Raw genomic sequence first — 57,671 nt, 5'->3', positions numbered from 1 at the left:
GAGCTAGCGAGTAAAGTTGCTTGTGATGGTAAATCGAAAGTATCACCATGCCAGTGTAAGACATGAATATTTTCTAATCCTGATAATGGGTTTTGATCAAGATTTTTTATTTCTAATGGGCTCCAACCAATTTCTTTTTGATGACCTGCGTAGACTTTTGCACCTAATGCATGTGCGATCAATTGTGCGCCTAAACAAATACCAATAGTTGGTTTATTCGTATTCAATCGTTGCTTAAGGCCTTCAATTTCTTCTATAAGAAAAGGGTAGTCTTCAGTTTCATAAACACCAATTGGTCCACCAAGGATAATGGTAAGACCTTCATAATTTAAAGCGGGTTTAAGATCATCCACACCCGCTTCAAAATAACGAACACGGAAACCGAGTTGATAAAAAATATCTTCTAATGAACCTAAATCTTCAAATGCAAGATGTTGAATTGCATAAACTGTTTTAGGCAAAGAAATTGAAGTATCCATAATCTGTGTAATCACTATAAATAGAGCTTAGTTAAGGCATTTTTTGTTCAAGCCAAGAAAATAAATCCTCATAGACTTTCTTTCGCACAGGCGGTGCAGATAAGACTAAATCATGTAAGCCATTTTTGATTGCTAAGGTTTGTACATCACCTTTCATTTTCTTTGCATTGTGTGTCATATCTTTGACATCTAAAATCACATCACTTTGCTGTGCATCAACACCCCATTTTTTTGGATATTTGGATTGGTGTGAATGCATAATCAAGGTTGGAATATTTAAACTAATACCGCGATGGATTTCTTTTTGTGCTTTGTGGATCGCATTTACAAAACATAAATGAACAAAAGGGAGTGATTTGGGCTTCCAATTTAAGTTGAAATCCCATTCACCATAGAAATCTTTATGTAGACTTGGTGTATACCATTGATTTAAGCCACTTGGGAATTTAGCATTTGGTAAACGTTCGCCAACTTCGCTTAATAAGGGAATACCAACTTTTTTCTCTATTACACTTTTATAAAAATCATAAAAAGGACTGTTGCTCCATAGTGCTTTAATCAGGCGATGATCTGGGTAATGTGCGGCGTAGAGCGTTGTAATTAAGCCGCCCGTTGAATGCCCAGCAAGTAAAACTTGGTTATGATTTTCTTGACCAATAATTTCGAGTGCTTTAGTGATTTCAGCATCATATTCACGTAAGTCGAGTAGATAATAAAACTTCTGATGCGGTAATTTTGAGCGACCATATTTTCTGAGATCGAGAGCATAAAAATCATAACCATGCTGGTTAAATTGTTCTGCCATTTCTGTTTGGAAAAAATAGTCAGAAAAACCATGAATATATAGAACTGCTTTCTTGGTGGCTTGAGCTGATTTCTTGCGAACTAATGTTGCAACGACTTTCCCATCATAATCATCAGCAAAATTTAAAGTGAGTTGCTGATAATCTTCTCCCAATATATCTGTTTGATATTTATATGAATTTGAAATGTTCATTTTTATATCTAATCTGAATTAATTAAGAAACACATTAAATGAAAATGTTTGGATGTCAATGTAAAAGTGAGATACAAACAGTTCTCAAAATCAGTTTGAGTTTTTACTTTTACAAAAAAATCGTTAAGCTATGTGCTGTTGTTTTTGACTGAAGAAATTATGAAACAAGAGACTGCACTGAAGTTACTTAAAGCTGGGGAAAATGTTTTTTTAACAGGTTCCGCGGGTGCAGGAAAAACCTATACGCTAAATCAATATATTCACTATCTTAAAGCGCGAAAAGTCCCCGTTGCGATTACGGCTTCTACAGGGATCGCGGCTACGCATATGAATGGAATGACCATTCATACGTGGGCAGGGATTGGAATTAAAGATCGTTTGAGTGATGATGATCTGAAGCGTATGAAAGAGCGTAAATATTTAAAAGAGCATTTAGAAAATGCCCAAGTCTTGATTATTGATGAAATTTCAATGCTGCATGCCAAACAGCTTAATTTAGTCAATCAGGTGCTTAAATACTTCAAAGAAAGTGATGAAGCTTTTGGTGGAATTCAAGTCATTGTTGCAGGTGACTTTTTCCAGTTACCACCAGTAGGTAAGAAAGATGAAAGTAATCGAGATAAATTTTGCTTCATGTCTGAAGCGTGGGTTGAAGCAAAATTCCGAGTTTGCTATTTGACTGAGCAACACCGTCAGGATGATGAAATTTTAAATCAAATATTAAATGCGATTCGAGCACAGACCATTCAGCAGAATCATATTTTTGCATTACACCAATCGCGTCAGCACGATATTGGTGAAACCTTTACCCGTTTATACACACATAATATGGATGTGGATAACATCAATTATCAGCATCTGAACGAAATTGAGAATGAAAGTCATCAATTTAATGCTGTTTTAGATGGTAATGAAAAATTAATCGAAACACTGAAGTCATCGGTACGTGCACCTGAAGAATTGACTCTTAAAAAACATGCCAAAGTGATGTTTGTCAAAAATAACTTTGATATGGGTTATATCAATGGCAGTTTAGGTGAAGTGATTGGTTTTGAGGAAGATGATAAACAAGGGATTTTACCAAAGGTCAAATTGACAGATGGAACGACATTACTTGTTGAGCCAGAAACATGGTCAATTGAAAATGAAGCAGGCAAGGTGATTGCAAGTTATCAGCAAATTCCTTTACGTTTGGCGTGGGCAATTACCATTCATAAAAGTCAAGGTATGACTTTAGAAGCAGCAGAAATTAATTTAACGCATACTTTTGAAAAAGGTCAGGGTTATGTGGCTTTGTCTCGATTAAAGTCACTGACTGGACTGAAATTGCTTGGGTTTAATGAACAAGCATTAGAGTTGGATAGTTTAGCAATTAAAGCAGACCGCCGTTTTCAGGAATTATCGACCGAAGCAGAAGTGAATTTTGAAAATATTGATCTAACCCCACAGCATAATGCCTTTATTCGTCATTGTGGCGGCACGCTGAATGCAACTGAAATTGCACGCAACGAGAAAAAACTTTCGAAAGGCGAAAAACAGAATTATGCAGCAGCGACTTTAGAGGAAACACGTGCTTTATTTGAAGATGGTTATGAAATTGAAGATATCGCGCATGAGCGAGGGCTAACGCCTGCAACGATTATTAACCATCTCGCGCGATTGCATAAAGAGCAAGGATTAGATATTTCCATTGCTAACCCTGGTGATGAAGTCGTTGAAGAAGTTCGTAAGATCTATAAACGGTTACACAAACGTAAAAATCCTGAGCATTTTACCGATGATGGTTCAATTAAGTTACGTCCAATTGTGGAAGCTACAAGTCCGCGCATGGCTTATGATCAAGTCCGTTTAGCATTACTGTTTATCGAATAAGGGATTTAAATGCCTCTTACATTTTCTACTGACACCAAAATTATTGATATTGCTTTACAGTCTGGTTTTGATAGCCCTGAAGCATTTAGCCGCGCATTTAAACGTTCATTTGATTAACCCCCAAGTGCTTTTAGAGAACAGCCGCGTTGGTCGTCTTGGCATGAAAGGTGTGTTTGTTCATTACCGCCGAGAGAAATCATGATGAATGTTAATATTGTAGAAAGAGCAGAAGAGAAAATTGCATTTATTTCTCATCACAGTGCACCAGAACGTGTATTTGAAACGGCAGCACAATTTATTCAGTGGCGCAAAGAAACGGGATTATCTTCTATAGCAAAAAGCCGCACCTACGGTATTCCCTTTTCTGACCCTGAACAGACTTTAAGTGATGAATTCCGTTTTGATATTGCTGGAACAATCACGGCGGATATCCCTGAAAATACATAAGGTGTAAGCACTGGTACTCTTCCCAAAGGCAATTATGCCGTGATTCGGTATTTGGGCAGTTACGATCATATTAAAGACAGTGTTTACTATCTATATCGAGACTGGTTACCACAATCAGCACGTGAAGTAGGGGATTTTCCCGTCTTTTTTCACTACCACAACTTTGTTCATGATGTAGATGAATGTGATTTGATCACAGACATTTATTTATTACTGAAATAGCGTTTAAGCTCTGCGAATAAGCAGAGCTGAATTATAAAATTTCAATGTCTACATATTGCTGAATTAAATTATCATCGAGCATATGAATATAATCTAAAAAAGCGACATTAAAGCTTCCAACTGTTTGAGCATGGTCATATGCCAGTTTGCCTGCAATAGCAAAATGAATATGTGCAGCAAGCGCCGCAATGGTTGAATTCGTTACTGCATGATAAGCGGCGGTTAATGCACCTAGAGCGCATCCTGTTGCAGTAATTTTAGGCTGTAAATGGCAACCACCATTTACTTTGATTACCATATCCAATTGTTTGGAAATGATATAGTCAGATTCACCAGAAATCGCAACACATTCGGTATGCTGTAACAAGCTTTTTGCTTGAGCATAGACATCATGGCTATTTAATGTGCTATCAACGCCTTTAGATTGAACTTGACTGCCCGCTAAAGTGCTGATTTCAGATGCATTGCCACGGATAATCGTAGGTTGAAACTTGAGTAATTGATCGACAGTTTCACTACGCCATTTCAGGATTGATCCATAGCCAACAGGATCGAGTACCCATGGTCTTTGTTGCTGTTGCGCTGTTTCAGCAGAAATGAGCATCGCTTGAGTTTGTTCAGTCGTCGGTGTACCAATGTTGATGCTTAAAGCTGCACAAATGTTTGTAAAATCTGCTGCTTCAAATGGATTGTCGATCATTGCGGGCGATGCACCAGCTGCAAGTAAGATATTTGCGACGTAATTATTGGCGACACTATTGGTAATACATTGTACCAATGGGGCTTGTTGCTGAAGAGCTTGCCAAGCTTCAATCACTTGTTCAATGAGTTGTTGTTTTTGTGACATTCATCACCCCTTAAGAATTTTAAAAAATAATAGTTTAACGCGTAAAGTAGTGGTCTTGATGCTTACATCGACGACAAATCAATGATACATAGTCTGTAGCATCATAATCGACTACAAGATCATTTGAACCGCAATACATGCAACGCTTTACTGCATAAAAATTTAAACGAGGTTCAATCTTGCGCCAAGATTTCCAGACAGGTTGAATAAAAACACTTTCGTCATAACCCAAGAATTTAAATAATAATACTTCGCTCATTTTACTAAATGGAATGGTGTATGGGCGAGGTAATGTTGTGGTTTCCCAACGTTCAGCCACAGCGCGTTCACGATATTGTGCTAATGTCTTTTTGAGTAAGTTGGTATTAATAAATTTATCGTTTCTTGGCTGCAATGCGTTTTGCTTATAGAGATACTCTAACGCAGTTTGAATTAAGTAAAAAATTTGACCCACTGCGAGTCCTTCCATCAAGCGATAGCAAAAGGCCTGAAAGGAGCGATTGCCTGCAATTTGAATTCCCCAAGTTCTACAATAAAACTGCATGAACTGGACGATTTCTTGATAAAGAATCAAATACAAAGCATCTTTAACTTCATCTGTTGTTTTGAAGGGAATACCTAAACTTAGATTCTCATAAAACCAATGGCGCAATTGTTGGGTTACACTAAATAGACTCGGATCAGAATAACCATCAAGCCGAAGATTAAGATAAAAATGTTCTGGTTCTAGGCTCGAATCTTGTGATTTAAAGATGCCTAATTTGAGTAACTCTTGAACGAGTTGATTTTGAAATAAATAATTGGGGGTGAAATCATGATATTTAATGTTCTTCCAGTGGATGAATTCATCATGCTGTACATCTTCACGAGCATAACTGTCCAACAAACTTAGTAAGAATAATTTATGCATAAAGCTGAGTTGATTCAGGCTATAAATCACTTCATCTTTGACTTTGTATTTACGTTGTTCTTGTAAAATGGTTTGTTGAGTTTGTTTTTTGCGCTGAGCGGTGCATTGAGCACAATGGCAATTCAGCTTGCTGTCACTTTTAAATACACGATGTTGGCAATGACTACATTCATGAAATTGGAATTCTTGTGAGTATTGCTCAGCTTCAATCCAGAACATGGATGCTTGGCACAATGGGCAATGGCTACTTTCATCTAACTGCTTTTGCAGAATCTGTAAATCCATTGACAATAAACCTATATAACCATGAAATGAAAGGATTATACATTGCTCGTGCTCGGAGTGAGAAAAAGATTATTTGCACTGAAAAAGTGGTTTTGTATTGAGATTGAATCCACTGAATTTTATATAAAAGCTAAGCAGGTGGCTTATCCATTTTTTAAAATATGGTAAATTTCTGTCCCAATTAAAAGATGTTATTAAGTTTGTTTTAGAAGTAGAAAGAGATAAGGATGAATAATCAATATTGTTGAAATGCTCTATTGCATTAATTGCTTGTTTTACAAGTATTCTCTCAGAGGTAAGTACAATTGAAGGCTATTGGCGCAGTATTGATGATCGGACAGGCGAACAACTGACTATTATTGAAATCAAGAAAGCAGCGGATAACACTTATCGCGGAAAAATCGTTTATATTAATCCGAATGCGCAAGGGGCGATCGTAACACATTGTGTTAACTGTCCACCGCCGTATACAGGAAAGCCACGTTTAGGTTTAGAAGTTTTAACTGGTTTGGTTGAAGACCCCAATAAAGCAAATAGTTTTATTAATGGACGCATCTTAGAGAGCAAAACTGGAAAAGTGTACAAAGGCAAAGCTGAGTTAAGTGCTGATGGTAAGCATTTAAATATGCGCGGTTGTGTTGGAATTTGAGTTTTGGGTAGAAATACGGTTTGGATATGCACAGATAGTGCGAATCCGTAATCATTTCTTTTTTAATATATGAATTGTTTAAAATTTATTGTGCTTTTAAACAATTAAATATCCACTCGTCTTGTTGACTGTCTAAGAACATTGGAATAAAAATGTATATCAGATGGATCTATTTTGCACTTAGGGAGAGCATATTATGCAAAAACATTCACTCATGAAAGGAATCGTGGGAATTTCATTTGCCCTATTCGCAACTGCTAATTTCGCGATGACACCTGAAGGCTTTTGGAAAAGTATTGATGACCGTACGGGCGAACAGCTTTCAATCGTAGAAATTAAAAAGAAACCTGATAATACTTATACAGGAACAATTGTATATCGTTACCCTGTTCCAGGTGGTGGTAGTGTATTAACCAATTGTGTGAAATGCCCTGAGCCTTTCAAAAACAAACCTATTTTAGGACTTCAGATCGCATCAGGTTTGCGAGAAGACCCTAAAAATCCAAACCATTTTATAGACGGAAAAATACTTGAACCTAAAACGGGCAATTTTTATAAAGGCAAAGCTCAGTTAAGTGCTGATGGTAAACGTTTACGCATGCGCGGATATATGGGGATCTCTGCTTTAGGTCGTACCCAAGTTTGGATTAGGACTGACAGTGCCAATCCATAACCCTGTTGAACAAATAAATTTGGTTCAATATCTGGGTTTATATCTAAATGAATTCATGTCTAATCGTCTTTTAGTCATTTTATGAATTCATCTATGTAGATCAGTTTCAATGCTTTGATATTGAATCAGAGAGGTTTTTTATGCTATATCCTAAGAGATCGAGCATAAAAAAGATTTTTCTTATTCAAAACGTTGAGGCTTCTATGTATAAAAATTCATTAAAGAAATGCCTAAAAAATCTTGTAAGTTGATAGAAATGTGAAGAATCTATTTTGTATTTAAAAAATAAAGTTATTGATTACATGAATTATATCAGTTAGATAATTTTTTTAAAGCAAAAGAACGCACCAGTAGAGTGAAAGTTCTAGTGAAGTGTGATAAGTTTCAATAATTAAACCTATAAAGATGAATGGGTTAGTTTTTAAAAGACGGGGTTAGTATGCTAAATCAAATGTTTATGAAAGGAATCATGGGAGTTTCTATTGCTTTTTTAAGCATGACTGCTTTTTCAGCCTCGATCGAAGGTTATTGGAAAAGTATTGAAGAACGTACAGGTGAGCAACTTTCGATTGTTGAAATCCGTAAAGGATCAGATGGTCGCTTTCATGGGAAAATTGTTTATCGTTATCCTAATGCTCGTGGTTTTTCCCTTGCGAACTGTACCAAGTGCCCAGCTCCAAATACCAATAAGCCAATTCTTGGCTTAGAAATTTTATCAGGTTTTAGAGAAGATCCAGATAAGCCAGATTCATATATTGAAGGTCGAGTATTAGAAGCAACAAGTGGTAGAGTTTATAAAGGTAAAGCGGTCGTAACGGGTGACGGTAAACGTTTACGTATGCGCGGTTATATGGGCGTTTCTGCCTTAGGTCGTACAGTCGTCTGGTTACGAACAGATAGTGCAAATCCTTAATTAGTGTAATAAAAAACCTCGAAAATATTTCGAGGTTTTTATTAAATGTAAAAGTTAAACAGGGCATGGTAAGTTTTCGTCCTCCTGACCGATTTTTTTGGCGTTGATAAGTGCTTGGACTTTTTTACTTGGTAATTTTTCTTTTCCAAGTTCATCATAGGTATTCACGATATTGGTAACTTCTAAGCTGCTGAGTTCGATTCCTTCTGCTGTTAAAAAAACGGAAATGACATGATGATCCACACCTGCTTTTGCAAGATCATGGATCGCTTTAATATTTTCTAAACGATATAAGTGTGCTTTTAATTCCATCGTCTTAACCCTCGCTTGTTTGATTGTATTACCTACATTGGCATATAAACTTAAGCAATAACCGTGCACAAAATGTAAAGCGCATAAAAAAAATGTAATTCAAACCTTGGAATTTGGTTATTTTTGTAGCTTTTATTTAAAATTAGAAATAACTGTTGTTATTCTTTCTAAACAGAATTCCATTTTAATCAATTAATTTGAAAATTACTGAACTAAACCCCAATAAAAATACTTGAAACTAAGATATGGGCTTAAAGACAGCTTTTGTAAGTTGGCGTATGATCGACTAATCAAGAAGTCTTGATAACAAGACCATCCGACATGATGAACGATAAGGAATACTGATGAATATTGCGGCACAGCCTCCTGTACAAGCAGATCAAACGATTTATTTAAAAGATTATCAAAAGCCATCATTCTTGGTTGAATCAATTAATTTAAATATTCAAGTTTATGATGATCATACGATTGTCGATTCTACACTGGTGATGAAGCGTCAGACTGCAGGTGAATTGGTTCTGTTAGGTCGTGATCTTGAATTAAAATCGGTTCAATTGAATGGGCAAACCCTTAGCGCTGAACAATATCATTTGGATACTGAACAATTGGTGATCACTGATGCACCAGATGAGGTCATTGTTCAAACTCAGGTGATTATCCATCCTGAATCAAATACCCAACTTGAAGGTTTATATAAAGCTGGTGATTTATTCGTTACCCAAAATGAACCTGAAGGCTTCCGTAAAATCACTTTTTATCCAGACCGTCCAGATGTTTTATCTGTATTTACAACACGGGTTGAAGCAGATAAGAAATATCCAGTTTTACTTGCCAACGGCAATTTATTGGAAACGGGTGAAGTCGGTGCAGATCGTCATTTTGCAATTTGGCAAGATCCGACTAAAAAGCCAAGTTATTTATTTGCCTGTGTCATTGGTGATTTAGCTGTTTTGACAGACCGTTATACCACCTCTGAGGGGCGTGACGTTGCTTTAGAAATTTATGCAATTGAGAAAGATATTCCAAAATGTCACATTGCAATGGAAGCTTTAAAGCATTCGATGCGTTGGGATGAGGAGCATTATGGTCGTCCTTATGATCTCGACAATTATATGATTGTTGCAGTCAGCCAATTCAATATGGGCGCGATGGAGAATAAAGGCTTAAATATCTTCAATACCTCTTGTGTACTGGCTGATGAAGAATTTACCACCGATGCTGCGATCATGCGGGTACAGTCGGTGATTGCACACGAATATTTCCATAACTGGACAGGCAACCGTATTACCTGTCGTGACTGGTTCCAACTCTGTTTAAAAGAAGGTCTGACCGTGTTCCGTGATCAGTCTTTCTCAGAAGATTTACAGTCTGCTGCTGTACAACGGATTGATGATGTAGCGGTATTGAAGTCACATCAATTCCCTGAAGATGCAGGTCCATTGTCACATCCGCCACGTCCAGACCATTTTGTTGAAATTAATAATTTTTATACGGCAACTGTTTATGAGAAAGGTGCGGAAATTAACCGCATGATGGCGACTTTATTGGGTAAAGAAAAATATCGTAAAGGCACAGATGAATACTTCCTACGTCATGATGGGCAAGCAGTCACAGTTGAGGACTGGGTTGCTGCATTGAGTGCAGGTTCAGGTGTTGATCTCTCTAACTTCCTTACATGGTATAACCAACCAGGTACGCCAAAGTTAGAAGCGAAAGGTGAATATGATGCTGCTGCACAGACTTATCGTTTAAGCTTCAAACAAAGCTTGAAAGCGCATGCAAAATATCCAGACCTCAAAGCAGTGCCAATTCCTGTGGCTTTAGCCTTATTTAATGCCAAAACGGGTGAGCAATATACCTTGCACAGCGCTGATCTGTTTGTGAATGAGGTTAAAGATGGTGTGTACTTATTTGATCAAGACCAAGCGAGTATTGAATTTACAGGCGTGACGGAGCAACCTGTTGCATCGTTATTGCGTAATTTTTCTGCACCTGTCAATTTGGTGTTTGATTATTCCAATGATGATCTTGCCTTCTTGATTCAGCATGAAACCAATGGTTTTAACCAGTGGCAAGCGACGCAGACTTTGTTGGAACGTATTCTTTTAGATGATCACAAAGCAGATACTTATATTCAGGCGATCAAAAATACATTGCCTGAACTCGTCAATAAAGATCCATTATTGGCATCACGTTTGTTTGATGTACCAAGTGAAAATTATTTGGGTAGTCGTATTGATCAAGATTATGAACCTGAATTGATTCGTGAAAAACGTGAAGCGGTACTTGCTCGTTTAGCACGTGAATTAGGCTCATTTTGGAAAGAAACTTATTTGGCACTAGACCCAGACCTACAAAAAGAGTTTTCTCTGGCAATGGGGGTGCGTTCATTGAAGAATATCACTCTGAATATGTTGGCACGCCAAGGTGATGAGTCCGTGTTTGATTTGGCTTATACGCAATACCAACAAACGGGCAATATGTCTGAGCGTTTGGGTGCATTACGTGTATTGGTTTGGAATGATGCACCGCAAGCACAAGCAGCTTTGGAAGATTTCTATAACCGTTTTAAAGATGAAGCCTTGTCATTAGATCAGTGGTTTAGTATTCAAGCATCAAATCCAAATGCGACAGCAGAAACGATAGAGTATTTGACTAAGCACGTCGATTATGATCTGGGAACACCGAACCGTATCCGTGCCGTGAGTGGTGGTTTGGCAGCAAATCCTGTGAATACATGGAGTTTTGGTGTCAATCATTTCATTGAGCTTGCAGCTTATCTAGATGAGAAAAACCCAATTTTAGGGTCTCGTTTATTACAAGTACTTTCTCGCTGGTATACTTTAGCCGAACCACAGCGTAGTCAGGTGCAACAGGCGCTTAAGGCGTTGCAGCCTAAAGTGAAATCGAAAAATGTATCTGAAACCTTGAGCAGTATGCTAAACATTGAATAACACATTGTTTTTGTCAGAAAGGATGCTGTCTCAGCATCCTTTTTTACATGTTCTGGATTATCATTAGTTCACAGAAAGGATACTCATATTGTGGTGATATATGGCTTTGCGTCGCAAAACACCAGCGGATCGGTTGTTTTATGCCATTTTAGGGTTGTCGTTGGCCCTTGTTGCGGTCATCTATTGTGCGGTAAATCAGCCCAGTAGCCATTTACGCTTTGAAGTCAAAGAACGCCAAAAAATTTCGGTATTTGACGGGGAGCGATTAATATTACAGGATGTGGATTCAGTTGCAATTTCAGCAGCAGGTGGGCAGAACCGAATACAGCTAAACGCAAATGACTTTACTGAAGATCCCCATTTTGTTGCAACCTATCCTGAGATGCAGCAATTTTTTATCAAGCAGAGCCAAGTTCATCAACTGATGAGCCAGCATCAGCAAATATTTTTGCATTCAGGCGATCATTCAAGCTCAACGCCATATCCTGTCAATATTCAGCCTAAACGAACGCTTCGAGATTTACCTTTTGAGTTCTGGTTTCAGCTTGCTGTCAGTTCGATTGGATTTTTGCTGGGCTGCTGGATTTGGGCATTGCGTCCCAATGAAATCGCCCCCCGTGTTTTTGCCTTACTCAATGCAGCCTATCCAATTTTCGCCTTTTCCGCAGCCATCTATAGCACCCGTGATCTGGCTTTAAATGCCGAATTATTTCGGGTACTGGTCGCAATCAATACGGGTGGTGCATTGCTATATGGCTGTGCATTAATCAGTCTATTCTTGGTGTACCCAAAGCAGTTGATCAGAACCCAATGGTTGTGGGCAATACCGATATTTTTCTCTGGTTGGTGGTTGCTTGATACCTTATTTCTTTTGCCTGAACCAAGCATGGGGGGCGATTTACCCGTTACTCTACAAATGCTGAGCGCAATTTTATGTATGGTTTGGCAATGGCGGGCAAACCGACATGATCCACGGGCAAAAGTGGCATTGCGCTGGTTTGCCTTATGGATTCTGGTGAGTAGCGGCGCATTTGTATTTTTGGTTCAGAGTACCCAGCTACTTGATATTCAGCTTAATATGTCACAAGGCTATTCGTTCGGTTTCTTCCTGTTTGTGACCATTGGTATTGCGATTGGCTTAAAACGCTATCAGTTATTTAGTCTGGACCGTTGGGCATTCGGAATTCTGTACTGGCTGGCAGGAGCGATTTTACTGGTGTTGCTGGATGCCTTTCTGGTGATGATGTTAAGCCCACTTATGTCACTCAGTCTGGCCATCCTGATTTGTGGTCTGGTTTGGTTGCCTGTCCGTGGCTGGCTACAGGCACGCCTGTTACAACGCAAAAAGTTATCCGACAGCGAACTGTTTGAACGAATCTTGCAGGTCAGCTTTGCGGTGAATGAACAGGAAAGACAGCTACAGTGGAAAGCCTTGTTGAATGACCTGTTTCAGCCATTAAACCTTGAAATAAGTGAACAGACAAATCATAGCCAAATCGAAGACAACGGACTGGTGCTCTATATCCCACAGGTGGCAGGGCTGACGGCGATGCGTCTCAGCTATCCGCAGCAAGGCCGCCGTTTGTTTAGTGAATATGACCAGCAACTGATCCAGAATTTATTGCCGTTTTTAGCTCAGGCTGTGGAAAGCCGTGTTGCCTATGACAATGGTGTGCGTGAGGAAAGACATCGTATCGCCCGAGATTTGCACGATGATCTGGGGGCGAAACTATTATCGGGTCTCTACCAGAAAGATGTGGATCAAGCCAAGCAGGCCATTCGTCAGGCGATTGCTGAAATGCGTACCATCGTCAATGGGCTACTGGGTACAGGGGTTGAGCTAAATGTGATTTTGCAGGAATTTGAATATGAGGTTGCGACTCGCCTGCAAAGTTGTGGGATAGAACTAAATTGGCAACAAAACCTTGCAGACACACCCATTACCTTGAGTTATGCACAATACAGGCATTATATTTCTATGCTTCGGGAAATCATCAGTAATATAATGAAGCATGCCAATGCGAAAAAAGTGACGATTGACATTAGTTTGCTTGACTCACAACTGGTTTCAGTCATTTGTGATGATGGTGCTGGATTTGATGGTCAAACTAATCAGTCTGAGGGGAATGGGCTTAAAAACCTGAGGGAACGTGCAACTGAACTTTCGGCAACCCTGCATTTTCAGAGGCTGCCAGAAACACAAGGTTCAAGGGTAGAGTTGATTTTTCCATTATCGTGACTGTGGCAAAAAGTAATGGATGTAAATATATAAGATGGGTGTAAATATGATTCAAACGGCATTGATTTTAGAAGATATAGTGGAAGTCAATGCATGGATGAAACAGATGTTACTTGAAACCTTTGCAGGCATTCGTATCCAGCAGGTTTATAGTGTAAAGGAAGCAAAGCAGGCATTATTGTCACAACATTATGATCTGGCCTTGATTGATCTTTCCTTGCCTGATGGAAAGGGAACAGAGGTGATTGACTGGCTGGCACAACATTCTGCCAATACCTTGAGTGTGGTGGTAACAATTTTTGAAGATGACCAATATCTGTTTGAGGCCATTTGTCATGGTGCAAAAGGGTACTTGCTGAAAGACCTTGAACCCACTATATTTCAGCAGCATTTGAAAAACCTGATTGCTGGAATCCATGCCTTTTCCCCAAGCATGACGCAGAAACTACTCAATTATGTCAAAACACATGAACAGCTTAACCAGCAAAAGCAACAGGCCATACAGTCACTGACTTTAACCAATCGGGAAAAACAGGTGCTTGTTTATATTGCCAAGGGGCATCAGGTGGCTGAAATCGCCTACGAATTAAAATTATCTGGCCATACCATAAATGGCTATATCAAGACAATTTATCAAAAACTGCATATCTCCTCCCGTGCTGAAGCGGCACTGCTGGCACAGCAATATGGTTTAATTTGAGAGGTTTTGTTCTGCTAAGGCTTTCTTCTCTAACCATGTCACGACATCTTCATTTTTGACACGGTCATAAATATCTTCAACCGAAATGCTTAAACCAATTGAGTTCAGTGTAATGTGATCTCCCAAATAGTAGAAATGAGATTGCCAGTTTTGACTACGACATACTACTTCAATCTCGGCAATACCCTGTTCAATCAGGATATATTCCTGTAGGGTCGGAATCTGTAGATACTTTTCACGTTTGATCACACGGTCAATCTGGCGCGTGGATTTAGACAATACTTCAACAATAATGGTCGGTGTTTCTGTAAAAACACTGTCATCTGCTAAATCTGAACAATCAACCAGTACATCAGGATAGAAATAACAGCTATCTACTTTAACTTTCATATCTCCGCTATAAGGCTGGCAGGTTTTTCCCTTTAAGTGTTGGTGTAATGCAGAGGAAATGTTGAGGGTAATTCTGTTATGCGCCGCTTTTGCCCCAGCCATTGCATAGACTTCGCCATGAATATATTCATGTTTAATATCAGTTAGCAATTCGCCATCAAGATAATCCTGTTCACTGACTGAAAGTGGGTAGGCATGATGAGGTGACATGGCAATAACTCATAATGATATAAATACAGCCTATACCTTAGCGTGTATGAAGAAGTATCACAACTCATTGAATATTCACATTGTAAGCAAGTTTTTGAAGTCAAAATAGATTTTAGGCTATCCCCCCTGAACTGGGGATACGCAGAAAACCCTAAAAGCGTTACTGTCATCACGAAAGGGATGAAATAACGAATGGGGTTCGTATGTTAAAAAAAAGTTTATTGAGTGCTTGTATTGCTGCCAGTGTTTTACTTACAGCATGTCATGATGACGATGATCAGCACAGTAATACATCACCAACACCGACCACAACCTACAGTAATTTAGCTGGAACAGCAGCTGTTGGGGCAGCGATTAAAAATGCCAGTGTTACAGCGAGTTGTAAAGATGGCACTGGGTTTAAAAATGAGGTTAAAACCAATGAACAGGGGGAATGGTCAGGGCAGGTGGATAGCACTAAACTACCTTGTGCATTGGAAGTGAAAGCATCAGATACCCAAACCTTGCATGGTTATGCTGCAAAAGCGGGTAATGTCAATATTACACCATTTACTGATCTTGCTCTGGCTTTGGCAAGCTCACAAACGCCAAGTGACTGGTACAAAACCTATCAACCGATTTTAGAAACCACACTGAAAACTGCGGTAGATAATTTAACCAAGCAACTCAAAGCAGATGGTTATGTATTACCAGAAAACTTTGACCTATTAACAACTAAATTTGCAATTGATGACGCATTTGATAAGGCTCTGGATGCCTTTGCAGCGTCATTGGCTGCCAATCAAGCAACAATTAAAGACTACGCTGCCCTGATTCAGAAAGTAAAAGCAGGAGATGTGGCAGCAGTTCCTGATTTCGTTCCTGTAACTCCTGCTCCAGTAACAGAAACCTGTGCCAGCAAGAAACTACCTGTAGGCAAACTCAGTGATTTGACGAGCTATAGCGGTGATTACAGTGATAAAGGTACAGTGGTCTTGAATCTGAATGCAGCGACAGGAAAAGTTATTGCAAAAGGCACAACTGCAACCATTGCAGAAGTTTGCGGTGCAAACGTTCAGCAAAATGGTACAAATTATTATGTAATTACTGACAAGGGATATGTGACACTATTTAAAGACAATGCAGGTAAATATTCTGCGGAAAGTGCAGATTTTACAGGTTTTTATGGTGAAAAAACCACAGCCTCTCCACAACTTTGCGAGTCAAATGGTGCGGATGATAAGCTTGGCTTTAAGAATGCCCCGAATGATTTCTGTAGCTTTAGTAAGGCAAGTTCAGTTGCAATTACATCACCTGATATTTATACATTTTTTAATGCTGATAAAAAAGAAAATGTAAAAATCACGGTTGAAAATTCAGTTGTGAAAAGTGTTGCTGTTGAAAATAATAGTTATGCTTGGGCATGTGGTGTGGGAACAAATCCTGCCTGTAATGGTGTAACCGTAAAAGATGGACAGATCAATTCAAAACCTGCAAAAAGCTTCTATTTTAATAATACTGTATTAAAAGCAGTCAGTGGGACAACGCAAGATCTAACAGTTAAAAATAATAGTTTGTTGATGTATTTAGATAACAGTCAGCAGACTACACCGACACCTGCTACAAGCTGTGCAAATAGTACCAATCAATGGGGTTGTATCACCATTACTGGATTAGCTTCGCCATTGATATTCGAACATAACTCAACTGTATGGGCGACACCAAGAGTTGGGCAGTTTAACGCATCTAATCAAACTGTAAATGTACAGTTCGCCCATAAAGCAAATCCACCACTAGAGGATGGTATAACGATTACCAAAGCTAATGCGACTGCTACTTATATCTCATTTGCACTAGGTTCAATAACTTGGTATCAATGTGGAACATATGCTTCGGAAACTTCGGTATGCCCTGGATTAAGTTTGGACACAGCAAACCGTACATTAACATTTAAAGATGTAAAACTTTCTCAACAAGCTGATCCAACGAAAATATTAACTGCCAATGGTATACTGAAATTTTAAAAATTCACTCTAATCTTAGCTGGGGCATCTATTGATGCCCTTTTTTATTTGACAATATTAATTGTCAAAAATAATATAAAAGCGATTTAAAAAAATGGATAGCTGAAATGGAAATAAAAACAATTACATTACCGACACGTAAAATCGAAGTTGAAGTGTATGCACCTGCACAGACGTCAGAAAAAGTCCCTGCAATCCTATTGCTGCATGAGTTGTTTGGCATACTGGATGTGTATCGGGAAGATGCGCAGGACTTGGCAAATCGTGGCTATCTGGTTTATGTACCCAATTTATTTAGTGGTGGTGCAGTCAAGTATTGTATTCGGGCAATGGTCAGTAAGGCTGGGCGAATCAATGCTGCCGATAGCGATATGAATAAAGAAATTCATGTGTTACTTGATGCGTTAAAAGCTGATCCACGCTCAAATGGTCGCTTGGGCATGTTGGGACAATGTTTAACGGGTGGTTATGTGATTCAAATGGCCAAGCGTGAGGACATGCTGGCACCTGTGGTTTATCATCATTCTCTGGGGATTCAAGGGGCGGGTGTTCCAAACAACGAGTCTCTGGATGAAGTTCGCATTCTACAGGGGCATTGGTCAAATGTTGATCCATTCTGTCCAGCAACCAAGCGCAACAAACTGATTCAGCAACTGGGTGATCGGGTTGAAGCCTATACCTATAACATGCCACATGGATTCCGCAGCGTCAGTCGTGGTCTACCTGAAGCAAAGGTAGTTTGGCAACGTACAGTTGAATTTTTTGATCGTGAATTAAAACAAAATACGGTATAAATAATATGCTTAGGTAAATATCACGTATAAATATTGATTCTTATAGAAAAAATGAGAGGGGAAAATGTCACATACATACGAGTATGCAGGTTTTTGGATACGCTTTCTTGCGTCTATTATTGATTCGATTATTCTGATTGTCGCTTTGATTCCGATCATGATGATTATCGCACCAAATGCTGCAAGTGGTTTTACAGGCTGGACATGGTCAGATTGGCTTGGCCAGATTATTGGTGCAGTTTTTTATATTGTATGCTGGGTAAAATTTGCAGGAACACCTGGAAAACGTTTATTACGTTTAAAGGTACTGGATGAAAAAACAGGCGAAAACCTCACGGTTGGGCAAGCTATTCTTCGTTATATTGGTTATTTTCCATCTACGCTGGTTTTCTTTCTCGGTTTTATCTGGATTGCATTCGATAGTAAAAAACAAGGCTGGCATGACAAAATCGCAAAAAGTGTAGTTGTACGTGAGTTGTAACTTTAGATTTTCAAGATGAACACAAAAAAGTCGTCATGGTTGACGGCTTTTTTATTTCTATCCACATGAAAATAAATGAATTGAGAGGCGATGTCTCATAAATGATATATCAGTCTTTTAAGCTTTCACATAGAATAAAATCGCATTGATAAAAATGAGAACAACATGAGTTCAGAGGCACATTCAATCAGCTTAATTGCACCCGTGGTTTTATTGGCTGCAGCTGTGATTGCAGTCCCTATTTTTAAACGAATAGGTTTGGGTTCGGTACTGGGTTACTTAATTGCAGGCTTGATCATTGGACCATTTGGCTTTGCTTTCTTCCAAGACTCCGCATCAATTTTACACATCGCAGAATTAGGAATCGTCATGTACCTGTTTGTGATTGGACTGGAAATGCAACCTTCACACTTATGGAGTCTAAGGCGTGAGATTTTTGGCTTAGGAACTTTGCAAATTATTGCTTGTGCTTTGGCATTAACAGGTGTTGGGCTTTTATTTGGATTTAAATGGCAAGTTGCATTTATTGGTGCAGCAGGTTTTGTACTGACGTCTACTGCAATTGTGATGCAACTCTTGGGTGATCGTGGGGATATTGCCCAGCCACAAGGTCAAAAGATTGTCGCGATTTTATTATTTGAAGACTTATTAATTGTCCCATTACTGGCAATTGTTGCTTTTATGGCACCGAATCATGTGGTGGAAAGCACTTCAGCACGTTTAGAAAATATTGGCATTGGTTTAATTGCAATTGCAGGATTGATTGCAGCAGGCTACTGGTTGCTGAATCCTCTGTTTAGGTTGTTGGCGGCTGCAAAAGCACGAGAAGTAATGACGGCTGCAGCACTTTTAGTGGTGTTGGGTGCTGCTTTATTGATGCAAGTCAGTGGCTTATCTATGGCAATGGGGGCATTTCTTGCAGGCGTGTTGCTATCAGAATCAACTTTTAGACACCAAATTGAAGCCGATATTGAACCATTTCGAGGAATTTTATTGGGGCTCTTTTTCCTTGGTGTTGGAATGTCACTGGATTTATCGGTCGTGAAGCAAAACTTGCAACTGATCGTCAGTGGTGTTATTGCAATGATGTTTGCGAAATCACTCATGATTTATATGGTTGCGCGAATAACCCAAAGTCGGCATACGGAAGCTTTGGATCGTGCTTTATTGATGGCGCAAGGCGGTGAGTTTGCTTTTGTTCTGTTTTCTGCGGCGGTCACTGCTCAGGTGATTGATAATACAGTTAAGTCGAATCTAACAGCAATTATTGTACTGTCTATGGTATTAACCCCAATCTTAGGCATTCTTTTTAAACGATTTACCGAAACCAAAGATTCAGTCTCTCTTGATAATGTTGATATAGCTGAAGGTCTAAGTGGCAGTATTCTAATGATTGGTTTTGGTCGTTTTGGTCAGGTGACAAGTCAATTACTCTTGGCAAGAGGGGTTGATGTGACAATTATTGATAATGACATCGACATGATTCAAAACGCGGAAAAATTTGGTTTTAAAATCTATTATGGTGATGGCAGTCGTCTTGATATTCTGCATGCTTCAGGGGCAGCCACTGCTCAGGCAATTGTGGTGTGTGTCGATAGTAAAGGAACCACCAATCGAATTGTTGAGCTGGTGACACATGAATTTCCATTAGCCAAAGTCTTGGTTCGTTCTTATGATCGAGAGCATTCACTACATTTGGTCAAACAAAAAGTCGATTATATGATTCGTGAAACCTTTGAATCTGCGGTTAAATTCGGTGAAGTCATTTTAGAGCAATTAGGTGTCGATGAACATGAGGTTCGTATGATCTCAAATGAAATTCGAGAACGTGATAATGAGCGTTTTGAAACTGAAATTGCTGCGGATGATGTCTATGCTGGGGTGGGTTTACAATACTCACATTCTCATCCTCGACCTACAGCGCCATTGATTCGACCTAAAAAAGCAGGACGAATTTTAAATGGTGAAGAAACTGAAAAGGAGGTAGAAGATAGGTAAATCGATTTTGAAATAAAATGGATTTAAATAAGTCTTGGCTAGACTAAACTAAGACTTATTTTTTAATTTAAATTTGAATAAAACTAAAACAAAAATACCCAATAAAAGCCCCCAAAATGCAGAACCAATTCCCCAAAATTGAACTCCTGATGCGCTACATAAAAAGGTGAGTAATGCTGCTTCTCGTTCTTCTACGTTTGCAAAAGCCACTGCAATGTTATGGCTAATCGTGGCAAATAAGGCAATACCTGCAAGTGCAACAATAAAAATAGGCGGAAATGACATGAGTAAGCTGACTAAGGTTGCAGCGAAAAGCCCCATTAAAATATAAAACAAACCACAGCTTATACCTGCAATATAGCGTTTGCTCGGATCAGGATGCACTTGATCATCTAAGCTGACTGCTGCACTAATCGCGGCTAAATTGATCGAGAAACAACCAAAAGGGGCGAAAATCGTATGTGTAATGCCTGTCCAGCCTACAATTTGATTGACGTGTGGGTGATAACCATAGCTTTTAATCATGGCAATACCGGGCAAATTTTGTGAAGTCATATTGATGACAAACAACGGTAAGGCTAGGCCCAGTAATGCAGACCATGAAAATGAAGGTTGCATCCATACAGGTTGAGTAAAAGACCAAGTGATTGAATATAATTGAAAATCAATAAAGAGCGGGCAAATCATCGCTCCTAAAATCACTGTCAGCACAATGCTATAACGAGGCAATAAGCGTTTTGACACAAGATAAATTGCTAACATGCTTAAGATAAAGCCGAGTTGACTTTCTAAGCTGCTAAAAATCTGAATTCCAAATTTTAATAAAATCCCAGCAAGCATCGCACATGTGAGGCTTTGAGGAATATGCGCCAGTAACTTTTGGAAAATGCCTGAAAATCCAACGATTGCGATTGCGACGCCACAAATTAAGAAAGCACCAATTGCTTCATACAAATCATAATGGCCAGTCGATGCAATGATCAGTGCAATCCCTGGGGTTGACCATGCTGTAGCAACTGGATATTTATATTTCCAAGATAAGATGAGTCCTGATAATCCAATCGCCAAACCTAATGCCCAAAACCAAGAGCTGATTTGTGCTGTATTTGCACCTAAAGATTGTGCGCCTTGGATCACTAATACAGCAGAAACGCTAATTCCAATGAGGAAGGTAATAAAGCCAGCAAAAATGGCAGGAATCGAAAAATCTTGAATTAGACGTTGCATCAAGGCATCTATACTTGATTAAAATTTGTTGAAAAGTATATCGTTAATTCAGCGGAAATCGTAGTTTAAAAATGATTGAATTAATTGATCATATGATCAAAACATTATTATGTAAGGGTAGAGGTTGCCAATCGTAATCCAAAAATAAAGAATAAAATACCCACGCTACAAACACCTCCAGCGGCAAGTTTGTAATTATGTTTGAAAAAGTTTGCTAATTTAACACCTGAAAAAATCAGAGCAGTCAGATAGGTGAAACTGACCAGTTGCACAATAATGGCTAAGCTCAGAAAGCTGAGTGCTGGATAAGCATAATTGGGTTGTACAAATTGCACGAAAAAAGACAGGAAAAACAGAATCGCTTTAGGATTGAGTAAACTAATACTGAGCGCAGTACGATAGGGATGAATTTGATCTAAACGAGGTAAATCAGCCATTTCTGTAGGGTGTACAGGCTTATTCCATGTCTGATAGGCACTCTGTAATAGCTTGAAGCCTAGATAGGCGAGATAACAAGCGCCTGTTAATTTTAAAACGATAAATAAAATCGGGAAGGCTTTTAATAATGATGCCGCACCTAAGACCGTACACAGGATTAAAATAGAATCACCTGTGAATACGCCACATGCCGCAGCATAACCTGTACGAATACCATAGCGTGAAGCGACCGACATCACATATAAAGAGTTTGGGCCAGGCAATAACACAATTAAGATTGTACCAATAATGAAAGTGGTTAAATCTGTTATGCCGAACACAATCTACTCATTAAAAACCGATTTTCATTAATATAACAAAAATCGGTTTTTATAGGTGAAAAATAAACTAATTAAGGTCGAATCTCTGCATCAATACCAAAAGATTGACGCAGTAATAAACTCAAATGATCACGTGCTTTGATAAAGCCATCAATACCACCTTGTAGTAATTGGAAAGCCATTAAATCTTGCTCAAGTTCAGCTTTAAAACTTTCTTTGCTTTGAGCCGTACGTTCAATTTTCTCAGCTTGTTGCGCCGAAGTTGAGCTGAGTTGAGCTTCAACAACCTGTTGATCTTGTTCAAGTTGAGCCAATAGATTTGGTGCAATTGTGAGTAAGTCACAACCTGCTAAACCAAGGACTTGTGCTGTGCTACGGAAACTTGCTCCCATGACCTGTGTCGCAATACCGTGTTGCTTGTAATAGTTATAAATTTTCTTGACTGAAAGTATACCTGGATCGTTTTCGATCGGGTATTGCTCAACGCCTTCCGCTTTTTTATACCAGTCTAAAATACGACCAACAAAAGGAGAAATTAGGGTTACTTTTGCATCTGCGCAAGCTTGGGCCTGATGCAAACCAAACAATAATGTTAAGTTACATGGAATCCCTTCAGCCTCTAAAACTTTAGCTGCTTGAATGCCTTCCCACGTTGACGCGATCTTGATCAAGATACGAGATTGCTCAATACCATATCCTTGGTAAAGTTTAGAAAGTTCACGCGCTTTGGCAATCGTCGCATCAGTATCATAAGAAAGAGAAGCATCGACTTCAGTTGAAACACGGCCATCAATCAATTTTAAAATTTCAACGCCAAACTTCACTGTCAAAATATCAATGGTGCGTTCAATCAGTTCATCACTTTGATAACCTTCTTGTTTTGCTTGTGTATAAGCTTCTTCAATCAGTTGCTTACTTTCAGGTTGTTCAGCCGCTGCTGTAATAAGTGATGGATTGGTTGTTGCATCTAAGGGACGAAATTTTTCAATCGCTTCTAGATCACTACTATCGGCAACAACGGTTGTTAAATTTTTTAATTGGTGTAATGCAGTCTGAGTCATTGATATAGCGTTCTTACTTAAAAAAAATTATGGATAACTTCTTTATAGCACAATCTACAGGAAAGCAAAGCATCGCTTTCAATACATTTAAATCTGAGTAATTTAGTCGCTTTTCCTAGGTTGTTGCCGTTGTTGTCGAATGTGCTCAATCAAAAATCTAGCAGCAACACCTAACTTGCTTTCTCGACTCCAGACTAAATCAACATAGTATTCAAACTTTGGGGTGAAATCATACAGTTGCAAAACTTTTAGTTTTTTCTTTAATTTAGGGTTTTCATTAAACATTTCTAAGGGCAAAACTCCCCAACCTAAATTCCGAAGAATCATCATACACGCAGAGTGATGGTTGTCTGTACGCCAATAATCTTTAGAAAATAGTAGTTCTGGCTTGATGCTATGGTCACGGCTAGCGACCACGATTTGGCGTGTCTGCACCATTTGCTCAAATGAGATTTGCTCAAATTGGGCTAAAGCATGACCTTGAGCAATCACTGGAACAAGAGCTTCTCTTTTTAATTCAACAAATTGTTCACGACTATCTAATTGTTCTCGTTCAAACATCAGTGCAAGTTGTGCAGACTGATCCAGTAACATCTGTAAAGCATCTTCCTGAGGAGCAGAAAAAATATTAATAGTCAGATTTGGAAAATGTTGTTCAAGCAAGGTAATGTAATCGGTCCAATTGGTATGTAGCAATTCAGAAACCACGACAATGTTTAAAGTTAACTCTAGTCCAGCGCTGAGTGCATGAGCATGTTGTTTCCATTGATTGATTTCAATCAAAAGTTTTTGAGTTTTCTCATATAAAACCATTGCCGCAGGTGTTGGTGTAGGTTCACGTCCAATTCGCTCGAATAAATTGAGATTCAAATCAATTTCTAAATTGGCAATTGACATACTCACTGCCGAAGGAACTTTGCCGAGTTTCCGCGCAGCAGCCGAAAATGAACCTGTTTCGATTACGGTCTGAAACATTAGAAGTTGTTCTTGATTAATATTCATCTGTCAAAACTAATCTATCAAAAAAATTGAAAGAAACTGATTGGATTAATCAAAATTATAAAAATAAAATGGCGCGTATCCAAATAAAAGAGTGTTAGAAAATGTTGATTTCCAGAAGAAGACTTATTCATGCAATTAGCTATGAAGTGATCTTATTGGTCATCATCGCAATTGCGTTAAGTTTTATTTTTAGTATGCCTTTAGAGGTGACTGGTATTCTAGGTGTAATCATGGCCATCATTTCAGTGATTTGGAACATGATTTTTAACCATTATTTTGAGAAAGTTGAACATAAATATCAGTGGAAACGAACGATTCCTGTGCGTATCTTGCATGCGGTTGGTTTTGAGGGTGGTTTGATGCTTGCGACCATTCCAATTATTGCTTATATGATGAAGATGAGCTTTATTGATGCATTAATTTTAGATTTTGGTCTAACGATGTGTATTTTGGTTTATACCTTTATCTTCCAATGGTGTTATGACATGGTAGAAGAGCGTTTCTTTCCTGATGTGAAATTTGCATCTTGATATATAAATAAAGGCATTGTTTAGTAGACTCTTTTAAACAATGCCTTAAAATCACATAATTGATTAAAATAAAAAGGATTTTTGATACTTATTATGGATACGGATTATTTCTGGAAAACTTTTGTGATAATTCATGGTTTCGTTATTTCTTTTATATATTGATCTATATGGTAGCTGATCAATTGTCTTAGAAGCTAAATAGCCTAAGTGGATCTCAAACAGAATAGAAAATTCACATCCCTAAAAAAACTCCATGCTAAACTAAGCGCATTGTCTTTTCGATTACATGATTTTCTCTATGTTTCAACAAGAAATCTTTCAACTCAACCTACAACAATTCAAAGCAGGCGAAAAGCGCTGGATTGGTTCCTTACGTGGATCATCAGCAGCATTATTATTTAAAGAAATTGCCACGCAAAGTTCAAATCTATATGTGATTGTTGCGAGAAATAATCAGCATCTTGCTCAGCTCGAAAGTGAACTTGAATTTTACGGAATAAAACCAACGATTTTTCCTGATTGGGAAATTTTGCCCTATGACCGTTTGTCTCCGCATCAAGATATTGTTTCTGAACGTTTGGCGATTTTAGCGAATATGCCACAAAAGGGTATTCTACTGGTTTCTGCCAGTACCTTAGCGCAACGTGTTGCACCGTACTCATGGATGGTTGGTGAACACTTTGATATTAAAGTTGGTCAACGACTTAATTTGGAAGCACAGAAAAAGCAACTGGTGCAGGCGGGTTATCGTTTGGTTGATACTGTTTATGATCATGGAGAATTTGCAGTTCGTGGCAGTATCATGGACATTTATGCATCTGGACAAGATCAACCGATTCGAATTGATTTATTTGATGATGAAATTGAAAGCTTAAAATTTTTTGATCCAGAAACGCAGAGAACCACTGAATCTTTAAAAAACTTCACTGTTTTACCAGCAAAAGAATTTCCTTTAAAAGAGGAACGTTCTACCTTTAGAGATCGTTACGCAGAAAGTTTTCCAACTGCGAATCCTAAGAAAAACCCAATTTATCAAGATGTACTTGAAGGAATTGCAACACCGGGATTAGAGTTTTATTTACCTTTATTCTTTGAGAAAAAGGTGATGGAAGCGCAAAGTATGCTTATGACATACTTACCAAAGAATTGCGTTGTCATTACAAATAACGAAGTTGAAGATGAATTAATCAATTTTTGGAAAGAAGTGGTTCGTCGTTATGAAGATCGCCGTCATAACATCGACCAACCAATTCTTCCGCCTGAAGAACTTTTTTTAATGCCAAATCATGTGTTACAGGCATTAAACCAATTTCCAAGAATTTTAGCTTCAGCAGAAGCATTTGACGAAAAAGTAGGTGTTTTAAATCTTGCAGCAGAACAACCACCAAAGCTTGCAGTTGATCCTAAAAAAGAACAGCCCTTTGAAGCAGTTAAACATTATATCGACCAAGTTAAACATCCTGTTTTATTGGTAGCAGAAAGTGCAGGTCGGCGTGAAACCTTAAAAGATGCATTACGTTCAGTTCTAGGTGAAATTCAAAATGTAGAGAGTTTTGTCCAATTTCAGAAAGACAAGCTACAAGTTGCAATCACAAGCGCACCATTAGATCGTGGACTCGTGCTCAGCAATCAACTCTCAGTCATTTCTGAAAATCAACTCTATGAACATCGGGTAGTACAACGACGTCGTAAGCGTCAGCAAGAAGTTTCTGAAGAATTTCTTGTTAGAAGCTTAACCGAACTGAGTATTGGTGCGCCTGTAGTACATATCGATCATGGTGTTGGGCGTTATGCAGGCTTAATTACCTTAGAAATTGATCAACAGGATCATGAGTTTTTACAGCTCGATTATGCAGATGGTGCAAAAGTTTATGTGCCTGTCACCAATTTACACCTGATCAGCCGTTATAGTGGTGGCGATCCTGACTTAGCACCTTTACATAAATTAGGTACAGATACATGGAGTAAAGCCAAGCGGAAAGCTTTAGAGCAAATCCATGATGTTGCGGCTGAGTTGTTACATATTCAGGCCCGTCGTCAATCGAAACCGGGTTTTGCTTTTGAGCTCGATCATACTGGGTATATGCAATTCTCTAGTGGTTTTGCCTATGAAGAGACTTTAGACCAAGCCAACGCGATTGAAGCAACCCTCCATGATATGCAGCTTGCCAAACCAATGGATCGTTTGGTCTGCGGTGATGTCGGTTTTGGTAAAACTGAAGTGGCGATGCGGGCAGCTTTTGTTGCAGTCCAAAACAACAAGCAAGTTGCGGTATTAGTTCCTACTACGCTATTGGCACAGCAACACTATGAATCATTTAAAGATCGTTTTGCTGATACTGCGGTGCGTATTGAAGTGCTGTCTCGTTTTGGTAGTAATAAAACGCATCTGAAAACGATTGAAGACTTAGCTGAAGGCAAAGTTGATATTGTGGTGGGAACACATAAAATCCTGCAAGAAAACATTCAATTCAAGAATCTTGGATTAATGATTGTTGATGAGGAACATCGTTTTGGTGTTCGTGATAAAGAACGGATTAAAGCCTTACGTGCCGATGTGGATATGCTGACGCTAACGGCGACGCCGATTCCACGAACTCTGAATATGGCATTTTCTGGAATGCGAGATCTTTCGATTATTGCAACGCCGCCCGCCCGCCGTTTAGCCGTCAAAACTTTTGTTCAAGAACATACGGATGACTCAATTAAAGAAGCGATTTTGCGTGAGTTGTTACGTGGTGGTCAGGTTTATTTATTACATAATGAAGTTGAAACCATTGAAAGAGCAGCAGAAACGATTCGTAATTTAGTCCCAGAAGCACGTGTTGCAGTTGCACATGGACAAATGCGCGAACGTGAACTTGAGCAGGTCATGCAGCAGTTCTATCACAAAGAATATAATGTTCTTGTATGTTCAACCATTATCGAAACGGGTATTGATGTACCGAATGCCAATACCATTATTATTGAACGTGCAGACAAACTGGGTTTAGCGCAGTTGCATCAATTGCGTGGCCGTGTGGGACGTTCACATCACCAAGCGTATGCTTATTTACTCGTTCCATCACTAAAACATCTCAAAGGTGATGCGGAAAAACGTCTTGATGCTATTCAACGTGCTTCGACATTGGGCGCAGGATTCATGCTTGCAACGGAAGACTTGGAAATCCGTGGTGCAGGTGAATTACTCGGTGAGCAGCAAAGTGGTTCGATGCAGGCAATTGGTTATAGTCTGTATATGGAAATGCTGGAAAAAGCCACCAAAGCCATTCAAAAAGGCAAGACTCCGAACTTTGATGCACCATTGTCATTGACGGCTGAAATCAACCTGCACATGCCAGCCCTGATTCCAGATGATTATCTGGGTGATGTACATCAACGCTTATTGTTCTATAAACGTATCAGTAACACCGATACGCAGGAAAAACTCGATAACATCCGTATGGAGTTGATTGACCGTTTTGGTATTCCACCGCAACCCGTTAAGCAACTATTCAGCGTTCATCAAATACGTTTGAAGGCAGAGCAACTGGGTATTACCAAAGTGGATATCAATAGCAATGGCGGTTATATCGAATTTTCGCCCGATACACCTGTGCAGGCGATCAGCATTATTCAGTTAATGCAAAAAAATCCAACCTATTATCGTATGGAAGGAGGACAGCGTTTGAAGGTCACAGTGCAATTGGTTGAGTATGATAAGCGGATTCAGTTTATTGTTGATTTGTTAAATAAATTGCTAAATGAGCTACATAGTTAGTTGAAAAGTATATTTTTGCTGACGAATTGAACAGCTTGGATTCCCTTTAAGCAAAGAATTTGCTTTTTGTCTGATGTCGATGTAATAAATAAGGAAAATCATTGTTATTTGTAATCAAACAGGCGACTAATAATATTCACATCAAAACTGATGTGATAGTATTGATCATCATTATTATGCATCATTTATAAAGATATGTTTAGTTTGCATCCACAACTTGCTCAAGATACATTTTTTGTAGGCGACTTTCCGCTTTCAACATGTCGTTTAATGAATGATATGCAATTTCCATGGTTGATTCTTGTACCACGTGTACCGGGAATTAGCGAGTTATATGAGTTAAGCCAAGCTGATCAAGAGCAATTCTTACGTGAATCAAGCTGGTTATCGAGCCAATTGGCACGCGTATTCCGTGCAGACAAAATGAATGTTGCAGCACTCGGTAACGTCGTGCCACAACTGCATTTTCATCATGTTGTACGTTATCAAAATGATGTTGCATGGCCTAAACCAGTTTGGGGAACGCCAGCCGTACCTTATAGCAATGATGTACTCGCACATATGCGTCAAACATTGATGCTTGCATTGCGTGGTCAAGGCGATATGCCATTTGACTGGCGTATGGACTGATTTAGAAAATAGAATAAAAAACAGTCTTCTATAACAAGGAAGGAGGGTAGGGTGTCACTAGACAGGTTTATAGATAAAGAACCTAGACAGTTCGCTTATTTTCATCGTTTGATGGGATATTCGATATTGTCGCTTATTCTGGTAATTTATACGTTTACCTCTCCCAGTGCTAACTATCAGCTTTACATCCTTCCTTTTTTATTGATCCATCTTCTTATTTGTCCCAAATTAGAAAAATGGCTTCAGTATAAATATGATAAAAATACTGAAAAAAATGTACTCTTTGCTTTTGAAGCGGTCATCGTTGCAATTGTACTTGCAGGGTTACACCTAAGTTTAGTTCCTACTTTTACGATTTTATTTGGGCTTCTTTATGTTGGTTTAAATAATAAAATTACGCTCCCTGTTGCGTGTTTAATCGGACTGATCGGTGTTCTTACTTTTTACTTTTGTACTTTTACAATTTTTGCTGCTGAAGAATATTTCGAGCCTACAAATCCAGAACTGACTGTTGTTAGTTTATTTGGTTTGATGATGTTTATTGTGATTGGTAACTATTATCAACATAGAAAAATCAATATTTTAGGCCAACAGCGTCAGCATTATCATAACCAAATGACACGCTACATTGCTTTTGCTAACCAATTGAGTCGATATGCGCCATTACAATTATGGCAGTCGATCATGCGTGGGGAAGCTCAAGCTAAAATTGAATATAAACGTAAAAAATTAACCATTTTCTTCTCTGATATTCAAGGGTTTACTGAGCTTTCAGAAAGCCTTATTCCTGATGATTTAGCTTTTTTACTTAATGATTATTTAAGTCATATGACTGAAATAGCAAAACAGTATGAAGCAACCGTTGATAAGTTTATGGGCGATGCGATTCTCATCTTCTTCGGTGATCCAAATTCTCAGGGTGTTGAACAAGATGCGAAGTCATGTGTGGAAATGGCGATCGCAATGCGTCAGCAAATGAAATTGTTGCGTGAGCGTTGGAAGAAAATGGGCTATCCAGCTTTGCACATTCGAATGGGTATTAGTACGGGTTATTGTCACGTAGGTAACTACGGGGCTTCATATCGTATGGCTTATACCATCGTTGGTCGAGATGTAAATTTAGCAGCGCGTTTGCAGTCTGCTGCTGAAGTTGATGAAATCTTGATTGCTGATGACACTCACCAACTGATCAAAGGTGAGTTTTTATGCGTACCGAAAGTGCCAATTTATTTAAAAGGGATTCAAGGACCTGTTAAAACGTGGCAGGTAATGGAAAAATTCACAGGTAAGAAATCCGATACACAAAAATGGTTTGATTTCGATTATAAAGGCTTCCATCTGGTTTTGAACTTAGAGGAAGTGCAGAATTATGAATATCCAGAATTGGTTGAAATTTTGGAGAATATGGTTCAGCGCATCAAAACACAACAAAAAATTACCAATGCTCAGGGTATTCCAAAACTGACTTTGGATGATGAAGTAAGATAAAAATATTCAATAATTAATTATAGAGTTGAAATATGTCTGCATTCGTTTCAAAGTATCCATTGGCTATTGATGAGAACATGGTGGGTGAGTATCCTGCTTTGGTAAAGTCTGGTGCAGGTTATTTTTATGATGATGTTCTTGAATATCGAGTTTGGTGTCACCCAGAACGTGGTGCGCTAGATGAATATGAGGGGCAAGATTATTATTCTGCATTTTCCAATTATGAAGATGCTCAACAGTTTTCCGAAAAAACAGCTGGAGCGGAACATCCTTTGGTTTTGATACGTCAAAGCTGTTGGATTAATGAACCTCAAACAGGCGTATTTACTGCTGATCGTGGAGAACGTCTAACTGAGTGGCAAGTAATCTGGTTGAATAATGCAAAACGTCAAGATGGTGATATTGAAAATTTCTTTGCGAAACGAGGAATTACATTTACAGGCTATCAGGAAGTGATGGATGCGACGCCTTTCACCAGAGATTTTAATCCGCAAGCATACAAAGCATTCCCACAATATTTAGGGGTTATTGCGTGTTCTTGTGTTATTGATGGAAAATTGCCAATACGTTGGGTATCTCACGCAGGCGGAGATTGGCAAATGTATTGTCATGTGGATGCACATGATTTTTCTGAAAATAGTTTGGATTTTGAGCAGAATATTCAATTGACCAATATGGCGCAATTACTTAAATATAATCCAGATTTGCAAATATTATATGATCTACCTATAGATAAAGGTGCTTATAGAGATCATGTGGAGTCTATTTGGCAATATTTTGATGATTGTGATGTTGATCAATAAACTTAGATTAAAAAACTCCTCTAATAAAGAGGAGTTTTTTTATGGATAAAGCTTAGTGATTTTCCGAAGCATGATTAATCGTATATTTCGGAATTTCAATTTCTAAATCTTCATCAACAATCTCAACCTGACAAGACAGGCGCGAGTCTGGCTCTAAGCCCCATGCGCGGTCAAGCAAGTCAGCTTCAACGTCATTCATTTCCTCAAGGCTGTCAAAACCTTTACGAACAATCACGTGGCAAGTTGTACATGCCGCAGACATGTCGCAAGCATGTTCAATTTTAATGCCTTGTTTCAATAAGCTTTGGCATAAATTGGCGTTTTGTTCGACTTCAAATTCTGCACCTTCAGGGCAAATGAGTGCATGAGGAAGAACTTTAATACGTGGCATATTGATCACCTATACCTTTAGTTTGAGTTTGACCAATCTTCAAGTTTTGTACCTTTTAAGGCATGGTCAATATGTCGATTCATACGAAGTGCTGCAAACGCATCGCTGTGAATTTTAAGTTGTTGAACAGCATGTTCAATCGCTGCAAGCTCATCAGTCTTTAGACGAGCTTTTAACGCTTCAGCAGCAAGAATTAAGTCGCGTGCCTGTTGCTGAGAGAGTAAATCGGTATCTGCTTTTAACGCTTGTTCTAAAGCTTCCAACTCACGTTGTGCTTCCACTTTTGTTTCTTGCAGATGGCGCAATTGTTTGTCTTCTTCCGCATGTTGGAAACCTTCAACCAAGAGGCGTTCAGTATCCGCTGCAGATAGACCATAAGATGGTTTGATATCAATTTGCGCTTGAACACCAGAAGTGGTTTCTTTCGCAGATACTGTCAGTAAGCCATCCGCATCAACTTGAAATGTCACTTCAATACGTGCTTGACCAGCAGTCATTGGTGGGATGCCATGTAAAACAAAGCGACCCAATGAACGACAATGCTCGACTAAATCACGTTCACCTTGTACCACATGAATCAACATCGCTGTTTGTCCATCTTGATAAGTGGTGAATTCTTGACGGCGTGCGACTGGAATTGCGGTATTTCTTGAAATCAACCGTTCAACCAATCCGCCCATGGTTTCTAGACCAAGAGAAAGTGGCGTGACATCAAGTAATAATGAACCATCTTGACTGTTACCAATGAGCTGGTTGGCGGTAATAGATGCGCCAATTGCAACGACTTCATCAGGATTGATCGTACAGAGTGGTTCACGTTCAAATAATTCGCGTACAGCTTTTTGTACGGCATATGAACGTGTTGAACCACCTACTAAAACCACATGTTCGATTTCATCGAGTTCAAGTTTAGCATCACGCAGTACACGTTTACATACACTCATGGTTTTATCGAGTGCAACTTGAATAATCGATTCAAAAGTTGGGCGATCTAAAGTGAGGCGATCATCCAGTAATTTTAATTCAGCAGATTCATGATCTGTTAAGTATTCTTTGGCTTGACGCGTTGCAACAACAAAAACAGCATATTCTTCATCGCTTAAAGTTTCGATATTAAGCTGTTTTTTTGCCCATTTTACGATTAAGCGGTCAAGGTCATCACCACCAAGCGCGGTATGTCCACCAGTCGCAAGAACTTCAAAAACACCTTGTGAGAAACGTAAAATAGAAACGTCAAATGTACCACCACCAAGGTCGTAAATCACGTAGTTACGATCGGTGCTCAAGTTGGTATCTTGGTCTAATCCATAGGCAACAGCTGCCGCAGTAGGTTCATTCAACAAACGTAAAACATTTAAACCCGCAAGTTGAGCAGCATCACGTGTCGCTTGGCGTTGTGCTTCATCAAAATATGCTGGAACAGTGATCACTGCACCGTTGATAGGGTTCTTTAAACTTGCTTCGGCACGATCTTTTAACTGTTTTAAAATGTCAGCAGAAATTTCGACAGGCGTTTTGCGACCAGCAGCAGTTTCAAATGCTGGCATCTCATTTTCTGCACCAACAAGTGTATACGGATGCTGGAATTTGATATCTGCTTGTGAGCGACCCATAAAACGTTTTACTGAAACAACAGTATTTTTGGGGTCAGTCATCATAAACGGCTTGGCTTCATAACCAAACGTCGTTGAATCTTTTGCGTAATGAACAATCGACGGCAGTAATACACGATCTTTGTCATCTTGCAGAACTTTCGGTTTTCCCGATAGCACTGTCGCCACTAAAGAGTGGGTTGTCCCTAAGTCAATGCCGATCGCAATACGATGTTGATGCGGAGCAGTAGATTGACCTGGTTCAGCAATTTGCAAAAGTGCCATGCGTGAGGTATCCCTTGAAAATATTTGGTAACAGCGGATTAAAAATCATCATCGAGATCGAAGCTATCTTCTTCGTCCAACATACGATCTTCAGCTTTATCAATATCATTCATTACACGTTGAAAAAAACGTAGTTTACGAACGGTATCACGAGCCTCAGCCCAATCTTCTTCAGCAAAATCAATTTTAAATTCACGAACTAAACCGTCAATCCATTGCTGAACTTCAACTTTTAATGTGCGAAGTTGCTCGGTAGAGGTGGCCTCATCAAGCTGTTCACGCATTTCGAGTGCAGATTGTAAAAATTCAAAATCGCTAATGGACTGATCCAAGTGATGATCTTGTTTTTTTAAGCCAAGTAAATACGCAGCACGACTATCAACTTGTGAGAGCACTTTATACGCTTGATTGATTTCACTCGACTTGATCAATGCTTGATCTTTGTCAGTGGCTTTATCGGGATGATATTGCTGTTGCAAACTTAAAAATTGTTTTTTTAAAGCTGCTAAATCTATATCGAGTGCTTCTGGTAATTGGAACAACTCAAAATGATTCATGGGAGATGAATTCCGCTATTAATAAATACGTTAAAACAGTGCGGAACACACTGTTTTGACGAAAAGAAAGAGGGTGTTGCTAGTTAGACGGTAAATGATTCACCGCAACCACATTCACCTTTTTGGTTAGGGTTGTTAAATTCAAAGCCTTCATTCAAACCATTTTTCACATAATCCATCTCTAAACCATTGAGATAAACAAGGCTTTTAGGGTCAACAAAAACTTTAACACCGAGTTGTTCAAACACTTGATCATGTGTATCGATATCATCGACAAACTCAAGTACATAAGCCAACCCAGAACAACCCGAAGTTTTCACACCAATACGAATGCCTTCACCCTTACCGCGGTTTTGCAGGTAATTGCTGATGTGAGTCGCAGCATTTTCAGTTAAATGGATCATGAAAACTCCAATATTATTTCGGTCATCAATTAAGCTTTCGCTTTCTTACCACGATAGTCTTCAATCGCAGCTTTGATTGCATCTTCAGCCAATACAGAGCAGTGTACTTTTACTGGTGGAAGCGCAAGCTCGGTCGCAATATCAATGTTTTTGATTGCTTGAGCTTCATCAAGTGTTTTACCTTTTAGCCATTCAGTTACAAGAGAGCTTGATGCGATTGCAGAACCACAGCCGTAAGTTTTGAAGCGAGCTTCTTCAATTACGCCATTGTCATCGACTTGAATTTGTAAACGCATCACGTCGCCACATGCAGGTGCGCCGACCATACCTGTACCTACGTTTTTTGCATTTTTGTCTAATACACCAACATTACGAGGGTTTTCGTAATGATCAATTACCTTTTCACTATAAGCCATGTCGCTTCTCCAAACCTCGGGGTCAGCCTAATATTAATATGAGGGTTAAAACATACTTTTCAATGAAGTGCTCAATAGAGCACCTTATAAATTAGTGTTCAGCCCATTCAACTGTTGAAAGGTCAATGCCTTCTTTGTACATATCCCAAAGCGGAGAAAGTTCACGTAATTTCTCAACAGCAGCTTTGGTAATTGTTAACACGTAATCAATATCTGCTTCAGTTGTGTATTTACCAAAACTGAAACGAATTGAACTATGTGCCAACTCGTCAGATAAACCTAAGGCACGCAATACGTATGATGGTTCTAAAGTTGCAGATGTACATGCTGAACCACTTGAAACGGCAGCATCTTTTAATGCCATCATCAGTGACTCGCCTTCAACGAAGTTGAAGCTAACATTTAGATAGTTTGCAACGTTCTCAGTCGGATGACCATTCAAGAACACTTGCTCAAGGTCTTGGAAGCCATTCCAAAGTTTGTCACGTAGGTGGCGAAGACGTTCTTGTTCCGCTTGCATAGTTTTACCAGCAATTTCAAAAGCTTCACCCATACCTACAATTTGATGAGTTGCTAAAGTACCAGAACGCATACCACGCTCATGACCACCACCATGCATTTGCGCTTTTAAGCGAACGCGTGGATTACGACGAACATATAATGCACCGATTCCTTTAGGGCCATAAATTTTATGACCAGAGAAGCTCATTAAATCAATTTTCATGGTTGAAAGATCGATTTCAACTTTACCAGCGGCTTGTGCAGCATCAACGTGTAAGAATGTTTTATTCGCACGTGTTAGCTCGCCAATAGCTTCTACGTCAGTAATCGTACCGATTTCATTGTTCACCATCATCAGTGAAACAAGAATGGTATCTGGACGTAAAGCTGCTTTCACCATTTCAGGCGTAATTAAACCTGTACGTGGTTCAGGTTCTAAATAAGTAATTTCAAAACCTTGTTCTTCTAGCTCGCGACAAGTATCTAACACTGCTTTGTGTTCGATTTTACTAGTAATGATGTGCTTGCCTTTTGAACCGTAAAACTGAGCAATACCTTTTAGTGCTAAGTTGTTAGATTCAGTTGCACCAGAAGTCCAAACGATCTCACGTGGATCTGCTTTAACTAGGTTTGCAACTTGTTCACGTGCATATTCAGCTTTTTCTTCAGCTTGCCAACCATAGGCATGCGAGCGTGATGCAGGATTACCAAAAGTCCCTTCGAAGGTTAAACATTCCATCATACGTTCTGCAACTTCAGGAAGTACTGGTGTTGTTGCTGCATAATCAAGATAAATTGGACGTTTCATGTCAAATACCTGTAACCGATAGGAGGGCTGAATCTAAACTTGCTGAGTTTTGACGTAGTGAAACAGTTTGAACGTTGTCACGTGCAATTAAGTCTGCAAGAGAAATTTTTGAGAGATAATCGGCAATATGGTGGGAGAGTTCTTGCCATAAGTCATGCGTTAAGCACATTGCACCATTTTGGCAGTTACCTTTATGGTCACAACGTGTCGCATCGACAGTTTCATTTACAGCTTCGATAATTTCTAGCACAGTGATTTCAGCGGCATTGCGTGCAAGATGATATCCACCGTTAGCACCACGAACGCTTGAAACTAACTCATGACGCTTAAGTTTTGCGAATAACTGTTCTAAATAAGCGACTGAGATGGATTGGCGTGCTGCTATTTCCGCAAGCGTGATCGTTTGTTCAGTTGGCTGCAAAGCTAAATCAAGTAGAGCAGTCACTGCGTAACGACCGCGAGTTGTAAGGCGCATGATTCGATACACATGGTTAGACTAGATGTCTAAATCTTATTAATTCCGACTAAAATAGTCAAGTTTTAAATTGTCATTATCAGTGTGAAAAGTGAAATATATTTGAATTATTGTATCCACATAGTATAAACAAAAAAGGCAATAAAAATAAAGCTCAATACAGCAAACCAAATATTGATTAGGCGCTGGCGTTTTTGCATTCGGTGAATACGGTTTTGGTATTGTTTTGCCTCAACCAGTAAGGTGTTGATTTCAGAACGTTGCTGGTCGATTTTATCAAGCAATGGCGCGATTCGTTGTTGAGACGCAATAGCTTCTGCATCATTATTAAATGCATTGAACCATTGTTTCCAATTTGCGAATATACTCGTGAGTGTGAGGTGAGGGATTAAATCCATCACATCTTCTTGAAGTCTTGCATCACCTAAAATACGCATATTGTAAATACTGCGCTGATTATTAAATACGAAAATTTTAATCAAATCGATGAGTGTGCTATTTATTTCTAGATCAACTTTTCGATCTAGTGCTTTCATATCAAATAAAATTCCTTTTTCGGTAAATTGGACATAAAAGTCAAAAAAAGGAATATAGCTGTTGATTCGAATGGTAACTTTTTCATCGATAAGCTTTTTCGCTTGCAAGCGTAAAGTTGCATCATGCGTGAGAATGAATGAAAAAAAAGTTTCTAAAACAATGATGACAATGTTTAGCAACAAATGGGGGTGTTTATGTCTTTGTTGCGTATCACTCATAGGTCTCTTTGTCCTTGCCAATCACACTATAAATTTCATAAAGCACGTAAATCTGAGTATCCATACTCAATTGTTAAAAATAATTTACATGACTTTATTGCTTTGTAGAACAGTTTTTTAAAACGATCAAGTCTTAACTTTGATATTATAAAAACATTTTTATGGTTAAATACGACATACTGTTTGTAAAGTGCTTGGGAGTAATGGTTAATGGACAACTCAAATGTAGAACACCCAACTGATGAGGCAGAGGTAAAAACTAAGCTAAAATCAAAGAGTTCTAAAAAATCTGCCCTTGATTTCAAAAAGTATACGCAACAGATTTGGCTGGCTGGATTAGGTGCTTTTTCACGCGCCGAAGAAGAGGGAAATAAATTATTTGACTCTTTAGTCAAGGTGGGTGAAGAGCTAGAATCCAAGACCGTAGATTTTGCTGATAACACTGTTGGAAAAGTAACTGAAAAAGCCAAAGAATCAGTGACGGATACTAAAGATAAAGTTGAAAAAATTTTAGACACAGGTGTGAATCATTCGTTGAATCGTATTGGTCTAGTCACTCCAAAAGATCTCCAGCATATCGAGCAACTTTTAGTTCAGCTACATATTAAAGTAGATGCATTGATTGAAGAAAATAATCTATTAAAGAGTAAATTGAATAAAAAGTAAAAAATATAGGCACTCGTCTGTTTATGTGGTTTTTGAGTATTTATTTTTGCTAAAAAGCCTTTCTAGTATTGCGTTCTCCCCTAAAGCATTGCTATAAAGGCGGCATGGCCTTTTAAACTATAGCCTTGGATCTTAACAAACGATATTAAGAGGATATTTTTTATCATGAATAAATCAGAATTAATTGATGCGATTGCTGAAAAAGGGGGAGTATCTAAATCGGATGCTGGTAAGGCACTCGATGCAACGATTGCGTCAATCACTGAAGCACTTAAAAGCGGTGATACGGTTACTTTAGTTGGTTTTGGTACATTTAGCGTTAAAGAACGTGCTGCACGTACTGGTCGTAATCCTAAAACAGGTGAAGAGCTTCAAATTAAAGCAAGCAAAGTACCTAGTTTTAAACCAGGTAAGGGTTTAAAAGATTCAGTTGCGTAATCTTTTTAAATCAGAAAACGCACCATTTTGGGTGCGTTTTTTATTTATTGAATGAAATACTTTATTCAGCATTCATTCGCTTTGGTTTTTCAGTTAAAATTGCCCCGAAATAAAATATTGGAATACTTATGGAATCATTTCGTACAGTCATTAAGGGTTGGCTTGGCAAAGTCCTATTAGTTTTGTTTTTGACCCCTTTAGCGCTTGTAGGTATTGAAGGATATTTTAGCGGCAGTAATAAAGCAGACGTTGCGAAATCTGTTAACGGACAAGATATTTCTAATAAAGACTTGGAAAGTGCGACTAAAAATTATAAAGATCAATATTTATCAATGGTAAAGGGTGATGAGTCTCTTTTAAATCAGCCCGTTATTCAGCAAAAAGCTTTAGATGCGCTGATTGCACGCTCTTTATTGCAACAACAGGCAGAAAAATTAGGTATTTCTTTAAGCGATACTCAGCTAGAGCAAATGTTGGCACAACAACCAAGTTTCCAAGAAAATGGAAAGTTTTCTCAAAAGTTGTATGAAAATTATTTACGTTCAGTTGGAATGACTAACCAAGCTTTAATCGCAAGCTTGCGTCAAGATCATGCCCTAAAAATGATTTCATCGACTTTGTTAGATTATGCGTTGGTAAGTCAATCTGATTTACATCAGCTTGCGAGTTTGCAAACAGAACAGCGTACTTTGCATTTAGCGAGTATTAAGTTGGATGATTATAAAAAAGGTTTGACTGCGTCGACTCAAGAAATAACAGAGTACTACAACAAGCATAAAAATGAATTTAAGCAAGTTGCGAGTGTTGATGTTGATTATGTGGTTTTAAGCCCAGCGTTATTGCCTCAAACGAATTTAAATATCACTGAGGCTGATTTGCAACAAGCTTATAAGGCTTTTGTTGAAAAGCAGCAGAAAGATGCAAAACGTGAAGTGAAGCATATTTTAATTACAACTGATGCGCGCGATGCGGCGGCAGCTCAAAAAATTGCAAATGATGTTTATGCCAAGATTCAAGGTGGAATGTCATTTGCTCAAGCGGCTGCACAATTCTCAGAAGACCCGACTTCAAAAGCACAGGGTGGTTTAGTTGATGCTTATGCGCCAGGTATTTTCTCAGCCGACTTTGATAATGCGGTTAATGGATTAAAGAATGGTGAAGTTTCTAAGCCTGTTAAAACACAATATGGCTACCATATCATTGAAGCAAATGCGCCAGTTGCAAATATTCCTTCATTTGAGAGTGAGAAAGCTCGCTTAACAGCTGAAGTGCAGAAGTCAAAAACTGCAAATTTATTTAGCGATACTGTAAATAGCTTAAATGAAATGGTTGTGGGCAATGACTCTTTAGAAGCGGTTGCTCAAGAAGTGAAGGGTGCTCGTGTTGAATCTTTAAATGGGGTGACCTTAACCACTCAAAACCCTTATTTGAGCGATTTAAATGTTAAAGCAAAACTGTTTAATGATGATGTGAAAAACGGTGACCGTAATGCATCTTCTAATATTCAGTTAGCGAATGGTGATACGATTTGGATTAAAGTCCGTAATTACCATGCAGCGGGCGTTAAACCATTAGATCAAGCGACTGCTGAAGTAAAAGCAAAAGTCATTGATGCAAAGGCATATAAAGCTGCTCAAGCAAAAATTTCAAAGATTTTAGCTGATTTTAAAGCGTTACCTGCTGCACAAGTTGTTGCAAAATCACAAGTCACTTTTGAAGATGCAGGTACATTTGCACGTTCTCAAGGTTTAAAGCGTGCAATTGAACGTGCTGCTTTCAGTATTCCAGCGCCAACTAAAGAAGGTATGTGGTCTGCTACGACAGCAAAATTACCTAATGAGTTGGTTATCGTTGCAGTTTCAAACGTGAATACTAATGCTGCAAATGACTTGCCACCAGAGCAAATTACTGAGTTAACTAAGTTGTATCAGCAGTTCCGTGGTCAGCAGTTACTAGAAGACTATACTGATTATTTAAAATCACAGGCGAAGATCAAATAAGTTTGATCTAAGCTTTGAAATTTAAAAAGCCAGTTCTTATGAACTGGCTTTTTTGTGCATTATAAGCATTATTTTTTCTGAATAAATTTAGCTTCTTCGGATTGTGGATATTGGTTAAGCAACTTTGTTTTATACTTGTTGGCAAGAGCAGTGTTTTTATCGACTTCTTTTGCAATGCTATAAAGTTGATAAACCGCTCGAGAAGCTTTTGCTGAATTGGGATAGCGTGTTACTACGATATTATAGTTTTGCTTGGCTGCTTTATAGTCAACTGGTTCAACCGCTAAATAAAACTCAGCTAGCCAAAAGTAAGCGTTTCCAACATAAATTCCATTTGGGTGGTTCTTAATGAAATTTTGCATTGGTTGGATGGCTTTTTTTGCACCACCTTGTTTGTAGGCATCTAGAGCAACCGTATATGCTGCTTTTTCTAGCTCAATTTGGTTGTTGGTATTGCTTGTGGTAGCGGTATTTGACTTCGGTTGTACGACAGGTGTCTGAGGGACTATGTCTTGTTTTACAGGACTAGGAGCTGATGTGGGTGCAGATGTTGGAGCTGAGTTTGTTTCTGTTTTTACTGTATCAGTTGTCGTACTATTTTCTGGTTCTGCATTTTCTTCTGGTGGGTCAATTTTTTGAGAGAGTAATTCTAAGCGTTGATCTAAATCTGTATAGCGATTTGCCAACTCTTTTTTCAGTTGCTCAATTGAATTGTCATGCTCTTCTAATTGTCCTCGTAATTTTCGAACTTCTTCTTCTAGTTTTTGGTTCTTTTGAATGAGATCCCAATTTAGGTTTGCGCCAGTATTAGAGATATTTGTATTATCTGCAATCGTCTGGCTCAGTGCACGAGATTCAATGGGAACATTTGCATATAAATGTGCGCTAGCGAGTAAGGCAGTAAAAAGTACGGAATACTTTTTTAGCATAAAAATTCATCCATAAAGTTAAAAAGCCGTGAGCGAACAAGTCTTCATGTTTACTTGTGGCACACTAGATCTATGTTTTTGATTTAGTCATTAAAGCAGCAACTCATTTAAATGCAATAAGCATTTACAATCTTCAAGCATTTTTCGAATAAAGAAATTATCTGTTGTTTAATGTTTATACATATTTAAATTAAACGGATAATATAGAGATAGATTTTGCTGATGAAATAAGCAATTGAATCAAAAAGTCACTTAAAAACAGAGACAAGTCTTGCAACTCAGGCAAAAATCTCTATACTTTGTCAGGCAATGGTAGCCCTGCTGGTAGCTTCGCAATTGTACTCTATGAACCCCGCCAGGACCGGAAGGTAGCAACGGTAATAGATCTATGATGTGCCGAAGTAATGCTAGTGGGGTTGCCACCATTTATTCTTCATCGCTCATTCGAGCAATTGCTTTCATAATTATTCCCATATCAAATCCTCGGTACTGTAAGAATCTAATTTGTCTTGCTTTTAGTTTTGGATCAGTCTCTACTTCCATCCCGAATTTCTTTATTTTGAGTTGATAAGCTTGATCTAGCCAATCGACCTCTGAAAGTTCTTCTGTAATAAGTTCTGTATCGAGTTGTTTTGCTTTTAAAGCCTGTTTAATTCTTTGTAATCCTTTACCTTTTCTAAGTTGACTGGCCAATGTGAGTTCTGCAACACGTTGGTCGCTTTGGTAATTTTGTTGTGCTAACTCATCAACTAGATTTGCGACTTCTTCTGGATTGATCGCATATTGATTTAATTTTGCTTCGAGATCTGCTTTGGAATAATCCCGACGTGTAAGAAGGGCAAATGCATAAGAGCGTAATCTTGCACCTGTTAGTGTTTTCGGTTTCTCTATTTTTTCAGAATTAAACAAGTTTTATATCCTCTTGAAAGAAAAACGCCCCGAAGGGCGTTTCAGCTTAGCTTTCTAAAAAATCTGGTTCTTCTTCATCTTCAGTTTGAGCTGCTTCTTTGTTGTTTTTAGTAAGAAGTTGTTCACGAATGACCTTTTCGATTTCTTGAGCCATTGCTGGATTTTCCTCAAAATGTCGAATCACGTTATTTTTACCTTGACCAATTTTATTGCCTTGATAAGAATACCAAGCACCCGCTTTTTGTACGATGTCTTGTTGAACAGCAAGATCAACCAATTCGCCTAACTGATTAGTGCCTTTGCCATACATGATTTGGAACACAGCTTCTTTGAACGGAGGTGCCATTTTGTTTTTCACAACTTTAACACGCGTTTCGTTACCTGTGATCTCGTCACCTTCTTTCACTTGACCAATACGACGGATATCTAATCGTACAGAAGCGTAGAATTTAAGTGCATTACCACCTGTAGTGGTTTCTGGGCTACCAAACATCACACCAATCTTCATACGGATTTGGTTAATGAAGATCACCATACAGTTCGAGCGTTTCGCATTACCTGTAATTTTACGCAGAGCCTGACTCATTAAGCGTGCTTGTAAGCCCATGTGCGAGTCACCCATTTCGCCTTCAATTTCGGCTTTAGGGGTTAATGCTGCTACAGAGTCGACAACGATTAAATCGATTGCACCCGAACGCACTAACATATCGGCGATTTCGAGCGCTTGCTCACCGTGGTCAGGTTGTGAAACCAATAGATTATCAATATCTACGCCAAGTTTACGTGCATATTCTGGATCTAATGCATGTTCTGCATCGATAAAGGCACAGGTACCGCCATTTTTTTGACATTGAGCAATCGCTTGTAATGTCATGGTAGTTTTACCTGAAGATTCAGGACCATAAATTTCGATAATACGACCTTTAGGTAATCCGCCAATCCCTAACGCGATATCGAGAGTTAAAGAACCTGTAGAAACCGCTTCAACAGCTTGTACAGTATTATCACCTAAGCGCATCACGGTATTTTTACCAAATTGCTTTTCAATTTGGCTTAAGGCTGCTTGTAACGCCTTGCTTTTATTATCATCCATCTCAAAACCTCAAAACTTTATTTCTTAACGACTAACCCAAGTGGATGTACTGAATCTCAACTTGTTGGGACTTGAGTATAGTGGCAGATTCTAGTTGTATATTCCACATCTGATCTGTGCCAATACGACACAAGATGACGCGTCCAAATTAGAAAATTTTATTCATCATGATATGACCATGATTGTACATTTTCTTGTTTAAAACGATTGATATCACGACGATCTTTTTTACTTGGTCGGTGATCAGGTCGGGCTAGATTATGCAATTTTCGCTGTGATGCATGCAACTCTCTACGCTCAATACTTTCGGGTGTTTCTTCATAAAGAAGTTGAGCCATGGGGGCACCACCTCGAACAGCCGATAGCGCTTTCACAACAACAGTCTTTTTCTCAAAGCCTTGTTGGATGGTGAGTTCCATTCCAATACGGACGTCTCTAGAAACTTTAACGCGGTCATTGTTGTGATGGACTTTACCACCTTCAATTGCGGCTTTGGCAATAGAGCGTGTTTTAAAAAAACGTGCAGCCCAAAGCCATTTATCAATGCGCATGGCATCCATGCTGTCTGATTCATGCTGTTTTGGCATCTGTTACCTGTAAGTTGGTGTCAAGATAATCAAAGAGATTGGTTAAATGATCGAGTGATGGGTACGCTATTTCCGTGGCGAGTCGAGCGGGTTTAGCACTAGACGGTTGTAAAATGCTAAACAATTGGTTAATACCAAAACGTTCAGCACCTTGGAGTACCGCAACCGTATCATCAATAAATATTGCTTGAGCTGGATCAAATGGATGTATTTGCTGTAACTTTTGCCAAAAAGCGACTTCTTCTTTGGCATGCCCAAGCTCTTCACTACTGATCATGACTTCAAAGTAAGGGTTAAGTTCGACATTTTCAAGCTTCAGTTGTAAGCCTGCTCGATCAGCATTGGTCAGTAACCAACAGCGATAGCCTTGAGCTTTGAGTTGTTCTAATAATTCATGACAACCTTTACGCGCGCGAATTTTTTCACGGTGTTCATATTGTAGTTGTAAAACATCTACGCCAACTTTAGCAGTCCAATACGCCGAAGAATACCAAGATAGTGTATGCTTATGCTGTTGGTAAAATTGGAATAGTGTTTGTTTACTTTGCTCTAAACTGCATTGATGTGTTTGGGCATGACGTTCAGGTAAACAATGATTCCAAATAAAATCATCGAAGGCTAAATCAAGTAATGTGCCATCCATGTCGAACATGGCGATAGGCTGCTGCTGTAAATCTGAATATGACATAAGGCTGATCTATGTTTATTAAAACGCTTGCCCCACAAGATCAATTTATTCTGAAACTTGTGCCAATCATGGCGCAGGCAAGTCAAATATTATTGGAAGAATATCAAAATTATTGTGCGGGTGGTGAGTTTAATATTCAGGAAAAAAGTGATGATTCGCCTGTGACTCAGGCAGATTTAAAAGTAAATCGTTTTTTATTAAAGCAGTTAGCTGAATTTACGCCAGAGTTACCAGTGTTGTCAGAGGAGAGTGATTATTCTGCTCGATCTGCTTGGTCACGTTGCTGGATGCTCGATCCTTTAGATGGTACGAAAGAGTTTATTCATGAGCGTGATGAATTTACGATTAATTTAAGCTTGATCGAGGGTAATGAAACGACTTTTGCAATTATTGCCGTACCCTGTGAACAGGTCATGTATATTGGTTATCAGTCACAGTTACCTTATAAGTATAGTTTTAGCCGTCAAGAATGGTTTCAATATCAGGTCGAAGAACATGATTTGACAACACCACTTCAAATTGGTTTGAGTCATAACAGTAAAAATCCAAAGTATAAAAATTTTATCGAACCAATTTTGCGAGATCGTGCTGTAGAAAGACGTGAGGCAGGGAGTGCTTATAAATTTTGCATGATGTTAGAAGGTGAAATTGATATTTACCCAAGATTTCATCCAACTTCAGAGTGGGATACGAGTTCAGGACAAGCTTTACTTGAAAGTATCGGTGGTGGATTGATGACTCTGGATGGAAAACCATTTCAATATAATCAGCGTAAGACTGTTTTGAATGGTGGTTTTATCGCATTTAGAGATCAATATTGCAAAAAAATTGCTTATGAGGCCTTGGCGCATTCAGGCATTTTAGATTGAGTCTTGTCTTCTGCATGGTATAGTGAGCTAAATTCTCATCTTTTGTAAATTGTGATATGGCCCTGCATTTATTGCCTAAAAGTATGTTTGAAGCAATTGATTTACTGCCAGATGCTTCAACTCCTGTCACGTTGTTTACTCGTCACTCTTTACGTGAGTTGGTGAATGGGCAGGGTTTGGCTGGTTATGACTTGCAATTAACGGAACAAGGTCGAGATTTGGCTTATGCATGGGGTCAATATCTTATTAAAAATACGGATCGAGCAATTCAGCATTGTATCTCTAGTCCAATTCAGCGTTGTGTTGATACGGCTGCATTAATGATTCAAGGTGCAGATGGGATTCATGAGGCAATAAATACGCATACGATCGAAATTGTTGAGCAGCGATTGTTAGTAGAACCCGGAAGCTTTGTATTGGATATTCAGCAAGCAGCCCCTTACTTTCGTAAACAAGGTGCATTAGGGTTTATTAATAGCTTTGTGAATAATGCTTTGCCTGGTATGAAACATCCAATTACAGGTGTTTTTGATGTTTTGGAGCTGTTATATCATACCCATCCGACCCAACATCAGGGTTTAAGCTTGGCTGTTAGTCACGACACCATTATCGCTGCGATCGTTGCTGTGATTTCAGGTCAAACACAAATTGATAAGTCGGATTGGCCTGAGATGATGGAGGGCTTATTTGTGTGGTTTGAAGGTGAGGATTTTAGCAGTAGTAAGCTAAAATGGATCTGGCGTGGTCAAAAGCATGAATTGGTTATTAAAGATTTTCAGAATAAATAAGATTTTTGAAAAGTATGATTTAATTGTGCACTTTTAAAATTAAAAAAACTACTAACGTTGCATTACTAAGTTGAAGACAATAAAAAAGCCCGAAAATCGGGCTTTTTTACATGCATCAAATTAGTTAGCTAATGCTTTAATTTGAGCGTTTAAGCGACTCTTGTGACGAGCAGCTTTATTTTTGTGGATGATGCCTTTATCAGCCATACGGTCGATTACAGGTACAGCTGTTTTATAAGCTTCTGAAGCAACAGCATAGTCACCAGCAGCGATCGCATTTACAGTACGTTTGATGTAAGTACGAACCATAGAACGCAAGCTTGCGTTGTGTTTACGTGCTTTAACGTTTTGACGAGCACGTTTTTTAGCTTGAGCAGAGTTTGCCACTCGTGCACTCCTTGAAAATAAGTTGGTCTGGGCGGGCTGAAGTTAAAACCAAAAAATATTGGCAACATTCACCAGCCCGTAAACAAGTGCCATATTTTGAGGAAACTAAGCCCCGAAGTCAAGCCTTGTGATACTTTTAAGTACATTTAACAGGTGATAATCTTGCAAGAAAACGTTACATTAGGCTTAGTTATGAGTCGGAATAAATAAAAATGAGAATAGGTGATAAAAAGGCAATTGTGATTGGTGCAACGGGCTTGGTTGGTCAAGCCTTGGTAGAACAGTTGCAGCAGGAAGATGATTTTAATGTAATCACTGTTGTAGTAAGGAAAAATTCAGATAAATTAAAATCTTATAGTAAAGTAAATCAGCTTATTTTAGAAGATTTTTTGCTTTTGAATGATGAAGATGTAGGCACTTATACCCATGCATTTAGTTGCTTAGGTAGCACGATTAAACAAGCTGGATCGAAACAAGCATTTTACGCAATTGACTATGAAATTAACGCTCATTTTGCTGATTTAATCCAAGATAAAAATATTCATTTATTGATTGTCAGTGCTCTGGGAGCGAATGCTAAATCGCCAGTTTTCTATAATAAAGTTAAAGGTGAGTTGGAAAACTACTTAAAAAGCTTGTCGATGTATAAGCTCTCAATTTTTCAACCGTCACTCTTAATTGGTAAGCGTAGTGAAGTACGGGTTTTAGAAGATGTGGCACAAACGTTATTTAAATTGGTCGAAAAAACTTGGACCAAGCCGTTTAAATATAAGCCTGTAACCGCAGAACAATTGGCGCATACTATGCTAAATGCAGCTCAAACTCAGACAGCAGTATTCAAGCTGTACGATAATTTGAGTATACAACAAACCCAATAATGGAGATTTTTCAGTGACTACGATTCCTTTTGTAACTTGCGACTTGTTAGATGATAATCCTGAGAAAGATTTACAGGTCGTAACACCATCATTAGACGGTAAGTTTTTTAAGAGTTATGGTGCACGCAAGAGCTTTGGTGGGCAGGTTGTAACAGTTAAGTGTTTTGAAGATAACTCACGTGTAAAAGAGCTATTGGCAACTGATGGTGCAGGTAAGGTGCTGGTTGTAGATGGTGGCGCTTCTATGCGTTGCGCCCTGATGGGTGACTTGATTGCAGAATCGGCGGTGAAGAACCAATGGAATGGCGTGGTGATTTATGGCTGTGTACGTGATGTGGATGCAATTGCCGAACTTGATTTAGGTGTGCATGCATTGGCTGCAATTCCACAAAAAAGTAATCGTAAGGGCATAGGTGAAGTTGATATTACATTGTATTTTGGTGGTGTGACGATCAATTCTGGCGATTATATCTATGCCGATAATAATGGCATCGTAATCGCGAAAGAAAAACTAATTGACTGCTAAAGGATAGCAATATGCTCAAAATGGTGAATCATCAATTTAAGGTTTTACAATCTGTTGTTGCAACTTTAATTGAAGGCGGAAGAGGTGTGATGGGAACACCCCAACCGAATCAGCCTTTGAAACCGTTAAAACTTTATGAGTTTGAAGGTTCACCCTTTTGTCGCCGTGTTCGTGAAGTGATTACTATGCTGAATCTGGATGTGGAAATTTATCCATGTCCGAAAGGTGGTCAAAAATATCGCCAAATCGTTAAAGAAAAAGGTGGTAAAAAACAGTTTCCTTTTTTGATTGATGAAAATACAGGTGATCAGTTATACGAATCACAAGACATTATTCATCATTTATTTAAGCATTATGGAAAAACGGGACAAACTCCTAAAAAATATAGTCATTATCCTAAATTGCCGTATGTATCGACTTTGGCTACTGTTACAAATGCAGCACGTGGTGTATGGATTAACAAGAAAATTGTTAATCGAGCAGCACCAGAACAATTACTTGAATTATGGAGTTTTGAAGGAAGTCCCTATACACGATTGGTGCGTGAAGTTCTGACTGAATTGGAAATTCCGTATATTTTGCATAATGTTGCGAAAGAACGTTGGCAAGATATTGGACCAGCAAATTTGCGTTTAAAACCTGGTCAATATATTCCATTACCGAATGGGAAGCGTGAAAAGGTTGTTGAAGTGATGGGACGAGATATTCAGGTTCCATATTTGGTTGATCCGAACACGGGTGTGAAAATGTTTGAATCAGCTAAAATTGTTGAGTATCTAAAGAAACAGTACGGACAATAAATATTGAAAAAGCACCTTCAAGAAGGTGCTTTTTTTATATGTGGAGTCTAGCAGTTGCTTCAATGATTGGTTTAGCGGTTTAATAGGCTCGAAATAGCCATATGATCAATTCTAAAATGTTAAGCCAACTAACGAACCTATTCAAAAGTTCAAAGGAAACACCTGAACAGTTATTCCTCAAAGAAAATGACTTGGTTTTTGATAGTCGCGGTGCAATTTATAGGGGCATCGTTTTGAATGAGTTAGGATTTCGTCTGGAATATTTCTCAAATCGAAAATTAGATCGATTTGATGATCTAGAGAAACTGTTTAGGATTGCACCACAAATTAATGAAAAGATTGATTTGGAATTGCACTCACAGCGATTTGTTGAGCGTTTAGGAAATACAGAAGAAAACCTTAAAGAGTTAAAGCAAATCATTAAAGTTTTAAATGATTATTATGTGAAGTTTCAAAGACCAAGATAAGTATAAATATTTTTATGAGTTTTAATATCTAAATAAAAAAGCTGAATCATTTGATTCAGCTTTTTAGTATGTAAGCTAACGATTATTTTTCAATAATTGCTGTTACACCTTGACCACCAGCAGCACAGATCGAAACTAAGATACGACCTGAACCTTTTTGGTTTAAGATTTTCGCAGCAGTCGCGATGATACGACCACCAGTTGCAGCGAATGGGTGACCCGCAGCTAAAGAAGAACCTTTAACGTTTAATTTGCTACGATCAATTGAACCTAAAGGTGCATCTAAGCCTAAGCGCTCTTTACAGAACTTCTCATCTTCCCAAGCTTTCAAAGTAGAAAGTACTTGTGATGCAAATGCTTCATGGATTTCGTAGTAGTCGAAGTCTTGAAGTTTAAGCCCAGCACGCTCAAGCATACGTGGAACTGCATAAGCAGGAGCCATCAATAAGCCTTCTTTTTTACCAACGAAATCAACCGCAGCAGTTTCAGTGAAAGTTAGGTAAGCAAGAACTTCATGACCATTTGCTTTAGCCCACTCTTCAGAAGCTAAAAGTACGCATGAAGCACCGTCAGTAAGTGGAGTAGAGTTACCCGCTGTCATTGTTGCAGCTTCGCCTTTACCAAATACTGGTTTTAATTTTGCTAATTTCTCAGCAGTTGAGTCAGCACGTAAGTTGTTGTCACGGCTTAAACCTAAGAACGGCGTGATTAAGTCATCGAAGAAACCTTCTTCGTATGCTTTTGCCATTTTTTGATGAGAAGAAGCTGCTAAAGCATCTTGATCTTCACGGCTAATGCCCCACTCAAGAGCAGTAATTGCCTGATGGTCACCCATTGAAAGACCTGTACGTGGCTCACCATTTTTCGGTGCATCCATCAAATCTTTAACATTGATTTTTTTCAATGCTTTAAGGCGGTCTTTACCTGTTTTAGCGATGTTCAGCTGAAGCAAAGCTTTACGTAAACCGTCACCCAATGCAATCGGTGCATCAGATGTGGTATCAACACCACCTGCAATACCCACTTCGATTTGACCCAAAGCAATTTTGTTTGCAACAAGGAAAGCTGCCTGTAAGCCAGTACCACATGCCTGTTGAATGTCATAAGCTGGAGTTTCTGGTGCAAGCTGAGTATTTAAAACACACTCACGAGTCATGTTGAAGTCACGGCTGTGTTTTAATACCGCACCTGCAACCACTTCACCTAAACGTTGGCCTTGTAGGTTAAAACGCTCAACTAAGCCGTTTAATGTCGCGGTGAACATATCCATGTTTGAGGCAGTGAAATATGCGCCGTTTGAACGAGCGAATGGAATACGGTTACCGCCAATAATGGCAACACGGCGAACAGTGTTTTGGCTCATGCTTTTATCCTGTTGAACAGAAGGTTTGGTTGTTTTAGCTGTTGCTACTTTTGTAGATGTAGAAGAAGCAGTGCTTTTTGTACTACGACTGGTAGAACGAGGACGAGTCGTTTTAATTGTCGTACTTGCTGCTTTAGGAGTTGCGTCAGCACTTTTACTTGGAGTAGAAGTTGCTTTTGATGTATTTGACACAGTCTCTTGAGCAGAATTCTCGACTGCTGGATTTTCTTGAGTTGTTTTGCTCATAAGGCTTTTCCAAGCATAATTGCGATATTCTTACTATAACCATAGCATATTTCCAATACTGCTGTATTGACTAGAATGACGCTGGAGACCGCATTCAGGTCAAGACATCCAGACATGAACTCAAGTATGATTTATTGTGAGTCAATCAAACATGGGTTTCATGTTATTTTGCTGACATGGTTTAGATGTTTGTAAAAAATTCATTTGTATGAGAGATAATAATCATGACCGATCAATACCAAGCATTTACACAATCACCTTTGGGTAAATTTGTTGTAAAAAATTTAGGTTTACCATCACCAGTTAGCTTAGATCGTTTTGAAAGTGCCCAACCTGTTGTAAATGGTGCCGTATTGCTTGGCGCAGCACCTTCAAGCACGATTTCTGCTTCAATTGCTCAAATCCTTAGCAATATCCATGCAGACAGCTATGTAGGTAATAATGTTGAATTACAACAAACTGCTGCAAAAGTTGGTTTAAATCTTCGCCCTTTAAATGCAGATGATAAAGAATCTAAGTTTAAAGCAGTTGTATTTGACGCTTCTGGTATCCAAAATTCTGAACAGTTAAAAGCGTTGTATAACTTCTTTAATCCAATCGCACGTCAAATCTCAAGTTCTGGTCGTGTAATTGTAATTGGTACAACACCTGAAACAGCTAAAACCGTAAAACAAGCGATTGCTCAACGTGCGCTTGAAGGTTTTGTGAAGTCTGTTGGTAAAGAATTCAAAAAGGGTATCACTGCTCAAGTGGTTTATGTAGATCAAGGTGCTGAAGCAAACTTAGAGTCTACTTTACGTTTCTTAATTTCACCACGTTCTGCTTATGTATCCGGTCAAGTGATCCGTATTTCTAAAGCAGAAACAGTGAAATTAGATTGGGCTAAGCCACTTGCGGGTAAAACCGCACTCGTAACAGGTGCAAGCCGTGGTATCGGTGAAGCAATTGCACAAGTATTGGCACGTGATGGCGCACATGTGATTTGCTTAGATGTTCCTCAACAACAAGGTGATCTTGAGCGTGTTGCGGGTTCAATTGGCGGTTCAGTATTGGCAATCGATATTACTGCTGCTGACGCTGGCGAGAAAATCAAAACTGCTGCGGCTAAACAAGGCGGTTTGGATGTCATCGTTCACAATGCAGGTATTACTCGTGACAAAACTTTGGCAAACATGAAGCCAGAGCTTTGGGATCTAGTCATCAACATTAACTTGTCTGCAATTGAACGTGTTAACGATTACTTACTTTCTAATGATGGTTTAAATGCAAATGGTCGTATCGTTTGTGTATCATCAATTAGTGGTATCGCGGGTAACTTGGGTCAAACCAACTATGCAGTGTCTAAAGCAGGCGTAATTGGTTTGGTTAAATTTACTGCACCAACATTGAAGAATGGTATTACGATCAATGCAGTTGCACCAGGCTTCATTGAAACTCAAATGACTGCTGCGATTCCATTTGCGATTCGTGAAGCAGGTCGCCGTATGAACTCAATGAACCAAGGTGGTTTACCTGTAGATGTTGCTGAAGCAATTGCTTGGTATGCTTCTACTGGTTCAACAGGTGTGACAGGCAACGTTGTTCGCGTATGCGGTCAAAGCTTGTTGGGCGCTTAAGCGTTAAAAGTTTTGAAGAGGGGGTGCTTGTGCATCCCTTTTTTATAAAAATATAGAAAGGTTCATTATGAATACACGCCATTTTAGTCAATTACCAAAGCCTTACTTAGCTTATCCAAAAGTTATTCAAGGTTTAATTTTTAAAAAGCCAAAAGGCGAAAAAGTATTACCACAAGTTGAATATGTGGTAGATACGCTTAACATTGATGTAAAACATTTAGAAAGCTATAACGAAATTTGTGGTTTTAAAAATGATGGTTTGGTACCAGCAATTTATCTAGCAGTACTGTCGCAAAGTCTGCAAATGCACATGATGACAAGTGAAGCGTTTCCATTTGCAATTTTGGGTTTGGTTCATATCCGTAACCAAATTAAACAAACTCGTAAAATCGGTGTGAATGAGCAAATTACGTTGTCATGTAAATTTGGCGAACTTCAGCCACATGATAAAGGCTTACAATTCGATTTCATTACAACTGCCAAAGTGGGTGGTGAAGTAGTGATGGAAAGTTTAACGACTTATTTATCACGTCAAAAAACTGAGAAAAAAGCTTCTGAAAAATCGAAAGAATCTAAAGAGCCTGCATATCAGCCAAAAGCAGAATGGAATATTTCTGAGAATACGGGTCGCCGCTACGCATTGATTTCAGGTGATTTTAACTTGATTCATATTCATGCAGTCACAGCCAAAGCATTTGGTTTTAAACAAGCGATTGCACATGGCATGTGGAGTAAGGCAAAAGCTTTGGCGAGTATTGAGTTACCCGCTGCTTATGAAGCAGATGTTTGGTTTAAATTGCCGATGTATTTACCATCAACTGTTGAGTTTTTAACAGCTGCTGAATCAAAACAAACTGACTTCTTGATTCGTAACCTTAAATCTAAAAAGCCGCATGTAGCGGGAACGGTGAAAGCACTTTAATACTGAATCGTATGGTTGAGTCAGCCCTTTTGTTCGCAAGAGGGTTATTCTAAAAAATATAAATATCATAAGGATATGTGCATTGATTAAAGAGATTTTATTTGCCGATACGCATAACTATCATGGCAAGGTTGATCATCGTTTTATTGACCTAGCAACCCAATTCAGTCGTTTTCAGGATGCGAGAAGTCATCAAGGTGGCGCTGCGTTGGTGGTATATTTTCAAGGTCAGAAAGTTGTTGATATTTTTACTGGTAAAAAATCTCAAGATCAAGATTGGCAAGCAGATACTTTGTCGATGTGCTATTCGACAGGTAAGGGTGTTTTAGCAACATTGGCCCATATCTTGGTGAGTGAAGGCTTACTGGATTACGATACGCCAATTGCACACTACTGGCCTGAGTTTGCTCAAAATGGTAAAGCCAATATTACCTTGCGTCATGTGTTGTCCCATCAAAGTGGTTTGTTTGATATTCGCAATTTGATTGAGACCGCAACAGAAATGTTGGATTGGTCGCATATGTTAGAGCTAATGGCTGCTGCTACACCACGTTTTGAAACAGGACAATGTTTTGCTTATCAACCGCTGACTTATGGTTGGCTCGTGGGTGGGGTCATTGAAAAAGCAGTGAAACAGCCTTTAAGTAGGTTAATGCAGCGTTATTTGGTGCAACCACTTGAGTTGGATGGTGCTTATTTTGGTGTGCCTCCTTCTGAACTGAATCGGGTTGCTCGTTTACTGGAAAAACCAAAATCAGCAGTGACACCTAAGCCACAAACTAAAACAAGCAATCAACCACGTAAGGTTTCATTGTCAGAAAAATTACTAGAACTTTCAGGACAAAGTCCTCAAGATTTCCAAGATGCCATGATTCCAAAAGGCATGCGTAATTTTAGCTTCTATAGTGATGCAGGCCTACAAGCCGTGATTCCTGCGGCAAATGGTGTGTTTACTGCAGATAGTCTTGCCAAAGTTTATGCAATGCTTGCCAATCAAGGGCAGTGGAAAGGTCAACAATTGATTCGTCCAGAAGTATTTAAGCAGTTAAGCACCGTACAATCTAAAGCACGTGATCGAGTGATGCCAATTCCAATGCATTGGCGTTTAGGCTATCACCGTATTTTAACAATGGGCAAACGCGCGCCACATGGTTTTGGACATATGGGCTTTAATGGTTCAGGTGCATGGTGTGATCCTGACCGTGAACTCAGTTTCGCTTATACGCATAATTTTAGTACCACTTCTGCAACAGGCGATTATCGTTTATGGGGCTTAAGCCAAGAGACGCTCCGCTGTGCCGATGCAATCTTAAATGGGCGGAAAGGCTGGTTTTAATTTGATCTGGTGTAATGAGGCTGCATATAGTAAATAATAGCCTCCAATAACCTGAAAAAATACCTTATCTCAATAAGCTTAGATAAGGTTTTCTAAGGAATCCTAAGCTCGAAAGCACGTAAGATCTTGCATAACTGAATCATGGGTAGACCCATCAACGTAGTTTGATCATCACCAACCATTTTCTCAAATAAGCTAATCCCTAAGCTTTCACACTTAAAACTGCCTGCGCAATGTAACGGTTGATCAATCTCGATATAACGCTCAATCTCAGTTAGTGTCAATTGGCGAAATTTCACTTGGTAATGCTCAACCAGTGTTGTTTCAAAGCCAGATTGCAAGTGCTGAACACTGAGAGCGGTGCTAAAAAACACGATTTTCCCTGAGTTTTCTTGTAATTGTTGAATAGCATTTTCAACACTTAAAGGCTTACCAATGAAGTCATATGGCGCGTGTTCACGCCAAGCGACTTGATCAGAACCAATGACAATCGCATTAGGATTCTGTTCAGCAATAACCCGTGCTTTCTGAAAAGCAAGGCGCTTGGCTAAATCATCGGCATGTAATTCACCCATTGCAGATTCATCAATATCAGGTGAAATACAACGATAGTCCAATCGTAAACGATCCATCAAGTCTTTACGAGTTTGGCTGCTCGATGCCAAAATCAATTCAAACTGTTTCATTAGATTGCATATTCAACGAGAATATTCAGTGGCACATAATGCAAAACCGCGTTATGGCATGCATTCAACTTAATCGGTGGAGCATGACCTGCTTCGTATGCTTCAACCCAACGTGTGACACAAATACACCAAAAATCACCTGGTTTTAATCCAGGGAAACCCACTTCTGGTAAAGGTGTAATTAAATCATTCCCAACTTTTTGTGAAAAATTTAAAAAATCTTACGTCATTTGCGCGCACATGGTGTGCTGACCTAAGTCCGTGACCGCTGTATGGCAAAAACCATTACGGAAATAGCCCGTGATTGGGTCAAAGCAACAACTAGATAAAGGTTCGCCAAGAACATTTAAACGATTAATTTTTGGATCAGGATGAATAGACATAAGAATACAAAGATTTAATGACGATGATTATGATAATCAAAAGTGAAATTTTAGACAGCTTTTCTGCAAAAAAACTCACCTTTATTTTAGAGAATCATTTAAAATTGTGCCGTTTTTAAAATCAACTAGAGAGCCATCCATGAATTTTCAGCGCATGACTGACCTTGATTTAGCAGGTAAACGTGTTCTTATTCGTGAAGACTTAAACGTTCCTGTAAAAAATGGGGAAATTACCAGCGATGCACGTTTACGTGCTGCATTACCAACAATCAAAGCTGCGTTAGATAAAGGCGCTGCGGTAATGGTATTTTCTCATCTTGGTCGTCCTGTAGAGGGTGAGCCAAAGCCAGAGCAATCACTTGCACCAGTTGCAGCTTATTTAAGCACTACCTTGGGTCAGGATGTTAAATTATTTACTGATTATTTAGATGGCGTTGAGGTTGAAGCGGGTCAAGTGGTATTACTTGAAAATGTACGTTTCAATCATGGCGAAAAGAAAAATAAAGAAGAGCTTGCACAAAAATATGCAGCACTTTGTGATGTATTTGTTATGGATGCATTTGGTACTGCTCATCGTGCAGAAGCGTCAACAGAAGGCGTAGCACGTTTTGCTAAAGTTGCTGCTGCTGGTCCGTTATTAGCTGCTGAATTAGATGCGCTCGGTCGAGCAATGCAAACACCTGAAAAACCAATGGTAGCAATTGTTGCGGGTTCTAAAGTATCAACAAAACTTGATGTATTAAATTCACTTTCTAGCATTTGTGATCAGTTGATTGTGGGTGGTGGTATTGCTAATACATTCCTTGCTGCTGCTGGTTTCAATGTTGGTAAATCTCTCTATGAAGCTGATTTAATTGACACTGCAAAACAAATTGCTGCAAAAGTAAGTGTTCCATTACCAACTGATGTCGTTGTTGCTGATGCAACTCAAATCGACTTCAGTGACTTCTTAGGTTCTTTGGCAAATGCTCAAGCAGTTGTTAAGAAAGTAGAAGATGTTGCAGATACTGACATGATTTTAGATGTTGGTCCTGAAACTGCACAAGCTTTTGCAGAAATCTTAAAAACATCAAAAACGATTCTTTGGAATGGTCCAGTAGGCGTATTTGAAGTTGATCAATTTGGTGAAGGGACTAAGACACTTTCATTGGCAATTGCTGAATCTGCTGGTTTTTCAATTGCAGGCGGTGGTGATACATTAGCAGCTATTGATAAATATGAAGTAGCTGATCAAATCGGTTATATCTCAACGGGTGGTGGTGCATTCTTAGAATTT

Annotated in this window: 55 protein-coding genes, 1 other RNA gene and 2 pseudogenes (2 of these 58 cut by a window edge); 31 read left to right on the top strand and 27 right to left on the bottom strand. The window is 38.9% G+C overall.

The window, feature by feature from the left end; genetic code table 11:
* A protein-coding gene (locus ABLB98_RS08605; protein ID WP_348882452.1) for a glutamine amidotransferase crosses the window boundary here: on the bottom strand, positions 1-479 show its 5' portion. 235 nt of this gene lie to the left of the window's left edge; 479 of the gene's 714 nt are visible here — the first part of the coding sequence; its start codon is at positions 477-479; its stop codon lies beyond the left edge, outside the window.
* A 31-nt stretch (positions 480-510) separates the two neighbouring features.
* Complete coding sequence (locus ABLB98_RS08600) at positions 511-1,476, bottom strand: alpha/beta hydrolase (protein ID WP_348882451.1); 966 nt, start codon at positions 1,474-1,476, stop codon at positions 511-513.
* A gap of 159 nt (positions 1,477-1,635) precedes the next feature.
* On the opposite strand from ABLB98_RS08600, the gene ABLB98_RS08595 reads away from it, so the two are divergent.
* Complete coding sequence (locus tag ABLB98_RS08595) at positions 1,636-3,348, top strand: AAA family ATPase (RefSeq protein ID WP_348882450.1); 1,713 nt, start codon at positions 1,636-1,638, stop codon at positions 3,346-3,348.
* A 30-nt stretch (positions 3,349-3,378) separates the two neighbouring features.
* Positions 3,379-4,017 (top strand): annotated as a pseudogene (locus ABLB98_RS08590) (GyrI-like domain-containing protein); the annotation flags it as partial.
* A gap of 31 nt (positions 4,018-4,048) precedes the next feature.
* On the opposite strand, the gene thiM reads toward ABLB98_RS08590, so the two are convergent.
* Positions 4,049-4,864: a hydroxyethylthiazole kinase gene (thiM, locus tag ABLB98_RS08585; RefSeq protein WP_005215423.1), complete on the bottom strand. Its 816-nt coding sequence runs from the start codon at positions 4,862-4,864 to the stop codon at positions 4,049-4,051.
* Positions 4,865-4,898: 34 nt separating this feature from the next.
* Entirely contained in the window at positions 4,899-6,059 is a 1,161-nt protein-coding gene (locus tag ABLB98_RS08580; protein WP_087547160.1) for a hypothetical protein, read from the bottom strand.
* A 238-nt stretch (positions 6,060-6,297) separates the two neighbouring features.
* Here ABLB98_RS08580 and ABLB98_RS08575 point away from each other — a divergent pair, with 238 nt between their 5' ends.
* The 3 genes from ABLB98_RS08575 (at position 6,298) to ABLB98_RS08565 (ending at position 8,294) form a co-directional block, all read left to right on the top strand.
* Positions 6,298-6,708 (top strand): DUF2147 domain-containing protein, encoded by a 411-nt coding sequence (locus ABLB98_RS08575; RefSeq protein WP_348882493.1) that lies wholly within the window; start codon positions 6,298-6,300, stop codon positions 6,706-6,708.
* Positions 6,709-6,904: 196 nt separating this feature from the next.
* The gene (locus tag ABLB98_RS08570; protein ID WP_087536841.1) at positions 6,905-7,381 is read left to right on the top strand and encodes a DUF2147 domain-containing protein; all 477 of its coding nucleotides are present in this window, start codon (positions 6,905-6,907) and stop codon (positions 7,379-7,381) included.
* Between the two features lie 439 nt (positions 7,382-7,820).
* Positions 7,821-8,294, top strand: coding sequence for a DUF2147 domain-containing protein (locus ABLB98_RS08565; RefSeq protein ID WP_087536842.1), 474 nt, complete (start codon positions 7,821-7,823; stop codon positions 8,292-8,294).
* 54 nt (positions 8,295-8,348) lie between these two features.
* On the opposite strand, the gene ABLB98_RS08560 is transcribed toward ABLB98_RS08565, so the two are convergent.
* A complete protein-coding gene (locus tag ABLB98_RS08560) occupies positions 8,349-8,606 on the bottom strand; it encodes a hypothetical protein (protein WP_004661424.1) in 258 nt (85 codons plus the stop codon).
* Positions 8,607-8,950: 344 nt separating this feature from the next.
* Between ABLB98_RS08560 and pepN the strand changes: the two genes are divergently transcribed.
* The 3 genes from pepN (at position 8,951) to ABLB98_RS08545 (ending at position 14,499) form a co-directional block, all read left to right on the top strand.
* On the top strand, positions 8,951-11,560 hold the full coding sequence (gene pepN / locus ABLB98_RS08555; RefSeq protein WP_348882449.1) for an aminopeptidase N: 2,610 nt from the start codon (positions 8,951-8,953) through the stop codon (positions 11,558-11,560).
* Positions 11,561-11,660: 100 nt separating this feature from the next.
* Complete coding sequence (locus ABLB98_RS08550; protein WP_348882448.1) at positions 11,661-13,799, top strand: ATP-binding protein; 2,139 nt, start codon at positions 11,661-11,663, stop codon at positions 13,797-13,799.
* A 46-nt stretch (positions 13,800-13,845) separates the two neighbouring features.
* Positions 13,846-14,499, top strand: a complete 654-nt coding sequence (locus ABLB98_RS08545) for a DNA-binding response regulator (RefSeq protein WP_348882447.1) — start codon at positions 13,846-13,848, stop codon at positions 14,497-14,499.
* Here ABLB98_RS08545 and ABLB98_RS08540 read toward each other — a convergent pair.
* Positions 14,491-15,099: a Uma2 family endonuclease gene (locus tag ABLB98_RS08540; protein ID WP_004677877.1), complete on the bottom strand. Its 609-nt coding sequence runs from the start codon at positions 15,097-15,099 to the stop codon at positions 14,491-14,493. The two genes, ABLB98_RS08545 and ABLB98_RS08540, sit on opposite strands and share 9 nt — an antisense overlap.
* Before the next feature lie 203 nt (positions 15,100-15,302).
* Between ABLB98_RS08540 and ABLB98_RS08535 the strand changes: the two genes are divergently transcribed.
* The 4 genes from ABLB98_RS08535 (at position 15,303) to ABLB98_RS08520 (ending at position 20,375) form a co-directional block, all read left to right on the top strand.
* The gene (locus ABLB98_RS08535) at positions 15,303-17,102 is read left to right on the top strand and encodes a hypothetical protein (protein WP_348882446.1); all 1,800 of its coding nucleotides are present in this window, start codon (positions 15,303-15,305) and stop codon (positions 17,100-17,102) included.
* 107 nt (positions 17,103-17,209) lie between these two features.
* On the top strand, positions 17,210-17,896 hold the full coding sequence (locus tag ABLB98_RS08530; RefSeq protein WP_348882445.1) for a dienelactone hydrolase family protein: 687 nt from the start codon (positions 17,210-17,212) through the stop codon (positions 17,894-17,896).
* Positions 17,897-17,960: 64 nt separating this feature from the next.
* Positions 17,961-18,377 carry an RDD family protein gene (locus tag ABLB98_RS08525; RefSeq protein WP_005160844.1) on the top strand — a complete coding sequence of 139 codons (417 nt, stop codon included), beginning with the start codon at positions 17,961-17,963 and terminating at the stop codon, positions 18,375-18,377.
* A gap of 165 nt (positions 18,378-18,542) precedes the next feature.
* Complete coding sequence (locus ABLB98_RS08520) at positions 18,543-20,375, top strand: monovalent cation:proton antiporter-2 (CPA2) family protein (protein WP_348882444.1); 1,833 nt, start codon at positions 18,543-18,545, stop codon at positions 20,373-20,375.
* Between the two features lie 48 nt (positions 20,376-20,423).
* Here the strand turns inward: ABLB98_RS08520 and ABLB98_RS08515 are convergent, their stop codons facing one another.
* From ABLB98_RS08515 to ABLB98_RS08500, 4 genes are all read right to left on the bottom strand, one after another.
* A complete protein-coding gene (locus tag ABLB98_RS08515; protein WP_348882443.1) occupies positions 20,424-21,602 on the bottom strand; it encodes a benzoate/H(+) symporter BenE family transporter in 1,179 nt (392 codons plus the stop codon).
* 107 nt (positions 21,603-21,709) lie between these two features.
* Complete coding sequence (leuE, locus tag ABLB98_RS08510; protein WP_348882442.1) at positions 21,710-22,360, bottom strand: leucine efflux protein LeuE; 651 nt, start codon at positions 22,358-22,360, stop codon at positions 21,710-21,712.
* A gap of 71 nt (positions 22,361-22,431) precedes the next feature.
* On the bottom strand, positions 22,432-23,421 hold the full coding sequence (tal, locus tag ABLB98_RS08505; protein ID WP_348882441.1) for a transaldolase: 990 nt from the start codon (positions 23,419-23,421) through the stop codon (positions 22,432-22,434).
* 102 nt (positions 23,422-23,523) lie between these two features.
* A complete protein-coding gene (locus tag ABLB98_RS08500; RefSeq protein ID WP_348882440.1) occupies positions 23,524-24,423 on the bottom strand; it encodes a LysR family transcriptional regulator in 900 nt (299 codons plus the stop codon).
* A 101-nt stretch (positions 24,424-24,524) separates the two neighbouring features.
* On the opposite strand from ABLB98_RS08500, the gene aceI reads away from it, so the two are divergent.
* The 5 genes from aceI to ABLB98_RS08475 all read left to right on the top strand — a co-directional run bounded on the left by aceI (position 24,525) and on the right by ABLB98_RS08475 (position 31,634).
* Positions 24,525-24,953, top strand: a complete 429-nt coding sequence (gene aceI, locus ABLB98_RS08495) for a chlorhexidine efflux PACE transporter AceI (RefSeq protein WP_087536854.1) — start codon at positions 24,525-24,527, stop codon at positions 24,951-24,953.
* Positions 24,954-25,251: 298 nt separating this feature from the next.
* Positions 25,252-28,713, top strand: coding sequence for a transcription-repair coupling factor (gene mfd / locus ABLB98_RS08490; protein WP_348882439.1), 3,462 nt, complete (start codon positions 25,252-25,254; stop codon positions 28,711-28,713).
* Positions 28,714-28,908: 195 nt separating this feature from the next.
* Positions 28,909-29,343 (top strand): HIT domain-containing protein, encoded by a 435-nt coding sequence (locus ABLB98_RS08485; RefSeq protein ID WP_005160827.1) that lies wholly within the window; start codon positions 28,909-28,911, stop codon positions 29,341-29,343.
* Positions 29,344-29,394: 51 nt separating this feature from the next.
* Entirely contained in the window at positions 29,395-30,831 is a 1,437-nt protein-coding gene (locus ABLB98_RS08480) for an adenylate/guanylate cyclase domain-containing protein (protein WP_348882438.1), read from the top strand.
* Positions 30,832-30,863: 32 nt separating this feature from the next.
* A complete protein-coding gene (locus ABLB98_RS08475) occupies positions 30,864-31,634 on the top strand; it encodes a hypothetical protein (protein WP_348882437.1) in 771 nt (256 codons plus the stop codon).
* Between the two features lie 52 nt (positions 31,635-31,686).
* Here ABLB98_RS08475 and fdx read toward each other — a convergent pair whose 3' ends face one another.
* The 8 genes from fdx to ABLB98_RS08435 form a co-directional block, all read right to left on the bottom strand.
* Positions 31,687-32,025 (bottom strand): ISC system 2Fe-2S type ferredoxin, encoded by a 339-nt coding sequence (fdx, locus tag ABLB98_RS08470; RefSeq protein WP_004661453.1) that lies wholly within the window; start codon positions 32,023-32,025, stop codon positions 31,687-31,689.
* Positions 32,026-32,042: 17 nt separating this feature from the next.
* Positions 32,043-33,902 carry a Fe-S protein assembly chaperone HscA gene (gene hscA, locus ABLB98_RS08465; protein WP_348882436.1) on the bottom strand — a complete coding sequence of 620 codons (1,860 nt, stop codon included), beginning with the start codon at positions 33,900-33,902 and terminating at the stop codon, positions 32,043-32,045.
* Between the two features lie 38 nt (positions 33,903-33,940).
* Positions 33,941-34,459: a Fe-S protein assembly co-chaperone HscB gene (hscB, locus tag ABLB98_RS08460; protein ID WP_004758242.1), complete on the bottom strand. Its 519-nt coding sequence runs from the start codon at positions 34,457-34,459 to the stop codon at positions 33,941-33,943.
* An 83-nt stretch (positions 34,460-34,542) separates the two neighbouring features.
* Positions 34,543-34,863 (bottom strand): iron-sulfur cluster assembly protein IscA, encoded by a 321-nt coding sequence (gene iscA / locus ABLB98_RS08455; protein WP_004661460.1) that lies wholly within the window; start codon positions 34,861-34,863, stop codon positions 34,543-34,545.
* Positions 34,864-34,892: 29 nt separating this feature from the next.
* Positions 34,893-35,279: a Fe-S cluster assembly scaffold IscU gene (iscU, locus tag ABLB98_RS08450; protein WP_348882435.1), complete on the bottom strand. Its 387-nt coding sequence runs from the start codon at positions 35,277-35,279 to the stop codon at positions 34,893-34,895.
* A 91-nt stretch (positions 35,280-35,370) separates the two neighbouring features.
* On the bottom strand, positions 35,371-36,588 hold the full coding sequence (locus ABLB98_RS08445; RefSeq protein ID WP_348882434.1) for an IscS subfamily cysteine desulfurase: 1,218 nt from the start codon (positions 36,586-36,588) through the stop codon (positions 35,371-35,373).
* 1 nt (position 36,589) lies between these two features.
* Positions 36,590-37,063, bottom strand: coding sequence for an Rrf2 family transcriptional regulator (locus tag ABLB98_RS08440; protein ID WP_005160806.1), 474 nt, complete (start codon positions 37,061-37,063; stop codon positions 36,590-36,592).
* A 107-nt stretch (positions 37,064-37,170) separates the two neighbouring features.
* Complete coding sequence (locus ABLB98_RS08435) at positions 37,171-37,818, bottom strand: hypothetical protein (protein ID WP_348882433.1); 648 nt, start codon at positions 37,816-37,818, stop codon at positions 37,171-37,173.
* Positions 37,819-38,028: 210 nt separating this feature from the next.
* On the opposite strand from ABLB98_RS08435, the gene ABLB98_RS08430 reads away from it, so the two are divergent.
* The 3 genes from ABLB98_RS08430 (at position 38,029) to ABLB98_RS08420 (ending at position 40,922) form a co-directional block, all read left to right on the top strand.
* Complete coding sequence (locus ABLB98_RS08430; RefSeq protein WP_087547144.1) at positions 38,029-38,484, top strand: phasin family protein; 456 nt, start codon at positions 38,029-38,031, stop codon at positions 38,482-38,484.
* A 165-nt stretch (positions 38,485-38,649) separates the two neighbouring features.
* Positions 38,650-38,922 (top strand): HU family DNA-binding protein, encoded by a 273-nt coding sequence (locus tag ABLB98_RS08425; protein WP_004661469.1) that lies wholly within the window; start codon positions 38,650-38,652, stop codon positions 38,920-38,922.
* A gap of 128 nt (positions 38,923-39,050) precedes the next feature.
* Positions 39,051-40,922 (top strand): SurA N-terminal domain-containing protein, encoded by a 1,872-nt coding sequence (locus ABLB98_RS08420; RefSeq protein WP_348882432.1) that lies wholly within the window; start codon positions 39,051-39,053, stop codon positions 40,920-40,922.
* Positions 40,923-40,990: 68 nt separating this feature from the next.
* On the opposite strand, the gene ABLB98_RS08415 is transcribed toward ABLB98_RS08420, so the two are convergent.
* Positions 40,991-41,851, bottom strand: coding sequence for a YbgF trimerization domain-containing protein (locus tag ABLB98_RS08415; RefSeq protein ID WP_348882431.1), 861 nt, complete (start codon positions 41,849-41,851; stop codon positions 40,991-40,993).
* Positions 41,852-42,170: 319 nt separating this feature from the next.
* Between ABLB98_RS08415 and ffs the strand changes: the two genes are divergently transcribed.
* Positions 42,171-42,267: signal recognition particle sRNA small type (gene ffs, locus ABLB98_RS08410), an RNA gene on the top strand.
* Positions 42,268-42,277: 10 nt separating this feature from the next.
* Here ffs and ABLB98_RS08405 read toward each other — a convergent pair.
* The 4 genes from ABLB98_RS08405 to ABLB98_RS08390 form a co-directional block, all read right to left on the bottom strand.
* Positions 42,278-42,760: a regulatory protein RecX gene (locus tag ABLB98_RS08405; RefSeq protein ID WP_348882430.1), complete on the bottom strand. Its 483-nt coding sequence runs from the start codon at positions 42,758-42,760 to the stop codon at positions 42,278-42,280.
* 46 nt (positions 42,761-42,806) lie between these two features.
* Positions 42,807-43,853: a recombinase RecA gene (recA, locus tag ABLB98_RS08400; protein ID WP_004661473.1), complete on the bottom strand. Its 1,047-nt coding sequence runs from the start codon at positions 43,851-43,853 to the stop codon at positions 42,807-42,809.
* Between the two features lie 158 nt (positions 43,854-44,011).
* A complete protein-coding gene (locus ABLB98_RS08395) occupies positions 44,012-44,440 on the bottom strand; it encodes an RNA-binding S4 domain-containing protein (RefSeq protein WP_005215468.1) in 429 nt (142 codons plus the stop codon).
* Entirely contained in the window at positions 44,424-45,128 is a 705-nt protein-coding gene (locus ABLB98_RS08390; protein WP_348882429.1) for an HAD-IA family hydrolase, read from the bottom strand. The genes ABLB98_RS08395 and ABLB98_RS08390 overlap by 17 nt, the downstream gene beginning before the upstream one ends.
* Before the next feature lie 11 nt (positions 45,129-45,139).
* Between ABLB98_RS08390 and ABLB98_RS08385 the strand changes: the two genes are divergently transcribed.
* Complete coding sequence (locus ABLB98_RS08385; protein ID WP_348882428.1) at positions 45,140-45,997, top strand: 3'(2'),5'-bisphosphate nucleotidase CysQ; 858 nt, start codon at positions 45,140-45,142, stop codon at positions 45,995-45,997.
* 56 nt (positions 45,998-46,053) lie between these two features.
* Positions 46,054-46,785, top strand: a complete 732-nt coding sequence (locus tag ABLB98_RS08380) for a histidine phosphatase family protein (protein WP_256414907.1) — start codon at positions 46,054-46,056, stop codon at positions 46,783-46,785.
* A 120-nt stretch (positions 46,786-46,905) separates the two neighbouring features.
* Here ABLB98_RS08380 and rpsT read toward each other — a convergent pair whose 3' ends face one another.
* On the bottom strand, positions 46,906-47,172 hold the full coding sequence (gene rpsT / locus ABLB98_RS08375; protein WP_004639414.1) for a 30S ribosomal protein S20: 267 nt from the start codon (positions 47,170-47,172) through the stop codon (positions 46,906-46,908).
* Positions 47,173-47,384: 212 nt separating this feature from the next.
* Here rpsT and ABLB98_RS08370 point away from each other — a divergent pair, with 212 nt between their 5' ends.
* The 4 genes from ABLB98_RS08370 (at position 47,385) to ABLB98_RS08355 (ending at position 49,843) form a co-directional block, all read left to right on the top strand.
* A complete protein-coding gene (locus tag ABLB98_RS08370; RefSeq protein ID WP_348882427.1) occupies positions 47,385-48,050 on the top strand; it encodes an NAD(P)H-binding protein in 666 nt (221 codons plus the stop codon).
* Between the two features lie 13 nt (positions 48,051-48,063).
* Positions 48,064-48,576, top strand: a complete 513-nt coding sequence (gene rraA, locus ABLB98_RS08365) for a ribonuclease E activity regulator RraA (RefSeq protein ID WP_256414894.1) — start codon at positions 48,064-48,066, stop codon at positions 48,574-48,576.
* 11 nt (positions 48,577-48,587) lie between these two features.
* The gene (locus ABLB98_RS08360; protein WP_348882426.1) at positions 48,588-49,376 is read left to right on the top strand and encodes a glutathione S-transferase N-terminal domain-containing protein; all 789 of its coding nucleotides are present in this window, start codon (positions 48,588-48,590) and stop codon (positions 49,374-49,376) included.
* Positions 49,377-49,492: 116 nt separating this feature from the next.
* Positions 49,493-49,843: a hypothetical protein gene (locus ABLB98_RS08355; protein ID WP_075696634.1), complete on the top strand. Its 351-nt coding sequence runs from the start codon at positions 49,493-49,495 to the stop codon at positions 49,841-49,843.
* A gap of 82 nt (positions 49,844-49,925) precedes the next feature.
* Here ABLB98_RS08355 and ABLB98_RS08350 read toward each other — a convergent pair whose 3' ends face one another.
* A complete protein-coding gene (locus ABLB98_RS08350; RefSeq protein WP_348882425.1) occupies positions 49,926-51,452 on the bottom strand; it encodes an acetyl-CoA C-acetyltransferase in 1,527 nt (508 codons plus the stop codon).
* Positions 51,453-51,676: 224 nt separating this feature from the next.
* Between ABLB98_RS08350 and ABLB98_RS08345 the strand changes: the two genes are divergently transcribed.
* From ABLB98_RS08345 to ABLB98_RS08335, 3 genes are all read left to right on the top strand, one after another.
* Complete coding sequence (locus ABLB98_RS08345; protein WP_348882424.1) at positions 51,677-53,068, top strand: 3-oxoacyl-ACP reductase; 1,392 nt, start codon at positions 51,677-51,679, stop codon at positions 53,066-53,068.
* 67 nt (positions 53,069-53,135) lie between these two features.
* Positions 53,136-53,990 (top strand): MaoC/PaaZ C-terminal domain-containing protein, encoded by an 855-nt coding sequence (locus ABLB98_RS08340; RefSeq protein ID WP_348882423.1) that lies wholly within the window; start codon positions 53,136-53,138, stop codon positions 53,988-53,990.
* Positions 53,991-54,072: 82 nt separating this feature from the next.
* Positions 54,073-55,326 carry a serine hydrolase domain-containing protein gene (locus ABLB98_RS08335; protein WP_348882422.1) on the top strand — a complete coding sequence of 418 codons (1,254 nt, stop codon included), beginning with the start codon at positions 54,073-54,075 and terminating at the stop codon, positions 55,324-55,326.
* Between the two features lie 92 nt (positions 55,327-55,418).
* On the opposite strand, the gene ABLB98_RS08330 is transcribed toward ABLB98_RS08335, so the two are convergent.
* On the bottom strand, positions 55,419-56,012 hold the full coding sequence (locus ABLB98_RS08330; RefSeq protein ID WP_348882421.1) for a Maf family protein: 594 nt from the start codon (positions 56,010-56,012) through the stop codon (positions 55,419-55,421).
* Positions 56,012-56,395, bottom strand: a pseudogene (locus ABLB98_RS08325) (DUF2237 family protein). Before ABLB98_RS08325 ends, ABLB98_RS08330 begins: the two are co-directional and overlap by 1 nt.
* 139 nt (positions 56,396-56,534) lie before the next feature.
* Between ABLB98_RS08325 and ABLB98_RS08320 the strand changes: the two are divergent.
* A protein-coding gene (locus tag ABLB98_RS08320; protein ID WP_348882420.1) for a phosphoglycerate kinase crosses the window boundary here: on the top strand, positions 56,535-57,671 show its 5' portion. The gene runs 51 nt beyond the window's last position; the window shows 1,137 of its 1,188 coding nt (coding positions 1-1,137); its start codon is at positions 56,535-56,537; the stop codon falls past the right edge of the window.

This window comes from Acinetobacter yuyunsongii (assembly GCF_041021915.1).
In the GTDB taxonomy this organism is placed as follows: Bacteria; Pseudomonadota; Gammaproteobacteria; order Pseudomonadales; family Moraxellaceae; genus Acinetobacter.
The sequence above is the reverse complement of the archived record's forward strand: the minus strand, read 5'-3'. Positions and strand labels throughout refer to the sequence as shown.

Excerpts from the sequence above, each read along its gene's own strand:
- ABLB98_RS08600 (WP_348882451.1), bottom strand. The coding sequence starts at position 1,476 with ATGAACATTTCAAATTCATATAAATATCAAACAGATATATTGGGAGAA.
- ABLB98_RS08595 (WP_348882450.1), top strand. The coding sequence starts at position 1,636 with ATGAAACAAGAGACTGCACTGAAGTTACTTAAAGCTGGGGAAAATGTT.
- thiM (WP_005215423.1), bottom strand. The coding sequence starts at position 4,864 with ATGTCACAAAAACAACAACTCATTGAACAAGTGATTGAAGCTTGGCAA.
- ABLB98_RS08580 (WP_087547160.1), bottom strand. The coding sequence starts at position 6,059 with ATGGATTTACAGATTCTGCAAAAGCAGTTAGATGAAAGTAGCCATTGC.
- ABLB98_RS08570 (WP_087536841.1), top strand. The coding sequence starts at position 6,905 with ATGCAAAAACATTCACTCATGAAAGGAATCGTGGGAATTTCATTTGCC.
- ABLB98_RS08565 (WP_087536842.1), top strand. The coding sequence starts at position 7,821 with ATGCTAAATCAAATGTTTATGAAAGGAATCATGGGAGTTTCTATTGCT.
- ABLB98_RS08560 (WP_004661424.1), bottom strand. The coding sequence starts at position 8,606 with ATGGAATTAAAAGCACACTTATATCGTTTAGAAAATATTAAAGCGATC.
- pepN (WP_348882449.1), top strand. The coding sequence starts at position 8,951 with ATGAATATTGCGGCACAGCCTCCTGTACAAGCAGATCAAACGATTTAT.
- ABLB98_RS08550 (WP_348882448.1), top strand. The coding sequence starts at position 11,661 with ATGGCTTTGCGTCGCAAAACACCAGCGGATCGGTTGTTTTATGCCATT.
- ABLB98_RS08545 (WP_348882447.1), top strand. The coding sequence starts at position 13,846 with ATGATTCAAACGGCATTGATTTTAGAAGATATAGTGGAAGTCAATGCA.
- ABLB98_RS08540 (WP_004677877.1), bottom strand. The coding sequence starts at position 15,099 with ATGTCACCTCATCATGCCTACCCACTTTCAGTCAGTGAACAGGATTAT.
- ABLB98_RS08535 (WP_348882446.1), top strand. The coding sequence starts at position 15,303 with ATGTTAAAAAAAAGTTTATTGAGTGCTTGTATTGCTGCCAGTGTTTTA.
- ABLB98_RS08530 (WP_348882445.1), top strand. The coding sequence starts at position 17,210 with ATGGAAATAAAAACAATTACATTACCGACACGTAAAATCGAAGTTGAA.
- ABLB98_RS08525 (WP_005160844.1), top strand. The coding sequence starts at position 17,961 with ATGTCACATACATACGAGTATGCAGGTTTTTGGATACGCTTTCTTGCG.
- ABLB98_RS08520 (WP_348882444.1), top strand. The coding sequence starts at position 18,543 with ATGAGTTCAGAGGCACATTCAATCAGCTTAATTGCACCCGTGGTTTTA.
- ABLB98_RS08515 (WP_348882443.1), bottom strand. The coding sequence starts at position 21,602 with ATGCAACGTCTAATTCAAGATTTTTCGATTCCTGCCATTTTTGCTGGC.
- tal (WP_348882441.1), bottom strand. The coding sequence starts at position 23,421 with ATGACTCAGACTGCATTACACCAATTAAAAAATTTAACAACCGTTGTT.
- ABLB98_RS08500 (WP_348882440.1), bottom strand. The coding sequence starts at position 24,423 with ATGAATATTAATCAAGAACAACTTCTAATGTTTCAGACCGTAATCGAA.
- aceI (WP_087536854.1), top strand. The coding sequence starts at position 24,525 with ATGTTGATTTCCAGAAGAAGACTTATTCATGCAATTAGCTATGAAGTG.
- mfd (WP_348882439.1), top strand. The coding sequence starts at position 25,252 with ATGTTTCAACAAGAAATCTTTCAACTCAACCTACAACAATTCAAAGCA.
- ABLB98_RS08485 (WP_005160827.1), top strand. The coding sequence starts at position 28,909 with ATGTTTAGTTTGCATCCACAACTTGCTCAAGATACATTTTTTGTAGGC.
- ABLB98_RS08475 (WP_348882437.1), top strand. The coding sequence starts at position 30,864 with ATGTCTGCATTCGTTTCAAAGTATCCATTGGCTATTGATGAGAACATG.
- fdx (WP_004661453.1), bottom strand. The coding sequence starts at position 32,025 with ATGCCACGTATTAAAGTTCTTCCTCATGCACTCATTTGCCCTGAAGGT.
- hscA (WP_348882436.1), bottom strand. The coding sequence starts at position 33,902 with ATGGCACTTTTGCAAATTGCTGAACCAGGTCAATCTACTGCTCCGCAT.
- hscB (WP_004758242.1), bottom strand. The coding sequence starts at position 34,459 with ATGAATCATTTTGAGTTGTTCCAATTACCAGAAGCACTCGATATAGAT.
- iscA (WP_004661460.1), bottom strand. The coding sequence starts at position 34,863 with ATGATCCATTTAACTGAAAATGCTGCGACTCACATCAGCAATTACCTG.
- iscU (WP_348882435.1), bottom strand. The coding sequence starts at position 35,279 with ATGGCTTATAGTGAAAAGGTAATTGATCATTACGAAAACCCTCGTAAT.
- ABLB98_RS08445 (WP_348882434.1), bottom strand. The coding sequence starts at position 36,588 with ATGAAACGTCCAATTTATCTTGATTATGCAGCAACAACACCAGTACTT.
- ABLB98_RS08440 (WP_005160806.1), bottom strand. The coding sequence starts at position 37,063 with ATGCGCCTTACAACTCGCGGTCGTTACGCAGTGACTGCTCTACTTGAT.
- ABLB98_RS08435 (WP_348882433.1), bottom strand. The coding sequence starts at position 37,818 with ATGAGTGATACGCAACAAAGACATAAACACCCCCATTTGTTGCTAAAC.
- ABLB98_RS08430 (WP_087547144.1), top strand. The coding sequence starts at position 38,029 with ATGGACAACTCAAATGTAGAACACCCAACTGATGAGGCAGAGGTAAAA.
- ABLB98_RS08425 (WP_004661469.1), top strand. The coding sequence starts at position 38,650 with ATGAATAAATCAGAATTAATTGATGCGATTGCTGAAAAAGGGGGAGTA.
- ABLB98_RS08420 (WP_348882432.1), top strand. The coding sequence starts at position 39,051 with ATGGAATCATTTCGTACAGTCATTAAGGGTTGGCTTGGCAAAGTCCTA.
- ABLB98_RS08415 (WP_348882431.1), bottom strand. The coding sequence starts at position 41,851 with ATGCTAAAAAAGTATTCCGTACTTTTTACTGCCTTACTCGCTAGCGCA.
- recA (WP_004661473.1), bottom strand. The coding sequence starts at position 43,853 with ATGGATGATAATAAAAGCAAGGCGTTACAAGCAGCCTTAAGCCAAATT.
- ABLB98_RS08395 (WP_005215468.1), bottom strand. The coding sequence starts at position 44,440 with ATGCCAAAACAGCATGAATCAGACAGCATGGATGCCATGCGCATTGAT.
- ABLB98_RS08390 (WP_348882429.1), bottom strand. The coding sequence starts at position 45,128 with ATGTCATATTCAGATTTACAGCAGCAGCCTATCGCCATGTTCGACATG.
- ABLB98_RS08385 (WP_348882428.1), top strand. The coding sequence starts at position 45,140 with ATGTTTATTAAAACGCTTGCCCCACAAGATCAATTTATTCTGAAACTT.
- ABLB98_RS08380 (WP_256414907.1), top strand. The coding sequence starts at position 46,054 with ATGGCCCTGCATTTATTGCCTAAAAGTATGTTTGAAGCAATTGATTTA.
- ABLB98_RS08370 (WP_348882427.1), top strand. The coding sequence starts at position 47,385 with ATGAGAATAGGTGATAAAAAGGCAATTGTGATTGGTGCAACGGGCTTG.
- ABLB98_RS08360 (WP_348882426.1), top strand. The coding sequence starts at position 48,588 with ATGCTCAAAATGGTGAATCATCAATTTAAGGTTTTACAATCTGTTGTT.
- ABLB98_RS08355 (WP_075696634.1), top strand. The coding sequence starts at position 49,493 with ATGTTAAGCCAACTAACGAACCTATTCAAAAGTTCAAAGGAAACACCT.
- ABLB98_RS08350 (WP_348882425.1), bottom strand. The coding sequence starts at position 51,452 with ATGAGCAAAACAACTCAAGAAAATCCAGCAGTCGAGAATTCTGCTCAA.
- ABLB98_RS08345 (WP_348882424.1), top strand. The coding sequence starts at position 51,677 with ATGACCGATCAATACCAAGCATTTACACAATCACCTTTGGGTAAATTT.
- ABLB98_RS08340 (WP_348882423.1), top strand. The coding sequence starts at position 53,136 with ATGAATACACGCCATTTTAGTCAATTACCAAAGCCTTACTTAGCTTAT.
- ABLB98_RS08330 (WP_348882421.1), bottom strand. The coding sequence starts at position 56,012 with ATGAAACAGTTTGAATTGATTTTGGCATCGAGCAGCCAAACTCGTAAA.